Source organism: Pseudoalteromonas sp. SWN166, from assembly GCF_015864485.1.
In the GTDB taxonomy this organism is placed as follows: domain Bacteria; phylum Pseudomonadota; class Gammaproteobacteria; order Enterobacterales; family Alteromonadaceae; genus Pseudoalteromonas.
In genome coordinates this window covers 1-57,671 of sequence record NZ_JADYXB010000022.1, presented here as the reverse complement: position 1 = coordinate 57,671, position 57,671 = coordinate 1, and the positions used below count along the sequence as shown (strand labels likewise).

51 protein-coding genes, 1 tRNA gene and 1 other RNA gene (1 of these 53 running past the window's edge) are annotated in these 57,671 nt (G+C 39.4%); 34 read left to right on the top strand and 19 right to left on the bottom strand.

Translation table 11 applies throughout. From position 1 onward, the window contains the following. On the top strand, positions 1 to 382 hold the 3' portion of the coding sequence (locus I6F49_RS13690; RefSeq protein ID WP_010554901.1) for an efflux RND transporter periplasmic adaptor subunit. The gene continues 935 nt to the left of window position 1, outside the view; only the last 382 of its 1,317 coding nucleotides appear in the window; its start codon lies off the left edge, out of view; its stop codon occupies positions 380 to 382. Next, positions 379 to 3,462 (top strand): efflux RND transporter permease subunit, encoded by a 3,084-nt coding sequence (locus I6F49_RS13685; RefSeq protein ID WP_024589701.1) that lies wholly within the window; start codon positions 379 to 381, stop codon positions 3,460 to 3,462. The genes I6F49_RS13690 and I6F49_RS13685 overlap by 4 nt, the downstream gene beginning before the upstream one ends. Before the next feature lie 188 nt (positions 3,463 to 3,650). Here the strand turns inward: I6F49_RS13685 and ssrS are convergent. Continuing rightward, positions 3,651 to 3,833: non-coding RNA, 6S RNA (ssrS, locus tag I6F49_RS13680), on the bottom strand. Positions 3,834 to 4,026: 193 nt separating this feature from the next. Between ssrS and I6F49_RS13675 the strand changes: the two genes are divergently transcribed. Genes I6F49_RS13675 through I6F49_RS13660 form a run of 4 tightly spaced genes read left to right on the top strand, consistent with a single transcriptional unit; the run spans position 4,027 to position 8,309 of the window. After that, positions 4,027 to 4,590 carry a UPF0149 family protein gene (locus I6F49_RS13675; RefSeq protein ID WP_007587323.1) on the top strand — a complete coding sequence of 188 codons (564 nt, stop codon included), beginning with the start codon at positions 4,027 to 4,029 and terminating at the stop codon, positions 4,588 to 4,590. 30 nt (positions 4,591 to 4,620) lie between these two features. Continuing rightward, the gene (gene pepP, locus I6F49_RS13670) at positions 4,621 to 5,943 is read left to right on the top strand and encodes a Xaa-Pro aminopeptidase (RefSeq protein WP_166419303.1); all 1,323 of its coding nucleotides are present in this window, start codon (positions 4,621 to 4,623) and stop codon (positions 5,941 to 5,943) included. Positions 5,944 to 5,958: 15 nt separating this feature from the next. After that, on the top strand, positions 5,959 to 7,146 hold the full coding sequence (gene ubiH / locus I6F49_RS13665; RefSeq protein WP_166419302.1) for a 2-octaprenyl-6-methoxyphenyl hydroxylase: 1,188 nt from the start codon (positions 5,959 to 5,961) through the stop codon (positions 7,144 to 7,146). Further along, complete coding sequence (locus tag I6F49_RS13660) at positions 7,143 to 8,309, top strand: FAD-dependent monooxygenase (protein WP_197181003.1); 1,167 nt, start codon at positions 7,143 to 7,145, stop codon at positions 8,307 to 8,309. Before ubiH ends, I6F49_RS13660 begins: the two co-directional genes overlap by 4 nt. Before the next feature lie 282 nt (positions 8,310 to 8,591). On the opposite strand, the gene I6F49_RS13655 is transcribed toward I6F49_RS13660, so the two are convergent. Then, complete coding sequence (locus I6F49_RS13655) at positions 8,592 to 9,791, bottom strand: alpha/beta hydrolase-fold protein (protein WP_197181001.1); 1,200 nt, start codon at positions 9,789 to 9,791, stop codon at positions 8,592 to 8,594. 376 nt (positions 9,792 to 10,167) lie between these two features. On the opposite strand from I6F49_RS13655, the gene rpsF reads away from it, so the two are divergent. From rpsF to alr, 9 genes are all read left to right on the top strand, one after another. Further along, a complete protein-coding gene (gene rpsF, locus I6F49_RS13650) occupies positions 10,168 to 10,509 on the top strand; it encodes a 30S ribosomal protein S6 (protein ID WP_166419300.1) in 342 nt (113 codons plus the stop codon). Between the two features lie 44 nt (positions 10,510 to 10,553). Further along, complete coding sequence (gene priB, locus I6F49_RS13645; protein WP_033015549.1) at positions 10,554 to 10,871, top strand: primosomal replication protein N; 318 nt, start codon at positions 10,554 to 10,556, stop codon at positions 10,869 to 10,871. Positions 10,872 to 10,883: 12 nt separating this feature from the next. Continuing rightward, positions 10,884 to 11,111 carry a 30S ribosomal protein S18 gene (gene rpsR, locus I6F49_RS13640; RefSeq protein ID WP_007378475.1) on the top strand — a complete coding sequence of 76 codons (228 nt, stop codon included), beginning with the start codon at positions 10,884 to 10,886 and terminating at the stop codon, positions 11,109 to 11,111. A gap of 35 nt (positions 11,112 to 11,146) precedes the next feature. Next, the gene (rplI, locus tag I6F49_RS13635) at positions 11,147 to 11,599 is read left to right on the top strand and encodes a 50S ribosomal protein L9 (RefSeq protein ID WP_002962755.1); all 453 of its coding nucleotides are present in this window, start codon (positions 11,147 to 11,149) and stop codon (positions 11,597 to 11,599) included. Between the two features lie 219 nt (positions 11,600 to 11,818). Next, positions 11,819 to 12,367, top strand: a complete 549-nt coding sequence (locus I6F49_RS13630) for an RNA polymerase sigma factor (protein ID WP_197180999.1) — start codon at positions 11,819 to 11,821, stop codon at positions 12,365 to 12,367. Beyond that, on the top strand, positions 12,354 to 12,836 hold the full coding sequence (locus I6F49_RS13625; RefSeq protein WP_197180997.1) for a hypothetical protein: 483 nt from the start codon (positions 12,354 to 12,356) through the stop codon (positions 12,834 to 12,836). The genes I6F49_RS13630 and I6F49_RS13625 overlap by 14 nt, the downstream gene beginning before the upstream one ends. 9 nt (positions 12,837 to 12,845) lie before the next feature. After that, positions 12,846 to 13,784 carry a DUF4097 family beta strand repeat-containing protein gene (locus tag I6F49_RS13620; RefSeq protein WP_197180995.1) on the top strand — a complete coding sequence of 313 codons (939 nt, stop codon included), beginning with the start codon at positions 12,846 to 12,848 and terminating at the stop codon, positions 13,782 to 13,784. Between the two features lie 113 nt (positions 13,785 to 13,897). Further along, entirely contained in the window at positions 13,898 to 15,277 is a 1,380-nt protein-coding gene (gene dnaB / locus I6F49_RS13615) for a replicative DNA helicase (protein WP_007587308.1), read from the top strand. Continuing rightward, positions 15,277 to 16,356: an alanine racemase gene (alr, locus tag I6F49_RS13610; protein ID WP_197180992.1), complete on the top strand. Its 1,080-nt coding sequence runs from the start codon at positions 15,277 to 15,279 to the stop codon at positions 16,354 to 16,356. The genes dnaB and alr overlap by 1 nt, the downstream gene beginning before the upstream one ends. A gap of 24 nt (positions 16,357 to 16,380) precedes the next feature. On the opposite strand, the gene I6F49_RS13605 is transcribed toward alr, so the two are convergent. Beyond that, positions 16,381 to 16,620 (bottom strand): DUF2960 domain-containing protein, encoded by a 240-nt coding sequence (locus I6F49_RS13605; RefSeq protein WP_077537056.1) that lies wholly within the window; start codon positions 16,618 to 16,620, stop codon positions 16,381 to 16,383. Between the two features lie 107 nt (positions 16,621 to 16,727). Between I6F49_RS13605 and I6F49_RS13600 the strand changes: the two genes are divergently transcribed. The 3 genes from I6F49_RS13600 to I6F49_RS13590 all read left to right on the top strand — a co-directional run bounded on the left by I6F49_RS13600 (position 16,728) and on the right by I6F49_RS13590 (position 18,607). Then, entirely contained in the window at positions 16,728 to 16,979 is a 252-nt protein-coding gene (locus tag I6F49_RS13600; RefSeq protein WP_197180991.1) for a hypothetical protein, read from the top strand. A 200-nt stretch (positions 16,980 to 17,179) separates the two neighbouring features. After that, positions 17,180 to 17,797, top strand: coding sequence for a nicotinamide riboside transporter PnuC (gene pnuC / locus I6F49_RS13595; RefSeq protein ID WP_197180989.1), 618 nt, complete (start codon positions 17,180 to 17,182; stop codon positions 17,795 to 17,797). A gap of 3 nt (positions 17,798 to 17,800) precedes the next feature. Beyond that, a complete protein-coding gene (locus I6F49_RS13590) occupies positions 17,801 to 18,607 on the top strand; it encodes a phosphotransferase (protein WP_197180987.1) in 807 nt (268 codons plus the stop codon). 3 nt (positions 18,608 to 18,610) lie between these two features. Here I6F49_RS13590 and I6F49_RS13585 read toward each other — a convergent pair whose 3' ends face one another. Continuing rightward, complete coding sequence (locus I6F49_RS13585; RefSeq protein ID WP_166419326.1) at positions 18,611 to 18,793, bottom strand: helix-turn-helix domain-containing protein; 183 nt, start codon at positions 18,791 to 18,793, stop codon at positions 18,611 to 18,613. Between the two features lie 246 nt (positions 18,794 to 19,039). On the opposite strand from I6F49_RS13585, the gene I6F49_RS13580 reads away from it, so the two are divergent. The 3 genes from I6F49_RS13580 (at position 19,040) to I6F49_RS13570 (ending at position 20,567) form a co-directional block, all read left to right on the top strand. Beyond that, positions 19,040 to 19,114 (top strand) — tRNA-Arg (locus tag I6F49_RS13580). A 213-nt stretch (positions 19,115 to 19,327) separates the two neighbouring features. Continuing rightward, complete coding sequence (locus tag I6F49_RS13575) at positions 19,328 to 19,861, top strand: DinB family protein (RefSeq protein ID WP_197180985.1); 534 nt, start codon at positions 19,328 to 19,330, stop codon at positions 19,859 to 19,861. Position 19,862: 1 nt separating this feature from the next. After that, entirely contained in the window at positions 19,863 to 20,567 is a 705-nt protein-coding gene (locus tag I6F49_RS13570; RefSeq protein ID WP_197180983.1) for an NRDE family protein, read from the top strand. A 433-nt stretch (positions 20,568 to 21,000) separates the two neighbouring features. On the opposite strand, the gene I6F49_RS13565 is transcribed toward I6F49_RS13570, so the two are convergent. Further along, the gene (locus I6F49_RS13565) at positions 21,001 to 22,764 is read right to left on the bottom strand and encodes a lysophospholipid acyltransferase family protein (protein ID WP_197180981.1); all 1,764 of its coding nucleotides are present in this window, start codon (positions 22,762 to 22,764) and stop codon (positions 21,001 to 21,003) included. Between the two features lie 345 nt (positions 22,765 to 23,109). On the opposite strand from I6F49_RS13565, the gene I6F49_RS13560 reads away from it, so the two are divergent. After that, positions 23,110 to 24,324, top strand: a complete 1,215-nt coding sequence (locus I6F49_RS13560; RefSeq protein WP_197180979.1) for an HD-GYP domain-containing protein — start codon at positions 23,110 to 23,112, stop codon at positions 24,322 to 24,324. Here the strand turns inward: I6F49_RS13560 and I6F49_RS20375 are convergent. Next, positions 24,284 to 24,607 (bottom strand): hypothetical protein, encoded by a 324-nt coding sequence (locus I6F49_RS20375; RefSeq protein WP_331461452.1) that lies wholly within the window; start codon positions 24,605 to 24,607, stop codon positions 24,284 to 24,286. The two genes, I6F49_RS13560 and I6F49_RS20375, sit on opposite strands and share 41 nt — an antisense overlap. A gap of 283 nt (positions 24,608 to 24,890) precedes the next feature. Between I6F49_RS20375 and I6F49_RS13555 the strand changes: the two genes are divergently transcribed. Beyond that, positions 24,891 to 26,117: an outer membrane protein transport protein gene (locus I6F49_RS13555; protein ID WP_197180977.1), complete on the top strand. Its 1,227-nt coding sequence runs from the start codon at positions 24,891 to 24,893 to the stop codon at positions 26,115 to 26,117. Between the two features lie 121 nt (positions 26,118 to 26,238). Here the strand turns inward: I6F49_RS13555 and I6F49_RS13550 are convergent, their stop codons facing one another. From I6F49_RS13550 to pepA, 3 genes are all read right to left on the bottom strand, one after another. Next, positions 26,239 to 29,118, bottom strand: coding sequence for a valine--tRNA ligase (locus tag I6F49_RS13550; protein ID WP_197180975.1), 2,880 nt, complete (start codon positions 29,116 to 29,118; stop codon positions 26,239 to 26,241). Between the two features lie 53 nt (positions 29,119 to 29,171). Beyond that, complete coding sequence (locus tag I6F49_RS13545; protein WP_002962020.1) at positions 29,172 to 29,618, bottom strand: DNA polymerase III subunit chi; 447 nt, start codon at positions 29,616 to 29,618, stop codon at positions 29,172 to 29,174. A gap of 158 nt (positions 29,619 to 29,776) precedes the next feature. Next, positions 29,777 to 31,288 (bottom strand): leucyl aminopeptidase, encoded by a 1,512-nt coding sequence (pepA, locus tag I6F49_RS13540; RefSeq protein ID WP_197180973.1) that lies wholly within the window; start codon positions 31,286 to 31,288, stop codon positions 29,777 to 29,779. 658 nt (positions 31,289 to 31,946) lie between these two features. Between pepA and lptF the strand changes: the two genes are divergently transcribed. Continuing rightward, positions 31,947 to 33,059 (top strand): LPS export ABC transporter permease LptF, encoded by a 1,113-nt coding sequence (gene lptF / locus I6F49_RS13535; protein WP_002962016.1) that lies wholly within the window; start codon positions 31,947 to 31,949, stop codon positions 33,057 to 33,059. Then, complete coding sequence (lptG, locus tag I6F49_RS13530) at positions 33,056 to 34,123, top strand: LPS export ABC transporter permease LptG (protein WP_024592251.1); 1,068 nt, start codon at positions 33,056 to 33,058, stop codon at positions 34,121 to 34,123. The genes lptF and lptG overlap by 4 nt, the downstream gene beginning before the upstream one ends. A gap of 103 nt (positions 34,124 to 34,226) precedes the next feature. Here lptG and I6F49_RS13525 read toward each other — a convergent pair whose 3' ends face one another. The 4 genes from I6F49_RS13525 to I6F49_RS13510 form a co-directional block, all read right to left on the bottom strand. Next, entirely contained in the window at positions 34,227 to 34,727 is a 501-nt protein-coding gene (locus tag I6F49_RS13525) for an RDD family protein (protein ID WP_024592252.1), read from the bottom strand. Between the two features lie 171 nt (positions 34,728 to 34,898). Continuing rightward, positions 34,899 to 35,663, bottom strand: a complete 765-nt coding sequence (locus I6F49_RS13520) for a DUF6515 family protein (protein ID WP_197180971.1) — start codon at positions 35,661 to 35,663, stop codon at positions 34,899 to 34,901. Positions 35,664 to 36,042: 379 nt separating this feature from the next. After that, positions 36,043 to 36,300, bottom strand: a complete 258-nt coding sequence (locus I6F49_RS13515) for a hypothetical protein (RefSeq protein WP_024592254.1) — start codon at positions 36,298 to 36,300, stop codon at positions 36,043 to 36,045. A 386-nt stretch (positions 36,301 to 36,686) separates the two neighbouring features. Then, positions 36,687 to 37,826, bottom strand: coding sequence for an alkene reductase (locus tag I6F49_RS13510; protein WP_121955081.1), 1,140 nt, complete (start codon positions 37,824 to 37,826; stop codon positions 36,687 to 36,689). An 80-nt stretch (positions 37,827 to 37,906) separates the two neighbouring features. On the opposite strand from I6F49_RS13510, the gene I6F49_RS13505 reads away from it, so the two are divergent. The 8 genes from I6F49_RS13505 (at position 37,907) to I6F49_RS13470 (ending at position 49,562) form a co-directional block, all read left to right on the top strand. Beyond that, positions 37,907 to 38,824, top strand: coding sequence for a LysR family transcriptional regulator (locus I6F49_RS13505; protein WP_197180969.1), 918 nt, complete (start codon positions 37,907 to 37,909; stop codon positions 38,822 to 38,824). 144 nt (positions 38,825 to 38,968) lie between these two features. Beyond that, complete coding sequence (locus I6F49_RS13500) at positions 38,969 to 40,801, top strand: tetratricopeptide repeat-containing diguanylate cyclase (RefSeq protein WP_197180967.1); 1,833 nt, start codon at positions 38,969 to 38,971, stop codon at positions 40,799 to 40,801. 226 nt (positions 40,802 to 41,027) lie between these two features. Then, on the top strand, positions 41,028 to 42,389 hold the full coding sequence (locus I6F49_RS13495; protein ID WP_197180965.1) for a TolC family protein: 1,362 nt from the start codon (positions 41,028 to 41,030) through the stop codon (positions 42,387 to 42,389). After that, positions 42,386 to 43,531, top strand: a complete 1,146-nt coding sequence (locus I6F49_RS13490) for an efflux RND transporter periplasmic adaptor subunit (RefSeq protein ID WP_197180963.1) — start codon at positions 42,386 to 42,388, stop codon at positions 43,529 to 43,531. The genes I6F49_RS13495 and I6F49_RS13490 overlap by 4 nt, the downstream gene beginning before the upstream one ends. Continuing rightward, positions 43,531 to 46,719: an efflux RND transporter permease subunit gene (locus tag I6F49_RS13485; protein ID WP_197180961.1), complete on the top strand. Its 3,189-nt coding sequence runs from the start codon at positions 43,531 to 43,533 to the stop codon at positions 46,717 to 46,719. Before I6F49_RS13490 ends, I6F49_RS13485 begins: the two co-directional genes overlap by 1 nt. Beyond that, positions 46,719 to 47,402 carry a response regulator transcription factor gene (locus I6F49_RS13480; protein ID WP_166419278.1) on the top strand — a complete coding sequence of 228 codons (684 nt, stop codon included), beginning with the start codon at positions 46,719 to 46,721 and terminating at the stop codon, positions 47,400 to 47,402. The genes I6F49_RS13485 and I6F49_RS13480 overlap by 1 nt, the downstream gene beginning before the upstream one ends. Then, complete coding sequence (locus I6F49_RS13475; protein WP_197180959.1) at positions 47,399 to 48,691, top strand: sensor histidine kinase; 1,293 nt, start codon at positions 47,399 to 47,401, stop codon at positions 48,689 to 48,691. The genes I6F49_RS13480 and I6F49_RS13475 overlap by 4 nt, the downstream gene beginning before the upstream one ends. A 190-nt stretch (positions 48,692 to 48,881) precedes the next feature. After that, positions 48,882 to 49,562: a hypothetical protein gene (locus I6F49_RS13470; RefSeq protein ID WP_197180957.1), complete on the top strand. Its 681-nt coding sequence runs from the start codon at positions 48,882 to 48,884 to the stop codon at positions 49,560 to 49,562. A 512-nt stretch (positions 49,563 to 50,074) separates the two neighbouring features. Here the strand turns inward: I6F49_RS13470 and I6F49_RS13465 are convergent. From I6F49_RS13465 to I6F49_RS13455, 3 genes are all read right to left on the bottom strand, one after another. Further along, positions 50,075 to 50,308 carry a hypothetical protein gene (locus I6F49_RS13465; RefSeq protein WP_197180955.1) on the bottom strand — a complete coding sequence of 78 codons (234 nt, stop codon included), beginning with the start codon at positions 50,306 to 50,308 and terminating at the stop codon, positions 50,075 to 50,077. A gap of 211 nt (positions 50,309 to 50,519) precedes the next feature. Continuing rightward, positions 50,520 to 51,377, bottom strand: coding sequence for an MBL fold metallo-hydrolase (locus I6F49_RS13460; RefSeq protein ID WP_197180953.1), 858 nt, complete (start codon positions 51,375 to 51,377; stop codon positions 50,520 to 50,522). Positions 51,378 to 51,585: 208 nt separating this feature from the next. Next, the gene (locus tag I6F49_RS13455) at positions 51,586 to 53,469 is read right to left on the bottom strand and encodes a propionyl-CoA synthetase (protein ID WP_197180951.1); all 1,884 of its coding nucleotides are present in this window, start codon (positions 53,467 to 53,469) and stop codon (positions 51,586 to 51,588) included. Positions 53,470 to 53,690: 221 nt separating this feature from the next. On the opposite strand from I6F49_RS13455, the gene I6F49_RS13450 reads away from it, so the two are divergent. Beyond that, a complete protein-coding gene (locus tag I6F49_RS13450) occupies positions 53,691 to 54,086 on the top strand; it encodes a nucleotide triphosphate diphosphatase NUDT15 (protein ID WP_197180949.1) in 396 nt (131 codons plus the stop codon). A gap of 5 nt (positions 54,087 to 54,091) precedes the next feature. Here the strand turns inward: I6F49_RS13450 and I6F49_RS13445 are convergent, their stop codons facing one another. The 3 genes from I6F49_RS13445 to I6F49_RS13435 form a co-directional block, all read right to left on the bottom strand. Beyond that, positions 54,092 to 55,189 carry a polysaccharide lyase family 7 protein gene (locus I6F49_RS13445; RefSeq protein ID WP_197180947.1) on the bottom strand — a complete coding sequence of 366 codons (1,098 nt, stop codon included), beginning with the start codon at positions 55,187 to 55,189 and terminating at the stop codon, positions 54,092 to 54,094. 358 nt (positions 55,190 to 55,547) lie between these two features. Then, positions 55,548 to 56,321: a substrate-binding periplasmic protein gene (locus I6F49_RS13440; RefSeq protein WP_197180945.1), complete on the bottom strand. Its 774-nt coding sequence runs from the start codon at positions 56,319 to 56,321 to the stop codon at positions 55,548 to 55,550. A 92-nt stretch (positions 56,322 to 56,413) separates the two neighbouring features. Then, positions 56,414 to 57,427 carry an AraC family transcriptional regulator gene (locus I6F49_RS13435; protein WP_197180943.1) on the bottom strand — a complete coding sequence of 338 codons (1,014 nt, stop codon included), beginning with the start codon at positions 57,425 to 57,427 and terminating at the stop codon, positions 56,414 to 56,416. Positions 57,428 to 57,671: the final 244 nt, after the last annotated feature.

The following is a 57,671-nucleotide window of genomic DNA, read 5'->3' as shown; positions in this document are numbered from 1 at the left end:
CGGTAAAACAGTTCCTAACGCACTTATAATCCCTAACAGTACAATATATCAAGGGACGTATGTTTATGTTGTTGAAGAGGGTGTACTTAAGCGTAAAGACATTACACTTGCTTGGCAAAATGCGACACAAGCGATGATAAAAACGGGATTAAATCCAAATGATAAACTGGTTATTACTCCACTAGGGCAAGTGAGTTCTGGTACTCAGGTAAGTATTTTAGGCGAACAAAGCACAGAGCAACCTAAAAGCCGAGGAGCTAATGGGCAAGGCAAAGGAAAGCGCCCGACGCCAGAGCAGCTTGAGCAAAAAGCAAAAGAGCAGGGTATTAGTGTTGAAGAGCTAAAAAAACGCCGCGCAGCAAAGCAAGGAGATAAGCCATGATCGCTTGGTTTGCCAAAAACCATGTTGCTGCTAACTTATTGCTAGTAACGCTGTTACTGTCGGGACTTTTTAGCTTATCAAGCAAAATACCGCTTGAGGTATTTCCTTCATTCGAAACTGACATGATAAGCGTAAATGTAAGTTTGCGTGGTTCAACACCAGAGGATGTAGAGCAAGGTGTAACTATACGAATAGAAGAAGCAGTGCAAGATTTAGAGGGCATAAAGCAAATATTTAGTCGCTCTTCTGAAGGTTCAGGCTCTGTGACAATAGAAGTGGAAAGCGGTTACGACCCTCGTGAGCTTTTAGCTGATATAAAAAGTCGTGTAGACGCAATTAACACTTTTCCAGCCGATGCTGAAAAGCCGATAGTAGCGCTTGCTGAGCGAATTCGTGAAGTTATCGCGGTTACCGTATCGAGTGACTATGGCGAAAAAGAAACCCGCGAATACGCAGAAACAGTACGCGATCAAATCCTACGTTTACCTAATGTAACGCAGGTAGAGCTAAGTGGCGTTCGTGATTACGAAATAGCCATTGAAGTAAGCCAAGATATTCTTCGTCAGTACGATTTAAGCTTGGCACAAATATCGAGTGCTATTTCAAACTCAAGCTCAGATATTTCTGCTGGTAACTTAAAAACAGAAGGCGGGGACGTACTTATAAGCTCTAAAGGGCAAGCATATCGTAAAGATGAATTTGCCAGCATTGTTGTTAAAAACCAAGCCGATGGCACTATTATTCGCTTAGGCGATATAGCGACTATAAAAGATGATTTTGAAGAAACACCAGTACGTACTCGCTTTAATGGTAAGCAAGCTGCATTTATCGACGTATATCGAATTGGTCCACAAAGTGCGATTACAGTTGCTGACGATGTTAAAAACTACATAAAAGAGCAACAAAGCTCTCTCCCGCAAGGGTTTGAACTAAGTTACTGGGATGATGATTCGGAGCTGGTTAAAAGTCGTATTTCGACCCTTACTACCAATGCTTTACAAGGCGGTATTTTAGTACTGGCTTTACTTACTTTGTTTTTACGCCCTGCAATTGCATTTTGGGTATTTATTGGTATTCCGGTTTCGTTTATGGGCGCGTTTATAGCGATGCCTATTTTTGGCGTAACCCTTAATATTATGAGCTTATTTGGCTTTATATTGGTACTGGGGATTGTTGTTGATGACGCCATAGTTACCGGTGAAAACGTTTACACCCATCTAAAAACGGCTAAGTCGGGCGAGCAAGCCGCAATTTTAGGTACTCAAGAAGTAGCAACACCAGTAACATTTGGTGTGTTGACTACCGTTGCTGCCTTTTTACCTTTGGCCTTTATTGAAGGGGCGCGTGGTGCCTTGTTTGCACAAATACCGGTAGTGGTTATTCCGGTATTATTGTTTTCATTGATTGAATCTAAATTTGTACTACCAGCACATTTAAAATATATAAAACTACGCCACGAAAAAGGCGAACCTTCAAAGTTTGATGTTATTCAACAGCGTTTTGCAGATGGATTTGAAAACGCGATTTTAAAATACTATCAACCCACTTTAAATTTAGCACTGCGCCATAAATTGGCTTCGGTAAGCTTGTTTATTGGTGTATTTGTTATAATTTTAACCATGATCACCAGCGGTTGGACTAAGTTTGTATTTTTCCCGCGCATACCAAGCGAAACAGTCCGCGTTAACTTAACACTACCAACAGGTACACCGTTTGAAGTAACTAATAAATACGTAATTGACATGTCGCAAAAGGCGCAGCAATTACAAGAAAAATACCGCGACCCAGATACTGGCGAAAGCGTTATTTTAAATATATTAGCCACAACAGGCGGGCGTGGTGGTGTATCTAATTCAGGCTCTGTACGCTTTGAAATAACACCGGCTGAAAAGCGTGAATCAGACATAGGATCACGAGAACTTGCCAGCGAATGGCGCGATTTAATTGGTGTCATACCAGGCGCCGAAAGTTTAACGTTTAGAGCCGAAATTGGCCGAAGTTCAGACCCCATTGATGTTCAGCTTAGCGGCACTTCGTTGACTATTTTACAAGACGTGGCTGATCACATTAAAACCCGTTTATCGACCTATCCAACGGTATTTGATATTGCCGATAGTATGTCCGACGGTAAAGAAGAGTTACAAATAGAGCTTACGCAACAAGGTTTAGCGCTGGGCTTAAATAGAGTCAATGTAGCAGGACAAGTACGTAACTCGTTTTTTGGCTCGCAAGCACAACGTATTCAGCGAGGCAGGGATGACGTACGTGTAATGGTACGCTTACCTATAGATGAGCGCCGCTCTGTAGCTGACCTACAAAACATACTTATAAATACGCCTGATGGAGGCTCAGTGCCTTTATCGCACGTGGCAACACTTACTGCTGGGCAAAGTCCATCAACTATTAATCGAATAGACCGTTACCGCACATTAAACGTAACAGCCGATATCGAAAAAAATAATACCAACATGACCATACTGCAGGCTGACCTAACGGAGTATTTAGATGGGTTAATGCAGCAATATCCTGGAGTAGATTACAAACTAGAAGGTGAGGCTAAAGAGCAAAGAGAGTCGTTTGGTTCGTTGGCTTGGGCACTTGTGTTTGTATTTTTTATTATTTATGCGCTATTAGCAATACCGCTTAAATCTTACTTACAACCAATCATAGTAATGAGTGTTATTCCATTTGGCATGATAGGTGCTGTAGTAGGGCATTGGATCATGGGAATGGACTTAACTATTATGAGTTTACTCGGTATGCTTGCGCTAACCGGGGTGGTGGTAAATGACTCCCTCGTACTCGTTGATTTTATTAATAAAAAGCGCAGTGAAGGTGGTAAAGTTCTCGATGCTATAAAAATTGCAGGTGCATCACGTTTTCGCCCTGTAATGCTAACTAGTTTAACGACCTTTATTGGCTTAATGCCATTACTGTTTGAAAAAGCGACTCAGGCACAGTTTTTAATACCAATGGCAGTGAGCTTAGGGTTTGGGATTATTTTTGCTACCTTTATTACTTTATTGTTAGTACCAATAAACTACATGCTAATGGAGCGTTTTCAAGGTTGGTTTAAATAACTTCACTCTTAAATACGTGATTATTAAAGCTGTAGGTAAGCAATTACCTGCGGCTTTTTTATAAGCTAAAAAGTAATATTAGACAATAGAAGATAAGTGAATAAAAAATTTAGATAAATATAAGAGTAAACAGGAAGGTTAATTTCTTTTTTGATAAAGCCTTTTAAAGGCGAGGGTTTGCTAAAAAGGTGTTCCCCAAGATACGGTACTCGGTTTCAGTCCTGAAACCAGAAGGTTTCAGGGCGGGAATCTGCGGTTTACCGTAGGCTTCTCGGTACATGCCGAGCCTGCACAATAGTAGACGAACAAAAACCCTGGTATAAAATTTATCGGCTCAGGGACTTAACTAAGCTCCGGTACCCCAGGGAACAATTTAAGTATATAAGACATAATCCAATCCTTAAACCCCAAACGTAAAAAATTAAACCGTTCGCTTAGTTTTTCCGCACCTTTAACTCATCATTTACTTTATCGCATGGTTTTTGAGCTTGATCATACAATTAATTGGAGTTGCTTTTTATCGAGTGGTAGCATTGCCTTAACTTGCAAAGCGAAGATTTTATTATGAACGATTTACCCGATTACGAAAAAGCTCAACTGCTTTTAGAAAAAAACGAAATATTTGTATCACCTGCTGAAGCGCATGGTGTAATTAGTGGTTTACTTGCGTGTGGTTTAACCATTGACGACAAAGAATACTTAGGCCTTTTGAGTGATGTGTTTAACGATGGTGAATCGTTTAGTAACGATTTAAAGCAGTTTTTTGGCACTATTTATAAGCAAGTAGTAGCGAGCTTTAATGATGATGAATTTCAGTTTGATTTATTTTTACCAAGCGACGACGAAACACTCATCGATCAGGCTAATGGCCTCGTATCATGGGTAGCGGGTTTTATGCTTGGTTTTGGTTTAAAGCAAAAAGACTACGGTAAACTATCGAGTGATGTTAAAGAGGTTATTACTGACTTTAGCGAAATCACTCGCCTAGATACTACTTTTGAAGAAACCGAAGAAGACAGCCAAGCGCTGCACGAAGTGATTGAATATGTGCGTGTATCAGCACTACTTTGTTTTGCAGAGCTTGGTAAAGAGCAAAGCACGCAAAGTACTAAAAAAACACTTCATTAACTTTTAAAAAGTAAAACGGGTTGGTTAATAATGGTTGAAGTACAAAAGTCAGAATTTAAAGCACGTCGCGAGCGCTTACTTGCTCAAATGGATGAAAATAGCGTTGCTATTATTCCCGCTGCGAGCGAAGTGACGCGCAGCCGCGATACCGAATATGCATTTAGGCAAGATAGCGACTTTTTTTACTTAACTGGCTTTAACGAACCCGACGCCGTACTTGTACTCTGCAATAACAGCGATGCACCCAGTACTTTATTTTGCCTAGATAAAGACAAACTAGCTGAAATTTGGCATGGGCGCCGTATTGGTTTTGATAAAGCCAAAAGTGACTACCTGTTTGATGAAGCTTACCCACTCAGTGAATTAAACGATAAGCTACTAACTATACTAAATGCAAAAGATGCTATTTATTTTGCACAAGGCGCCTACTCTTCATTTGATACCAAAGTGTTTTCGTTATTAGGTATGCTTCGAAGTGGCTCTCGAAAAGGACTCAAAGCACCGAGTACTTTAAAAGAAATACGTGGCCTTATTCATGAAATGCGTTTGTTTAAATCGCCAAGCGAGATAGATGTTATGCGAGAAGGCTGCGAAATTAGCGCGCGAGGGCACATGCGCGCTATGCGTTTTTCACATGCTGGAGCTACTGAATTTCAGCTAGAAGCTGAGCTACATCATCATTATGCAATGAACGGCGCGCCGCACCCGGCGTATGGCACTATTGTTGGCAGTGGCGACAACGCCAATATTTTACATTACACACAAAATAGCGATGTATTAAAAAGTGGTGACCTGGTACTTATAGACTCTGGGTGTGAGTTACAAGGTTACGCTGCTGATATAACACGTACATTTCCGGTAAATGGTCAATTTAGCGAAGAGCAAGCCGCGCTTTATAATATTGTACTTAAAGCGCAAGAAGTTGCTTTTGATGAGGTAAAACCCGGCGGGTTTATGTCGCACGCCAATAAACTAGCAATGGAAGTAATGACCCAAGGTTTACTTGATTTAGGTATTCTAACCGGCGACTTTGACGAGCTAATGGCAAAAGGTGCGTGTAAAGAATATTACATGCACGGGCTTGGACATTGGCTTGGTTTAGATGTACATGATGTTGGCGACTACAAAGTAAATAACGCTGAGCGTGCATTTGAGCCGGGTATGGTACTGACCATAGAGCCAGGGCTTTATATAAGCGAAGACTCAAGCGCACCGCAAAAATACAAAGGCATTGGTATTCGTATCGAAGATAACTTGCTAGTTACCGAAACCGGCCATGAAAACTTGACCCTAAGCGTACCTAAAAAAATTAGCGATATAGAAGCACTTATGCAAAGTGCTAAAAACGTATAAAGCTCGGAGAGTAAAGTGGCTAAGCAGTTTGATGTAGTTATTATTGGCGGTGGTTTAGCGGGAGCAAGCTGCGCATTAAGTGTGGCTAAAACTAATCCCGCGTTAAATATTGCCGTTGTAGAAGCTAATCAAGTAACCGGCGACTACCACCCAAGCTTTGACGACAGAAGCATTGCACTTGCTCAGCAATCGGTAGAGTATTTACAAAGCCTCAATTTATTTGAGCAAAATGCCCCTTACACCGCAGCAATCAAAAAAGTGAGCGTGTCTGATAGAGGCCACTTTGGCAAAGCGCACATTAATTGCGACGAATTTGCTAAGCCCTCACTTGGTTACGTAGTAGAAGTGAATCCATTTGGCCGAGCGCTCCACCTGCGTTTAACGCAGTCAAATATTACGCTTTTGTGCCCCGATAGCGTAACTGCCATCGAGAAAACTCTGCATAGCAATACACTCACCCTACAAAGCGGCGAGCAATTAAATGCAGCACTATTGGTTATTGCTGATGGCGCACAATCACCCACACGCAATTTACTCGGGCTTGGTTTTAATACCCTGCCTTATGAACAAGGCGCTATTATTGCTAATGTAGAAGTGGCTGGTGGGCATAATAATCATGCCTTTGAGCGCTTTACACAAAACGGGCCTATGGCGTTATTACCCATGAGCAATAACCGTTATTCGTTAGTGTGGTGTATGCGCCAAGAGCAGGTTAAACAGCACATGGCACTCAGTGAACAAGATTTTTTAAGTGCCCTGCAAAGCGCGTTTGGTTATCGCGGTGGTCAATTTACTAAAGTAGGCATGCGCACGAGTTACCCGCTTGTTTACGGGCAAGTTGAGTCTTTAACTGCGCACCGTACAGTGGTTATTGGTAATGCTGCACATGCGATTCACCCTATTGCAGGGCAGGGTTTTAATTTAGGCCTTCGCGATGTGCAAGTACTTAGTAATTTAATAGCAAATAGCCAACACGATTTAGGCAGCTATGCGTTTACACGTGAATATTCAAAAAAGCGCAGTAGCGATATAAAAACCGTAATGAGCTTAACCGATGCACTTGTTAGACTTTTTTCGAACTCATCGCGAGTGCTTGCATTTGGGCGTAGTATTGGGTTGTTTTCGATGGATTTATTTCCCGCATTAAAAGCGCCATTAGCTAAACAGTTAATGGGGCAAGTTAAACAAGGTAGGCGTTTATGAAGCAAGCACAGGTTTGTATTGTAGGTGGCGGCTGTGTAGGGCTAACACTAGCACTTGGTTTGGCAAAAGCCGATATAAGCGTCGTTGTACTCGACGGCGCACCAACACAAGCGTTACCAACTGACGAATATGGTTTGCGCGTAAGTGCGCTAAGCATTGCAAGCCAAACCTTGCTTGAAAAATTAAATGTATGGCCCGAAATTATCGCACAGCGAGCGTGTGCTTATACGCATATGGACGTACGTGATGCCGACAGCTTTGGCAAAATAGCGTTTAATAACGAGCAACTTGAGCTTGATAATTTAGGCCATATTGTTGAAAACGACATTATTCGCTATGCGCTTATAAAGGAGCTAGAGCAACAACCAAGCGCCACACTAATGTTTGATACGCAGTATCAGCAAATACATCAAAGTGAATCTGACGTATTTATAACGCTTAAAAGCGGCGAGCCAATTATTGCAAAGCTGCTGGTGGCCGCTGATGGAGCAAACTCAGCTATTCGTAAGCAATTTAATATGGCGCTTAGCTTTAAAGATTACGATCACCATGCGCTAGTTGCTACAGTTAAAACTAAAGAGCAACATGCAAATACCGCACGCCAAGTATTTTTACCAACAGGGCCACTCGCGTTTTTACCATTGAGCGATGAGCATACTCATTCAATTGTGTGGTCTACCAGCCCCAATCATTGTGATGAATTATTAGCAATGGACGACACCGCCTTTAATAAAGCCGTAATGGCAGCCATAGATAGCCAATGTGGCTTGTGTGAAGTGCAAAGTAAGCGCGCTGCTTTCCCACTTAAAATGCGCTACGCCCAGCAATGGGTTTCAGGCAAAGTTGTACTTATTGGCGATGCTGCACATACTATTCACCCACTTGCAGGGCTTGGTATGAACTTAGGCCTAAAAGATGCGGCTTATTTAATTGAGCTACTCACAAGTGATAGCAAGGAGTTTGCAAGCACTCGCACACTTCGCGATTACGAGCGTACCCGTAAGCTCGATGCGCAAAAGCACATTGCGATGATGCAAGGGCTTAAAGAGTTATTTGAAGGTGCAAACCCGGTTAAAAAACTTATTCGCGGAGTAGGGCTATCATTAGTTGATAACCTAGGCCCAATAAAGCATCTGTTCGCCAAAGAAGCGATAGGCAAGTAACGTAGGTTGGGAAGAGCGAAGCGAAACCCAACGAGAAAAGCAGTAGTTTTAGCTGCCAGCTTTCAGTCAAAGAAAAACCGATGTTTAATTTAAACATCGGTTTTTTGTTTTAAAATGGTTTTGAATATATTAAAAGCTGCGCTTTTCACGCGAGCAAGCTCTGCGTTTACATGCAAAGTTTAACACTGAGTTTAATTTTACCGTAGGCGTTTAGCTTGCTGACGCGACGAGCGTAGCTCGTAATTACTATCGTTAGTTAAAAAGCGCTTTGCGTTAAATCAGTTATAAATTATGTTGTGCTTCATTCACCATATCTTTGAGCGCATCAACTAACATTGGATCTCGCGAGTTTTGTTTAGCAAGCTCTAGTGCATGTTTCATACTGGTAACGGCTTCTTTAAACTGTTTGTCAGCAGTGTACCCTTGCGATAATCGCATGTGAGAGTAAGCAGCATTAGGATAATCGCTAGTAAAGTGTTTAAGCGTAGTTATCGCTTTTTTAGTGTTATCAAACTTTTGCTGGCTATGGGCAAATTCTACGTACACATCTTGTGGAGTTTTAAGCTCAAAACCGTACTTATCACTGAGTGCTTGGTAGTAACCGGTAATGAGGGATACATCAGCAAATCTTCCGTGCTCATCAGTAACCTTAAATATTAGGTCACTAAATAAGTTGATTAGGCTATCGCTAAGGGCTGGTAGTATGGTGCCCATATGACTAAAAGCAGGGTAATGTTTATATTCCCATTTTAGCTGCGTAGGCATTTGCTGTTCTAAATTTACTAAAGTATTTAATACACCTGTATAAAAGCGTGACCCTTCACTTGCTACACTAATAAATAACGATTGATCGCCTTTAGGATTTTTAGTGTATTTAATAATATTATTTTTTAACTCTTCATCACTCCACCAACTATTTGGGCTTATAGCTATGTAGTTGTTAAATAATTCAGGCTGATTAACTAAAGTATAAAGCGCTAAAGTACCCGCATTAGAGTGACCAATTAAGGTGTTGTAGCCGTTTGTTGGGTAGTTGCTATTTATATAAGGCATGAGTTCATCAGACACAAACTTTAAAAACTTGTCGGTTTGCCCAGCGTCAGGCCATTTGTTTTTAACAAAAGTTTGAAACTCTGTTTTAGGCTCGCCTTCTACTTTTGGTAAATAATCACGAACACGGTTAGTTGTATCTATACCAACGAGCATTGCGTTAGGTATCTGCTCGTAATCAACAAGGGATTTAATAACACCAGACGCCGTATGAAAGTGCTCAACACCATCAAGTAAATAAATAACATAAAGCGGCTGATCGTCTTTTACAGTGTCAGGTATGAAAATTTTAATGGGTCTATCTTCGTTAAGTATTTTTGACTGCAGAATGACTTTTTTACCAACGGTTATGTCAGTTATAGTGGTTTTTGCGTGGCTTAAAAGCGATGTGCCCAAAGTAAGTATTAATACGAGCGATAATAAATGCTTCATAAATATCCTTATTTAATAATGTGTTGTTCAATAATTGCACGGCTTTAAGCTTGAGTAAATATTTATATTTTAGGTGAAAGCGTAAAGTTTAACTAATTAAAAGCTGCGCTTTTCACGCGAGCAAGATCGGCATCTACAATATATATTATGCTCCGCGCCTAACTTTTACAGTATGCGTGCAACTTACTGACGTGATGAGCGAGGCTCGTAATAATTACCTTTAAACACTTATCTATAAAAGCTTAAAAAACCTGCTTGCTTAATTATCCGTCTAAGCGTAAAATGCGCGCTCATTTCGGCTTTTAAACTATTAATTCCTTGCCTTAAACCGACCGGCCGAAACGGTAGAAGGCTCTATTAACCGTAAGGAATATCCATGCGTCATTACGAAATCGTATTCATGGTTCACCCTGATCAGAGTGAGCAAGTAACTGGTATGATCGAACGTTATACTGGTTCTATCACTGAAGCTGGTGGTGTTATACACCGTCTTGAAGATTGGGGCCGTCGTCAATTGGCTTACCCAATTAACAAGCTTCATAAAGCTCATTATGTTCTTATGAACGTTGAAGCACCAACTGAAGTAATCAGCGAGCTAGAAACTACTTTCCGCTACAACGATGCAGTGCTTCGTAACTTAGTTATCCGCACTAAAACTGCTGAAACTGAAGCGTCTCCTCTTGCAAGAGAAGAGAAGAAAGAAGCACCTGCTGCTTAATTGTTTTGAGTCCTAGCATGGCGTTTAACTGGCGGTAAGTATAAATGGTTAGCCCTTTTATGAATCAGCTGGTTATATCTGGGGTAGTTTGTAAAACTCCCAAGTTTAGCCAAAGCCCTGCAGGCATCCCGCATTGTATTTTTGTTGTAGAACATAAATCGATGCAAACCGAGGCAGACCTTAACCGTAATAGTTACGTGAGGCTTCAGGTGGTTGCTAGCGGAAAGCAAATGCAACAACAGACTCAACATTTGCACGTTGGGCAGGCATTGCAAGTGAGTGGTTTTTTAAATCGCCACGAAGGTCGTAACGGCCTTAGCCAATTGGTTTTGCATGCTCAGCATATAGAAAGAATTATTTGAGGAATTAATCTCATGGCACGTTATTTCAGACGTCGTAAGTTCTGCCGCTTTAAAGCGGAAGGCGTAAAACAAATCGATTACAAAGATCTAGCTACTCTTAGAAACTATGTTACAGAAAGTGGCAAAATCGTACCTAGCCGTATCACAGGTACTAGCGCTAAATTTCAGCGCCAGCTAGCAACTGCTATTAAGCGTGCTCGCTACTTAGCCCTTCTTCCATACACTGACTTACATAAGTAAGCAGCGGATTAACAGTTTTTAAAAGGTGTAGAAACATGCAAGTTATTCTACTAGATAAGATCGCTAACCTAGGTAGCCTAGGTGAACAGGTTGTAGTTAAATCTGGTTTCGCACGTAACTTCCTTTTCCCTCAAGGTAAGGCAGTTCCTGCGACTAAAGCTAACATTGAAACTTTTGACGCTCGTCGTGCAGAACTTGAAGCGAAAATCGCTGAACAGTTAGTTGCTGCACAAGCACGCGCTGAAAAACTAGAAGCATTAGCAGAAGTTACATTAGTATCTAAAGCTGGTGACGAAGGTAAGTTATTCGGTTCAATCGGTACTCGTGACATCGCTGACGCTATCTCAGCTGTTGGTGTTGAAGTTGCTAAGTCAGAAGTTCGTTTGCCTCTAGGTACTATCCGTGAGACAGGTGAATTTGACGTATCAATTTCAGTTCACTCAGACGTAACGGCTACTATTAAAGTAATCGTAATCGCTGAAGCTTAATTTTTAATTAAGCGACAAAAGCCGTGCTATTAGCGCGGCTTTTTTGTGTCTGTAATTTGGCTAACTTCATTAGTTAAGGGCACAGTTCAATAAAGCCTCGTACAACCCCTTTTTTTATTCAATTATTTTTTCATTTCGTTTAAACCTTTTCGAACTGTCATTACGTCTAACTTATCAATACACTAACTCAATAATAATAATTAGAAGGCGACATCGCGGATGTTACACGTTAAACCCGAACAAACGCCTTTATGCGAAACTACACTTATTGAGCGTGTTCAATCGGGTGACCAAGTGGCATACGCTACTCTTTATGAGCTGCATATAAAGCGAGTCTACGGTTTATGTTTACGCTTATTAGCCGACCAAGCACACGCCGAAGATGCAGCTCAAGAAGTGTTTGTGCAGGTATGGCATAAAATAGCGCAATTTGACGGTCGCTCACAGTTTTCTACCTGGCTTTACAGCGTTGCCAGTAATGTAGCGATTAACTATTTACGCAAGCAAAAAAATTGGCTGCAAAAAGTGGTGAGCATTGAACACAGCGGTATGGATGAACAATCAGCTAACGATTGTGATGGTTTAAATGGCCTTGATAAATTAATAGTAAGGCTTCCTGAGCGAGCACGTATGGTGTTTGTATTATTTGCAATTGAAGGTTATAGGCATGAGGAAATAGCCGAGCAGTTAGGTATGGCTGTGGGGTCGAGTAAATCGCAATATCATCGTGCTAGGCAGTTATTACAAGAGTGGTATGAAAATGAATAAACCAAATTTTGACGACTACTTAAACGAGTCATTAAATACACTAAATAAAGAGATACCACCAAAAAAAGGCTTGTGGACAGGGGTTGAGCGAGCGATTGCTAATAACAAACCGACATCAAAAAATGCTGTGATTTGGCCAAAAATAACGGCAATAGCAGCATGCACAGTGGCTGGTTTAATCGCTATAAACACATTTGTTATAACGCCTGAACCACAACCTGCATTGGCAATAAGTGACTATTTTTCGGCGCAAAAAAACAGTTTATTAGTTGAGTATAAAAATGAAGAAGCACTGACTACTAACTGGCAAACACAGCTTCAAGAACTAGAAGAAGCTGAGCAAGCAATAAAGCAAGTTCTTGAAAGTGAGCCACAAAACCAGGCGCTACTAACAATGCTAGCGCAAATATATCAACAACAACTTGATTTAATTAACAAGGTGCATGCGCCACGTTGGCAGCACATTTAGGAGTACGACATGAAAGCGATTTTATTAGGACTGAGCTTATTTCCATTAGCGGTATTTGCGGGTGAAAAAATAGATAAGCAAATAGACGTACCAAATGGCGGCACTATTTTTATTGAAAACCAACGCGGTGATATACATATTACAGGCTGGGATAAAAACGAATTTAAAGTATCTGGCGAGCTTGATGACAAAGCCGAGGGTTATGAGCTTAAAACAAATGGCGATAAAACTCAGTTTATTGTAAAAATGCCACGTAAATCAAATTGGGGTAATAATGGCGATGGCTCAAGCCTAACTATATTTATGCCTAAAAGCAGTAGTTTAGAGTTTGCTGGTGTTAATGTATCGGTGACTGCGAAAGAGCTAAAAAATGGCGCTGAAGTTGACGTGGTTAATGGCGAAATTACGGTAGATGATATTACTGGCAACATTAAGCTCACCACCGTAAATGGTGATGTGAACGCTGAAAACTTAAACGGTAATATTCAATTTGAAACCGTAAATGGCGAAATTAACGATAGGCAATCAAGTGGTGAACTACGTTTTAGCGCTGTTAATGGCGATATTAAATCAACCTCAAGCGCCAATGATGTGCGCCTTGAAAATGTAAATGGCGATATAGATTTTACGCTATCGTCAATTAAAAACTTACGTATTAACACGGTGAATGGCGAAGCCGAAGTACATATTAAAGAGCTTTTAAAAGGCGGTGATGTACGTTTTGAATCGGTAAGTGGCGATGGTGATTTTTACTTTCCTGACAGCGTATCTGCAAATTTTGAAATTAAAGCGCACGCTAATGGCAAAATCATTAATAAAGTTACTAGTGATAAAGTCAGTAAAGCTAAATACGGCCCAGCCAGTGATTTAAAATTTAGCATTAATGGCGGTAATGCTAATGTTGAAATGGATACAATTAGCGGGCGCATAGAGCTTCGTATTAAATAACGCTCATTCACCTTCACGATTACAAAAAGCAGGAAAAGATTTCCTGCTTTTCTATTTGCACAGCCCCTTCAAGTCGATAGAATAGAGCCATTCAATTTTACTACTGTGAAGTTATGGCCAAACCAGATAAGCAAGTCGATACACTTAAAGTTCCTCCCCATTCAATAGAAGCTGAACAATCTGTTTTAGGTGGCTTAATGCTTGATAACCAAGCTTTTGACCGCGTAGCTGAACTTGTTGTATCACAGGATTTTTATACCCGCACGCACAAGTTAATTTTTGAGGCGATGACGGCACTTGCTGAGATTGGCGATCCGATAGATTTAATCACTATTTCTGAAAGTTTAGAAAAAAATAATAAACTGGCAGGAATTGGTGGCTTTGCTTATTTAGCAGAAATAGCTAAAAACACGCCAAGTGCTGCTAACATTGACGCTTACGCAAGTATTGTACGCGAACGTGCTGTTGTACGTGAAATGATTGGCGTAGCGAACGAAATTGCAGAAGCGGGTTTTAATACCGAAGGACGTACCAGTCACGACTTACTCGATTTTGCCGAAAGCAAAGTGTTTAAAATAGCTGAGCAACGAACAAAAAATAATGAAGGCCCGCAAAGCATTCATAGCATCCTTGAAAAAACCGTTGATAAAATAGAAGAGCTTTATCAATCACCACAAGATGGTGTTACGGGTGTAAGTACAGGTTATGCCGATCTTGATAAAATGACGACGGGCTTACAGCCTTCTGACTTAATAATTGTTGCAGCACGTCCTTCAATGGGTAAAACGACCTTTGCGATGAACCTTGCAGAACATGCTGCAATGACTCAAGACAAACCAGTATTAATTTACTCTCTAGAGATGCCCTCAGAACAAATTATGATGAGGATGCTAGCGTCTCTTGGCCGTATTAACCAAACTAAGGTACGTACTGGTCAGTTAGATGATGACGATTGGGCACGACTTTCATCAACAATGGGCTTGTTGATGGAAAAAGGCAAAATGTACGTTGATGATGCATCGGGCTTAACACCTACCGATGTGCGTTCACGTGCAAGGCGTATAGCCCGCGACCACGGCGGCATTAGTATGATCATGGTCGATTACTTGCAGTTAATGCGTGTACCAAGTTTAGCTGATAACCGAACGCTCGAAATTGCTGAAATTTCGCGTTCACTTAAAGCATTGGCAAAAGAGCTAAAATGTCCGGTAGTTGCGCTTTCGCAGCTTAACCGTACACTAGAGCAACGTGCTGATAAACGCCCAATTAACTCAGATTTACGTGAGTCAGGGTCGATAGAGCAAGATGCCGATTTAATCATGTTTATTTACCGTGATGAAGTTTATAACGAAGACAGTACCGACAAAGGTATTGCCGAAATTATTATAGGTAAACAACGTAACGGTCCAATTGGTAAAGTGCGTTTAACATTCCAAGGTCAATTTTCTCGCTTTGATAATTACGCGGGACCAGCGGTAGATGACGATTACTAATGCGCTTAGCTACTGCTGAAATTAATTTAGCTGCACTTGCGCATAATTTAGCGCAAGTTAAGTGCTTTGCGCCTAACAGCAAAGTAATGGCGGTGCTAAAAGCAAATGCTTACGGGCATGGCTTAGTAACGATTGCGCAGCATTTGAATGATGCTGACGCATTTGCTGTGGCGCGTATAGATGAAGGGCTTGCCCTTCGAGCTGGGGGCTTAACAAAGCCAATAGTTTTACTCGAAGGCTTTTTTAATAAAGCCGATATACCTATTTTACTTGCTAATAACTTTCAAACTGTTATTCACGATGAATACCAATTAGCCGCGCTTGAAAAAGCAAAGCTCGATGCGCCAATAACCTGCTGGTTAAAAGTAAATACAGGTATGCATCGATTAGGTATTGCGCCAGAGCAGTTTGAAGCGTTTTATAACCGCTTACAAAAAACACCTAATGCTAAAAATACCGTTAATTTAATGACTCACTTCTCCTGTGCTGATGATGTTGGAAATGCTAAAACGGTTCAACAAATTACGTTATTTGATAACTTAGTGAATGGCATAGACCAAGCGCATTGCTTATCAAATTCAGCGGGTATTATCGCGTGGCCAAATGGCCATGGTGATTGGGTACGGCCAGGGCTTATGCTGTATGGCGTATCGCCTATGGCAAATAGCATTGGGCAGCAACACAAATTAAAGCCAGTTATGCGCTTAACTACACGTGTAATTGCAGTGCGTAATGTGCCAGCCAATGAAGCGGTCGGGTATGGCGGTCGTTGGAAAAGTGATAAACCAACCAAGTTAGCCGTTGTTGCTATGGGCTATGGTGATGGCTACCCTCGGCACGCTAAAGAGGGGACGCCCGTTATAATAGGCGAGCAGCGTTATGGTATTGTCGGTAGTGTAGCTATGGATATGATTAGCGTTGATATAGGCGCTAACGAGCACAATATTAAAGTAGGCGACAGAGTCACTATGTGGGGCCCTGAACTACCCGTTGAAGAAATAGCACTATGCGCTGATACCATTCCTTACGAGCTGTTGTGTAATATTACACCACGTGTAAGTTATGAATATCAGCGTTAATATAAATTAACTATAAAGCAGCGCTTACTCTTTTATAAAGTAAATGTCGCTAAAGCCCATACGGGCAAATTCTTGATCGCGAAAGTTACGAACAGAAGCAGACCCTTTTGAGGTCATTTCTATTTGCTGTACCATGCTTAAGTAACTCGTTAGATCAATACCTTCGGCAGCAGCAATTGCTTCATACATGTCATGGTATTTATCTTTGGCGAAATTAATCTCGCGTGGTTCGTTTTTAAATTTGTAGGTTATTCTACGTGCCATATTAAGCTCATTTCAATTGAGTGTTGCAGTGATTTTACACTGTATTTAATAACGGCTCTAGCATTGAATGACTTGTTGTAATTGGTAATTAAAATAAAGAGTCAAAAATGAAATTATCTGTAGAGATCAGTAAATATCCACTTCACCAAGATTACATCCCGTTTATTCAGGGCTTTATTGACAGATTAAACGAATACAATGATTTAAAAGTGATTACTAATACGTTATCAACGCAAATATTTGGTGACTACGATTTAGTAATGCAGGTGCTAAGTACCGAAATTAAACGTTCATATGAAGAATTTGGTAAAGCTATTTTTGTATGTAAGTTTCTCTCTGGCGACTTATCGCCTGAATAACCTATAATACCAACCTGCATAAATCTTTGATCAATTTAACGAATTAAATTGCATATAACGTCGTTAAAAATTTTTTATTTAGAACAACTAGATACAAAAGTTTTTGCCTAGTTCTAGCGTAATTTTCTTAACGTTAAATAGACCCCGTATATAAGCAGATTGGTATAACACTCGGTACAACTAAACGGTAACTGCATAATATGGACTTTTTAACACAAACCCTAAGTGGTTTTACAGCAATGTCGCATTGGGAGTATATTGCGGTAGGGTTGTCGATGGCATATTTATTATTAGCAATTAAAGAAAGCTTATGGTGTTGGCCTGCAGCATTTTTTAGCACCCTTATTTATACAATAATGTATTGGAATGGTGCATTACTTATGGAGTCATTACTTAATTTTTATTATATGTATATGGCTGTATTTGGGTGGGTAGTATGGCGAAAAGGCAAAGCTGCAAATTTAAATATTACGTCGTGGTCGATGAATCGCCATGCTGTTTTAATTTGTTTAACAACCGTAGCTGCAATTGTTATTGGTTATGTTATGCAAAACTACACTCATGCCGACTTTGCTTACCTTGATAGTTTTACAACGTGTTTTGCTGTAGTAACGACTTACTTAGTTGCTAAAAAAGTTCTTGAAAACTGGCTGTACTGGATTGTAATAGATGCAGCTTCTATGTACTTATATTACGAAAAAGGCTATTACCCAACGCTAGCGCTCTTTATATTTTATACCATTATGGCAGCGTGGGGCTTTAAAACCTGGTACGAAGAGTACGAGCAAAGCCAAGCTAAGCCTCTAGCACAGCTTTAATTAATGATTGAGCATCATCAGTTAGTAAAAATATGTAGTGCGTTTATAGAGCCTACAAGCATTGTTTCAAGCGAGCGATTACTTAATGGCTTTAGTAACGATAATTTTTTGATACGTACCGAGCAACAAGGGTATTTATTAAAGTGTTATAAAAGCCATTGGCCAAATGCCGGCCTTGAAGCGCAGCACTTTTTAAGTGACTTTAATATATGCCCAGCGCCTATTTGGCTTGATAAAGAAAACGGTCGTGCAGTATTTAATTATATTGAAGGCAAGAGCGCGCAATCGGATATAACGCTCAGCTTTATTAATAAACTTGCTCAAGTGCATAAGTACGCGGTGCCTACCGCGAGAATGGATATACCTAAAGAGCTACAATTTTATCAACGTACAGATGTATATATCCAATATAAACATCAAATAGAGCAGGCTCTCAAAGCAGTTGCAACAATGCAATTTAATGCAGGCTTTTGTCATAACGATTTAGTAAAAGACAATATTATTGTGAATGCTTCAGGCATGTATTTAATTGATTTTGAATACGCACAAACTAACGATGTATATTTTGATTTAGCGGCGCTTGCAGTGAGCTTTAATCTTAATGAGCACAGTAAAACAGCGTTGTTAAATAGCTATAAAAATAGCGTTGATAAAACAAAAACGTTTAACCTTTCAATGGATAAGCTGAATTACTATAAGCTGTTTTTTTTAGTGTTATGTATTGGTTGGTATGAGGAGCGCAGCATAACCAATGAATCTGTAATGTTACGCGCGCAGCTAACTAAACTCGTTAATAGTACTTTTGTATAAAAGCTAAAGGCCACCAAAGCGCTCGGCGAGCTCTTTGTATTTTGTTACTTCGGCTGCATCAAATTGTGGCTCACCATTTTCATCTTCTGATTTAGCAATTAATAAACTTTCTCTAGCTAGGCGTTTTACACGCTCTGCTTTTACACCTAAAAACTCAGCAACTTGCTCAGTAGACATTAAACTCATCATTACTTCCTCGTATTAAATCCATTTTCACAGCGACAATCATAGTTTCAATGTTGCCAAACCGTTACTGTTTCTTATTCAATAAGAATAAATAGCCTGTTTTTAAGACATTGTGAAGTGTTTTATTTAAAAGAGTTTAATTAATAAGCATATAAGCTGATGTTACTGGTATTTATTAAAATATATCTTTATCATTGCCGGTGCTAAAGCACTGATATCGCGAGTTGGTGTGGCGGCAACAAATGTGCTCTCGTGGTGAAATGGATATCACGTGGCCCTCCGGAGGCTGAGTTGTAGGTTCGATCCCTACCGAGAGCGCCATTTGCTTTTACATTTATTAATTATCCCCTTCTACATTATCTAGCTTCTCATTAATTACTTTTGTATTTAAAAATGCACTTACCGCATAAACTTTGAAAGTTAATTTTAAAAACCGCTTTCTAGTTATTTATACACTGCAAAACGAGCGAATTAAAAATTCACTTTGTACTTTTTGCATACGTGATTTAGTAATAAATGAGGAAAACCGATTCAATGTTAAATAGTCAATTAGAGATACTAGCTCAAGGACATGCTTATCTTGAAGGTGTAACTAAAGAGGACTATTCACAAGTCGTTACTCCTAACTTTATTAGCTCTGCAGGAGTCCATATGCGCCATATTATCGATCATTATCAATCGTTAATGCTCGGTCTTAGCTCGCAAAAAGTAGATTATGATTGCCGCTTAAGAGGAGGCGATATTGAAAGCTCTCCAAAAGCTGCAATAAACAAAATTGCTGAAATAGCATCCTGGATTGAACAACTCAGTAGTGATGACTTTAATACCCCGTTATTACTTTCAAGCGAAGTATCGATTAAAAGTAAAAATGTACAAACAGTAACAACCTCACTTGCGCGAGAGCTTATTTTTGTAGGCAGCCATGCTGTACATCATTATGCGATGATTTCGCAAATTAGCTTTGCGCAAAAGTCGCAGCTCGATCAAAACTTTGGTTTAGCACCAAGTACAGCTACTTTTTTAAGAGAAAATAGCCAACAAGTACTACCAAAGTCGATGCAAAATTAGAATGTGTACGCTAAGTTACTTTTTAACTGATGATGGCTACGAGTTATTTTTTAATCGTGATGAGCAAAAAACACGACAAACGGCAATCGCTCCAAGTAAACACAAAGGTAAAGCAATTTATCCCATTGATCCGCAAGGAGGAGGTACTTGGCTTGGTGTCTCGCATTGGGGGCAAACATTAGCTTTATTAAACGATTACCAAAGTGTATTTGACACAACTGCGGTAAAGCACAGTAGAGGCCTTTTAATACCGCATTTACTGAGTAATAAAACCCCTGTGTTGGCTCAGTTACAAAATATGGATTTATCGGGTTATGCGCCTTTTAAATTGTGTATTTTTCCGGATGAGTTATCGCTAAATAACAATAATGTGTTTTTTGTTCGGTGGGACACTAAACAATTAATCGATTGCCAAGTTGAATCGCTTGCAACGTCATCTGGTGTTGAGCTTGAAACGGTGACACAAAAGCGTAAACAGCAATTTAAGCAACTGATTGATTTAAGACATCCTGCAAGTGAGCAGTTTTTAGCATTTCATTACAGCAAGGCTGATCAGGGCCAATATGGTGTAAATATGCTAAGAGAAGATGCAATGACAGTCAGTATTAGCCATATTAAGGTAGGCAATACTATTCGCTTTAATTATTTTGATAAGCAGTCTCAGCTCATTAGCAGTATTAGTTGTTTAAAAGTGGCTGCAGCTTAATTAGGGTCTGTTGAACTTTGCGGATTAAAATTTGTTCAAACTAGAAGCTATTTAATTGCGGCGCGAGATTTGTAACCTAGTGGGCTAAGTAAAAACCGAGCAAAGCTTCCGCGTCCTGCTCACGCCCCTTACCTACATCCATGCAGGCAACAAAGAGTAAATAGCCCCTAGGAAGAACCCTTTGGGCAGCGCCTGTTTGGCATTAATGCTACGTTATCGCCCATTTATGGGGAATAACCACACTGTATAGGCTCTGCCTTGCCTAAATACCAAACAGACTGCTGCAAATTCAACCTTGAAAGATCAACAGACCCTAAATATTTTTATAGCCATAACTATTACATAATTAAAAACAAAAAAGTCGATGTAATTAATTACATCGACTTTTTTGTTAACTGTATTTTACCTGCTGTATTAATATAGCAGGTAAAAATTACGAGTGGTTTATATAATCATCTTTTTTATCGCCAAGGTAGAGCTTAAGTAGCTTTCCAGGTGCGCTTGGTAAATGCACACTTAAAAGTAATCCTGGCGTGTGATTAAAGTTGCTATCAATCCCCATACAATGAAATTGGGCGCCTAGCTTGTGATATTGTTTTAATAAAATCGGTATGTCTTTTTTATCTTCTTCGATTCCCATAACCAATGTTGATACATGATCTATGTTTAACGTGTGATCAATAATGAAGTCTTCAAACTCTGGATGAATTTTATTATTAAAAGGTGTATTGGCGCTAACACCTTGCTTATTATTAACCATGGTATGGTCAATAATTGCGACAGAACGAGGGTCATAAAGTTTACTTAATGAAACCGTGCCATACAAGGTTCTATAACGTGGGTTTTGCGCCATAAATGCACCAATCCCTTTAAATAGCAGTAGTAAACCATGGTAACTGCCTTGATGTTTTTGAACTATAAACGATCGACCCATTTCTAGGCAGGGTTGTTGCTGATTAATAAACGAGGGTTCAAAGTTAAACATCTGCGACAAATAAAGGGCGTTTACGTCGCTATTTTTTTGTAATAAGTCAGTTTGCCCAATGCGATAAGCCCCAATGATCTCTTCATTTTTATGATCAAAAATAAATAAATGCATATAAGTTGCGTCAAACTTATCGGTATCGCATGGCTCGCCGCTTCCTTCGTTTAGTGTACGAAAGGTTATTTCTCTAAGGCGTGTTATTTCAGCAACGCAATCAGGTATTTGTTCTTGATAACCGTAATAAACGGAGTAACTTTTAAAGTTTAGTAAGTGCTGCTCGCTTGGTAAGCTGGCAAGCTCATTTATCATTTTTGTTTTATCAACGCCCTGCATAATAGCTTTGAGCTGCGTTGATTGGTTATCCTCTTGCCAAGGCACTATAAAGCGCTCATCGTTTAAATAACACTGCAGGCGTGCAAGTGCGTTTATATCGTCAGTTTTTTCAAACTTATTTAATAGTTTGGGTGTAAGTAAATTACCAGCACTTAAGTTAATAGATCTTTTTTGAACTTTTAGTAATTCGCGTATTAGCATTAATAATCTAAATCGGTAGTAAATACGCCCCAAACGGTAAAACATAGAGCTATTTTGACCACTAATAAATACAGGTAATAAAGGTGCTTTTGTTTTTAAAGCTAGTTGAGCAGCTAAGCGATTCCACTCTCCGTCGGTTACACGTTGCTTTTCTGATTGAAAAAATGACACTCTGCCCGCAGGAAAAACCACAAGTAGGCCATCATTTTTAACATGACTAAAACACTGTTTAATTGCGCTGGTATTAATGGCTGCTTTTGGTTTTAGTGGATTAGCAAAAATAAAATAATCTTTAATTTCTTTAAATATTTTTAAGCCAACGTTAGCCATTACTTTTGTATCACTGCGATAGTGAGTGAGTAATTTTGCAATTATTACACCCTCAACCATGCCATAAGGGTGGTTACATACCACTATACAAGGGCCTTGCTTTGGTATTTTGTTAATAACACCTTGTGCACCAAGTACGTTAATACCTAATACATTTAAAAGCTTTTCACTAAATTCTTGTTTATCCAAACCCGATAAATTATTAGATAGATAAATATCACGCAGTTTATTTATGCCCAATAGACTATCGAGCAGTGGAGCAGCTACTTTTAATATATGACTCAAAGGCGAAACGGTGCTTATTGCCGCCACACTTAGGTTTGATACGGGTTGGTTTTGTTTTGTCATATATTAGTACTCTTAAGTATTTAAAGCAGTTGTTATTAAGTGCTGTATATATTGAGACCGAGACAAAACAATATTGTGTTCAATGAAGGTTAACAAAGTTCGCTTTTTTATAATGATTAGATAATCCTGTTAACTAAACCGTCTGCTCTTAGCGATAAATACTCAAGCGTAGCTGAGGTGAAGGTGTTTAATTATTAATAAGCCAAATAACTTAAAGTAACAATTGGCATGGCTGTAAATAATACTTTTAGTTATATATAACTACTTACAACTCAAAAACTAGACTTTTAAGCTTAATTAATGCTATTTAAGGTACATATTCCTTAATAGAAAAATCCCGCCTTTATGCTAATTACTTTGCCTGTGTCTGAGCTTACTCCTGGTATGTACGTTGATAGCGTTACTAAACAACATGAAGGGATCAATAGCATAAAAATTAAGACCAGTGGCTTGGTACGAGATAACTCTATTATTAAGCGCTTAGTCTCTGAAGGTGTATTAGAGCTACTTATAGATTTTACTAAAGGCGATGCAGCTATTCCTGCTAAATATAAGCCGCAAAGCACACCTAAAACATCTAATAGCCAACAAAAAGTAAAAAAAACACCTATAGCAATTTCAATTGAACAAGAATTTGCTAAAGCGACTGTAAATTACGATCAGCACGGCCGAAAGCTACAATCGTTATATGGCGATTTAACATCTGGCCTGAGTGTTAATATAAAAGTGCTTGATGAAATAGCCTGCGAGATAGTTAGCTCTGTTTTTCGCAACGCTAACGCCATGACTATTCTTACTCGTATAAAAGATAAACACAGCTATAACTGGCGTCATATGATCAACTGTGCCATTTTTGCCGCTGTATTTGCTAAATATTTGGGGTATGAGCAGGCTGTTGTACAAGAGCTTGCTATGGGGGCATTACTTCATGATTTAGGCCAAGCAAAGTTACCTCAAGGTATATTTTCAAAGCCAACCAAGGTTACTAATAATGAGCTGGCTGCGATTAAAAAGCATGTAGCGCAGGGATTAGGTTTAGTTAAAGGTGAAAAGGGCATAACACCGCTCATGCTCGATATGATAGTAAATCATCATGAACGCTTAGATGGCTCGGGTTATCCGCGAGGTCTGCAGGCTGAAAAGTTAAGTCGCCCGGCGCGTATAATGGCAATTGTAGATGTGTACGATGCAATGACTGCCGATAGAATGCATCAAGATGGTGATGAACCTATAAATGCATTGCGTTATTTATTAGCCAATAAACACTTGTTTGATGGTGAGTTAGTGCAGCGGTTTATAAAATGCTTAGGGGTTCATCCGGTAGGAACTATTGTAAAACTAACGAATGAGCGTTTAGCGCTAGTGCTTGAGGGGAATGTACTTAATCCTATTAAACCTAAAATTAAGCTATTTTATAACGCTAAGCATAACCATCATGTTACACCTAAAGACATAGACTTAAGCGATCATACTCAAGAGCTTAAAATACTAGCAAGTGTTAAGCCCTTAGATTATCAGATTAATTTGTCTCGCCTGCTAAAAGAGCATTTGTTGAATTAGTTTTACTACATTGTCTTTTTTTAGTTTGCTTTGCAGAAATAAACGCCCCTAGAAAGCAATTTCCCATCAGTGTTAGCCATAACAAAGTACCTAGCTCTACGTGCAATGCAAAACAACACAGCGCTAAAGAGATCAACGCATTTAACATTGCCCCTAACCAATAATGGTTTACGGGGTTATCGCATTGTCCTGCTTGAGTACATGCACAGTAATTTGCTTTGTAAAAGCAAATTACACTCGCCCCACAAAATATTAACCCTGTAATAATAAATAAAATGATCACAGTTTTACTTCCTTTGCGATTTTATAATGAGTGTAAGTGGCTACTAATTCCAAGTCAATCTAAATGATAATTAATTACATTTAGAGTGTTTACTCTAATACCACACTTCTCATCCGATGAGTTTTAAATAGTTGTTAAAATGTCGTTAAAAAACATGTTTTTTACCGTTTTTTGACGCATTCATAGGGTTTTTTACAAAAAATTAAGGTAGTGTAACCACGCTTTAAATCCTAATAACAACACACATAGTACCCAAACAGTCAGTTTGGTTAAGGACTCAACAATGAAATTTTCTAAAACTCTTATTGCAGCTTCGCTTGCATTTGTTTCGGCTGATAGTTTTGCAGCCGCGTTTCAATTATCAGAGCAAAATGCATCGGGTTTAGGCCGCGCATACGCTGGTGAAGCTTCTATCGCAGACGACGCGTCTGTAGTTGCACGTAACCCAGCACTAATGACTTTATTTAAAGATAAGCAGTTAAGTGTTGCTGCTATTGGCGTAATTCCAGACGTAAGCTTAGAAGGTGAAAGTGCCCCAGCAGGTATTGATGAGTCATCATTAGATGACGATAGCATTGCACCAAGTGCAGTGGTACCAGCAGCTTACTTTACTATGCCTTACAGCGATAAAATCTCACTTGGTTTTGGTGCATTTTCTAACTTTGGTTTATCAACAGACTTTGATGATGACTATGCAGCAGGACAGATTGCAGGTAAAACAGAAATATTTACTGTTAACCTAAATGCAAGCGTTGCTTATAAAGTTACTGAAAAGTTTAGCTATGGTATTGGCTTGAATGTGGTTTATGCAGAGGCCGAAATTGTTCGACATTTAGGTGAGACTCCATTACCTTACCCGGCCCAAACTGAAGTTGTAAATCTTGAAGGTGATGACACTGGATACGCTTTAAATGTTGGCCTAATGTATCAATTAGACGAAAACAGTCGTTTTGGTTTTAATTATCGTACAGAAACAGATATAACGTTTGAAGGTACTTACTCAAGTACTGCACGTGGTATTGCTGAGCGCTCAGGCTCTGTTGATATAACTTTACCTGCTATGGCTGAGTTTTCTGGCTCACACCAGTTAGATGAAAAGTTAGGTTTACATTACAGCGTAGCATGGACAGGTTGGAGCAGCTTTGACAAATTAGAAGCTGAAGTTGGTTTGACTCCAGAGCAAGGTTTTGAAAAAACAGAAGATTTCTCAGATTCTTTCCGCTATTCAGTAGGCACTGATTACCAATATAACGAAGACTTATTACTTCGTGCTGGTGTAGCATTTGATCAGTCTCCAGTATCACAAAATCACCTATCGATCTCTATCCCAGATACAGATCGTTTTTGGTTCTCATTCGGTGGTAACTACACAATTGATCAAAGCTCTAACGTTGATCTTGGTGTAAGTATTATCCGTGGTAAAACTCAGAACTTTGAAGAAGATGGATTTGAGTTTGAGTCAGAAGGTAATGCAGTACTTATTGGCGCTCAGTACAACTACAAGTTTTAATGTAGAAGTGTCTTGTGGTTAATCACAGGGCACAAAAAAGCCGCTCACTTTAATTAAAGTGAGCGGCTTTTTTAATGCCTATTAACCTATTAAATAGTGTTAATAGGCATAATAACTAAAATTATAAGCTTTCTATTTTAGTTTTTTGCTCAAGTAACTTAGTTTTAGCATCGCTAAACTCAGCTAGTTTTGCATTTTCTTTAGCAAGTACGGCTTCAGGCGCATTATTAACAAACTTTTCGTTAGCGAGTTTGTTTTGCACTTGTGCTAAGCCTTTTTCAGCTTTTTCAAGTTGCTTATTAATACGTGAAAGCTCGGCTTCTACATCAATTAAGCCTGCCATTGGGATCATGATCTCAAGGTTTCCAACATAAGACGTTGCACATGCTGGTGCGTCATCTTTGTTTTCAAGCATTGTAAACACTTCAATTTTTGCAAGTGATGCTAAAAATGATTTATTTTCTTCAATGCGGCGCACATCGTCGCTCGATGCATTAGCAAGTAACACGCTAAGCGGTTTACTTGGACTAATATCCATTTCGCCACGAATATTACGAATAGCTAAAATGAATTGTTTAACCCACTCTAAATCTTCCATTGCTTTAGCATCAACGCTTGCCTCGTTGTATACAGGGAACGGCTGAACCATAATACTGGTGTTCTCTGTTTCAAGGCCGGCAAGTGGTGCAACACGTTGCCAAATAGTTTCTGTGATGTATGGCATCATTGGGTGCATTAAACGCAGTAAACTTTCAAGTACCGTTATTAGCGTATGGCGTGTACCACGTTGCTGCGCTTCATTACCTTTAAACAGTACTGGTTTAGTTAGCTCTAAGTACCAATCACAAAATTGGTTCCATGTGAATTCGTAAAGCGTGTTAGCAGCTAAGTCAAAGCGGTAGTTATCTAGGTGTTCTGTGTAGGTTTTAACGGTAGCTTCATATTGACCTAAAATCCAACGGTCAGCTAATGAGAACTCTTTATCTGTTAATACAGTATCTACATTATTTCCTAGCCCAGTAAAACCACAATCTAGCTCTTCTGTGTTCATTAGTACGTAACGGCTCGCGTTCCATAATTTATTACAGAAGTTACGGTAACCTTCAAGGCGGTTCATATCCCAGTTTATATCACGACCGGTTGATGCCATTGCAGCAAGGGTAAAGCGAAGGGCGTCTGTGCCGTGTGCTTCAATACCGCCGGCAAATACTTTACGCGTATCTTTTTCGATTTTAGCGGCAAGTTTTGGTTGCATCATATTACCAGTACGCTTTTGTACTAGGTTTTCAAGTTCAATGCCGTCAATCATATCTAGTGGGTCAAGTACGTTACCTTTTGACTTAGACATTTTATCGCCATTATCGTCACGTATTAAGCCAGTTACATACACAGTTTTAAACGGAACTTGTGGTTTGCCATTTTCGTCTTTTACAAAGTGCAGCGTCATCATAATCATACGCGCAACCCAGAAGAAAATAATATCAAAACCCGTTACCAACACGTCAGACGGGTGGAAGGTTTTTAAATCATCGGTATTTTCTGGCCAACCTTGTGTAGAGAACGTCCAAAGCGCTGATGAGAACCACGTATCAAGTACGTCTTCGTCTTGGTTTAACGTTACGCTGTCTGCAATGTTGTTTTCACGGCGTACTTCAGCTTCGTCGCGACCAACAAATACGTTTCCTTCATTGTCGTACCAAGCTGGAATGCGGTGACCCCACCAAAGCTGGCGTGAAATACACCAATCTTGTACGTCGTTCATCCACGAAAAGTACATGTTTTCGTATTGCTTAGGTACAAATTGAATGTCGCCATTTTTAACTGCGTCTTTTGCAGGTTCAGCAAGTGGTGCAACACGTACATACCATTGGTCGGTAAGTAGTGGCTCAATTACCACACCAGAGCGGTCACCGTAAGGAACGGTTAAACCATGGTCTTCAATTTTTTCTAGTAAGCCTAGTTCTTCAAATTCGGCTACGATTGCTTTACGTGCAGCAAAACGATCAAGTCCGTGTAGGCGCTCAGGAATTGGCGCGTCAAACTCAAGCTCTTTACCGTCAAAGGTGTATGTTTCACCTTGGGTAAGAATAGCGGCGTCTTTATCGAAAATGTTGATCATCGGCATTTGATGACGCTTGCCCACTTCGTTATCGTTAAAGTCGTGTGCTGGCGTTATTTTTACACAACCCGTGCCTTTATCTTTATCGGCATGCTCATCAGCAACGATTTTAATACGACGATTAACGATAGGTAATAAAATCTCTTTACCGATTAAATCTATGTAGCGTTCGTCATCAGGGTTTACTGCAACACCTGAGTCGCCAAGCATGGTTTCTGGGCGGGTTGTAGCTACTACAATGTAGTCTTTTCCGTCTTGTGTTGTAACGCCATCAGCCAGTGGGTAACGTAAGTTCCACATATGGCCTTTTTTGTCTTTGTTTTCAACTTCAAGATCAGAAATAGCAGTGTGTAATTTAGGATCCCAGTTTACTAGGCGCTTGCCACGGTAAATTAGGTTTTCTTTATGAAGGCGTACAAACACTTCTTTAACGGCTTCAGATAAGCCATCGTCCATTGTGAAACGTTCACGATCCCAATCAACCGATGCGCCTAGGCGACGAAGCTGCTTGGTGATTGTGCCGCCCGATTCTTTTTTCCATTCCCAGATTTTATTAATAAAATCTTCGCGGCCTAAATCGTGGCGCGTTTTACCTTCTTCGGCATGCAGTTTACGCTCAACCAACATTTGCGTTGCAATACCTGCGTGGTCAGTACCTACTTGCCATAATGTGTTGTTACCTTGCATACGTTTAAAACGCGTTAGGGTATCCATTATTGTATCTTGGAAGGCGTGGCCCATGTGTAAGCTACCAGTGACATTTGGCGGCGGGATCATAATTGAATACGGTACGCCTTGGCCAGATGGCTTAAAGTAGCCTTTTTGTTCCCAGTCTTGATATAGAGACTGTTCAATATCTTGCGGATTGTAGGTTTTATCCATTACACAGAACCTTAAATAAGTACTTAAATTAGTTGGTTAGTTTGCCTGATTGGCTAGCTATTAATATCTTGCGTGGTGAGATTGGCACCGAGTTGACGGAGCTTTTTAAAGCGCTCGCGGGCTGCTTGTTTAGCAGCAGGTTCTACGGGTACAAAATCAAAAACTTGGTTAAACCGACGAATGTAATCCGGTAACTGAGTAGCCAAGTTAATTAAAACTTTACGATTGCCAACAGGTGGCGTAATACCAATTTCTACCGGTGCGCCGCCTTTAGGGCCTTCACCTTGTAAATTATGTGGCACAAAACTATCGGGGTCGAATGCCCAAATTATTTCATCAATGGCACAGGCTGCTTCGTTATCGTTAACACAAATAAACACACGCTGCCCATTTCGATACTGATCGGCCGCAATTTGAGCAGCCAAAGCAAAATGATCGTCAGCTTTAGCTTTAGACTCATCTTGTTGCTTTAGAACGAAAAATTTAGCGTTCATGTTCATTGTATCGGGGTTTCCCATGACATTGAATGCATACCAAATTGATATACATAAATTAAGAGGCAGATTTTGCCATATAACGGGGTTTGCTTCAATTAATACACAAATAAATAAGGCGCCAAACGGCGCCTTATAAACAGATATTAATTTAAACTAAACGTTTAATCTTGAGCGGCTTCACTTACACCAGCTCTATTTAGTAAATACTGAGTAAGCATAGGAACAGGACGACCCGTTGCGCCTTTTTTAGCGCCACTGCGCCAAGCTGTACCGGCAACATCTAAATGTGCCCAATTATACTTTTTAGTAAATTTAGATAAGAAACATGCTGCAGTAATAGTACCCGCAGAGCGCCCGCCTAAGTTTGTAAAGTCAGCAAATGGACTGTCTAGTTGATCTTGATAGTCATCCCATAATGGTAACTGCCATGCGCGGTCACCACTTTGCTCAGACGCTTTTAATAAATCGTGTGCAAGTGGGTTATGGTTTGATAGTAAACCAGTCGCATGCGCGCCAAGGGCTACAATACACGCGCCAGTCAGTGTTGCCACGTCAATAACCGTATCAGGGTTAAAGCGCTCAACGTACGTTAGTGCGTCGCACAATACTAAACGACCTTCAGCGTCGGTGTTTAACACTTCAACTGTTTGCCCCGACATTGTTGTTAAAATATCACCCGGGCGATACGCATTTGAGCCAGGCATGTTTTCACAACCAGCTAAAACACCAATAACGTTAATTGGCAATTGCATTTGTGCAAGTGCACGCATTGCACCAATTACGCCTGCAGCGCCGCCCATGTCGTATTTCATTTCATCCATGCCTTCGCCTGGTTTTAATGAAATACCGCCTGAGTCAAACGTTAAACCTTTACCAACAAGTACAATAGGGGCTTGGTCGTCAGCGGCGCCTTTGTAGTTAATAATCGACATAATTGATTCGTTATCACTACCTCGGCCAACAGCTAGGTAAGAATTCATACCTAGTTCTGCCATTTGCTTTTCGCCAATAAGATCAACAGTGATGTTGTCAAAATTAGTCGCCAACTCTTGTGCTTGCTCGCCTAAATACACTGGGTTACAAATATTTGGTGGCATATTAGCCACGTCTTTACACAGCTTACTACCTGCAGCAATGGCTAAACCATGCTCAATGGCACTTTCGCCAATCGTTAGTTCGCGTCGTGTTGGTACGTTAAACACCATTTTACGAAGTGGACGACGAGGGTCTACTTTCTTACTTTTTAACTGGTTAAACGTATATAAGCAATCTTGCGTTGTTTCTACTGCTTGGCGTACTTTCCAGTAGGTGTCGCGACCTTTAACGTGTTGTTCTGTTAAAAAGCAAACTGCTTCCATAGAGCCCGTTTCGTTTAAGGTATTAATAGTTTTAGAAATAATTTGCTTATATTGCTTATCATCAAGCTCGCGCTCTTTACCGCAACCTACAAGTAATATGCGCTCGCTTAATACGTTTGGTACATGATGCAATAATAAAACTTGGCCTGGCTTACCTTCTAAATCGCCACGGCGAAGTAAATTAGAGATATAACCATCGCTAATTTTATCGAGTTGTTCACCAATGGGGGATAACCTACGTGGCTCGTAAACGCCAACCACAATACATGCGCTGCGCTGTTTTTCTGGGCTACCACTTTTTACGTTAAATTCCATTGTCACTCCTGATTTTGAGTCATTTAAGTTATAAATTGGGGCTAAAAAATTATTTTCTAGTCTAAATTACGTAACTTATGTGCAGATAATTTTAATTTTAGCTGAATTTGTAGGGCCTGTTGACCTTTCAGGATTAAAATTTGTTCAACCTAGGGGCTATTTAATCGCGGCGCGAGGTGTGTAACCTAGTNGGGCTATTTAATCGCGGCGCGAGGTGTGTAACCTAGTGGGCTAAGTAAAAACCGAGCAAAGCTTCCGCGTCCTGCTCACGCCCCTTACCTACATCCATGTAGGCAACAAAGAGTAAATTGCCCCTAGGCAGAACCCTTCGGGCAGCGCATGTTTGGCATTTATGCTGCGTTATCGCCTATTTATGGGGAATAACCACACTATATAGGCTCTGCCTTGCCTAAGTACCAAACAGTCTGCTGCAAATTCAACCTCGAAAGATAAACAGGCCCTAGACTCTTACTGTGTAATTGAACTTTATATGCTTAAGGGCTACTAATGCAACATTATATCGTGCACTTAGGTAGGATAATTAATTTTGATGGCTTATAATAGTAACCTATTTGCCGGTATTAATTGGGTAAAATAGCTATTTAACTATTCAATTCTCACTATCGTAGTGAAATTCCATGTTTAACAGGGGCGAGCATTGCTAATTTTCCGTTATTTGACCGCTGAGGTTTTAAAATCGCAGGTCGCCGTATTTTTAACTTTGATGACAATATTTTTGTCACAAAAGTTAGTTGGTATTTTAGGTGATGCCTCTGAGGGCAGCATTCCTGCTAAATTAGTGCTATCGATGATTGCACTAAAACTTCCACAACTAGCCTCGCTAATACTTCCACTGAGTATATTTTTAGGCATTATTTTAGCCTACAGCCGTATTTACGCTGATAGCGAAATGACCGTACTTAAAGCCTGTGGCGTAAGTGAATGGTATGTTGTGCGCGTAACGCTTATATCAAGCGTTGGACTTGCCATATTAGCTGCGGCACTAACTATGTATATAGCGCCGTGGGCAAGCGAGCAAGAGTATCAATTAAAAGAACAAGCCAAAGCCGATGCAGGTTTATCGGCACTTCGGGCTGGGCGGTTCCAAGAAACCGGTAACGAAAAAGCCGTTGTATTTATTCATAATATTGAAAAGGGCGGCAAAGAGCTCAATAAGGTATTTGTTGCGCAGTTACCCGATAGTGAAAAAGGTAATCTAGCGCGCTTGGTATATGCAGAGCAAGGTGTTGTGGTTGAAGCCGTAAATGGTGAACAACAATTAGTGCTGACTGACGGAAAACGCTACGAGACTGACGGCACAACGCCTGCACTTAATTTAACTGAATTTGACGGTTATAGCGTACAAATACGAGAACAAGAAATAGAGCATCAACGCCGTAAGTTAGAGGCTGTGCCTACTAATCAATTACTCGCCATTAATACTCCTGAATCTATTGCTCAATGGCAATGGCGACTCGCTATTCCGTTATCAATCCCGCTACTTACCTTACTGGCAGTACCACTAAGTGTGGTTAATCCTCGCCAAGGTAAATTTGCAAAACTAGTGCCTGCTATTAGCTTGTACTTAGGCTACTTTATTTTACTAAATGCCGCTAAATTTGCAGTTGAAGATGGCAAAATCCCGCCTTCAATCGGCTTGTGGTGGATTCATCTAAGTGCCCTGTTTATAGGTGGGTTATTAATTATAAAAGGGCGACCACTGGGCGCTTGGCTTAAAGCCGTTGTAACTAAGCGGGAGTTAGGCTCATGATGAAAACGCTTGATTGGTATTTAGGCCGCAGTATTTTACAAACTACTGGCTTTGCATTGTTGGTACTTGTTGGTATTAGCACCTTAATTAAGTTTATCGACCAGTTAAAGTCGGTAGGGCGCGGCAGTTACGATTTAATGACTGCAATGCTTTATACGCTTTATACAATTCCTGGCGATTTAGTAGTGTTTTTCCCGATGGCTGCGCTAATAGGTGGCTTAACAGGTTTAGGGGCGCTTGCCTCAAACAGCGAGCTGGTAGTAATGCAAGCCGCTGGTATGTCGCGCTTACAAATAATTGGCTCAGTGATGAAAACCGCCGTATTTATGGCTATCTGTATGATGGCATTGGGCGAATGGGGCGCACCTGAAGCACAATTACACGCTAAAGAAATGCGTAACCAAGCAATACATGGCGGCGATGTGTTTAATACACAAAAAGGTGTATGGGCTAAAGACGGCAATAATTTTATTAATATTGAAGATGTTGATGAAAACGGCAGGCTTAACGGGGTGCATATGTACCACTTTGATAAATCGTTAGAGCTTACCCAAATTACTAAAGCAAGGGATGCACTGAGCCGAAAAGATGGTTGGTTACTTCGTGACGTTAACAAAGTTATTATTACTAGCGAAAAAACGACAACAGAGCAACTGCCTGAAGAGTTTTATCCTTCGCAACTCACAGCGGAAAAGTTAGGGGTTGTTTCGGTAAAACCAGAGTCGCTTTCGTTTACTGGGCTTTGGTCATATTTAAGTTACTTAGAGCAAAACGAACAAGACACAAGTACCTACGAATTGGCTCTATGGCGTAAGCTTATGCAGCCTGTATCTGTAGCGGTTATGCTGCTGGTGGCGCTGTCGTTTATATTTGGCCCGTTGCGTACAGTAACAATGGGCGCACGTATTATTATGGGAGTTGTTACAGGGATCGTGTTTCACTTAACTAATGAAATATTTGGCCCTGTAGTTATGGTTTACCAAATACCTGCCATTATAGGTGCGGTATTGCCCAGTATTATATTTATAGGCTTTGCGACCTATTTGATGAATAAGCGGGTATAAATTTACTTATTCAAAATATGAAAAAAGGGTGACCACTGGTCACCCTTTTTGCTTTTTAACTACTGCTTAACTACCGCTTAACTCACGATTTTAAAAGTTAGTATTAATCAAGCTCACTATAAATACGTCTGTTTTCTTCTTTAGTAAGCGCAATAACTTCTGTTTTAGAGATGTAATCTTGCAGTGCTTTTTTGTTTTTAAAATCGACTAACACCATCAAATTACCTAAACCGAGTAAAGCGCTAACGCTGCGGATAATTGATTGCGGCCAGCTAATTAAATTCCCCTCAAGAGTTTGTACTTTTAAACGCCATGCACGCATGCCAATGGTTTGCCCGCTTTTAGTCCAAAAGTAGCCAAAAAATACTAAGGTAACAATAATTAAAAGGGCGGTACGAATACCCGAAAGAAGATTTGAATTTTGAATAAAGGCAGATACATCCTCTGCGCCATTTAAACTAATTACATCGAGAGAAATAAGCCCTTGTACTGCAAATAAATACAGCACTACAGTTAACATCGCAAACGCAATAATGGCTAACGTATCGTAAACTAACGACGCAAAACGGCGCCAAAAACCAGCACGTGGAAACTCACCCGACATAAATACACTCTCACTATTAATATGCGAGCTAGTTTAGCAAAAAAGCTTACAAATACTAAGACATGTTAATGTTTAGAGAGGGAATTGATTTTATTGCTTTAAGTTATTACCTACAGGGGAAATGAAAAAGACCCTGCTATTGGTAGCAAGGCCTTTTAATTTATAGCGGATTTAACCTAGCTTGATAGCAAGGTATTTTATGTCGTCACCACTTATTTGCGGTAAAAAATAAATATCGCCGTATTTAAAATACTGCTGCGAGTTAATTATTACGGCCTGTGCTGCCTGAGGCAATGAATCGTAAGTTTGGCCCAAGCTATAATCATTCACATTCCCCACTTTTATTGCCTGATTAAGACGGGTTGGTGGCTCATCAACCACTGTATAACCGTAATTATTTGCGACGTAATACACGTTTTGATATGTGTAGTAGGTGGTATTGTGATGCTTAAAATGCCTGTAATTTCTTGGTAGCATATTTATACGCAGGCCTCTAGGTGGCGTAACTACATGGTAGCCTCTTTTAGCTTTACGGTAGTAAAGGCCGTCGTTAAACGTAAACGAAATACCATTAAATCTAATCGATGCGCTATTGCGTGGTAAATGGTTTATAAATCGATTTTGTCTGTAAGCGACTGAATTATTATGGCTTGTTAAGTAGTTATATTTGCGCTGGTTGTAGCGGTATTGTTCACGCTTTTCCTGCTTGTACTTAGCAAGTTTACGTTTTTCTTGCTTACGGTCTTCTCGTTTTTCTTTTTTATGCTCAATACGCTGCTTTTTTTCATGGCGGCGTTCATCGCGTTTATATTCAACACGTTTGTCGTGGTCACGTTTAAAGCTTTTATCATTCTCTCGCTCGTTTTGTGCTCCAAGCGCAGAGCCTGATACTGCGCCAATGGCGAGCAGTGCAGGTAGTAAAAAAGTAAGTTTCATAGTATTGCCTCGTTTATGTTTTTACATAACTGGGTTCAATACTAGCGGTTCAAACTGAATGTTAACTGACATACAACAGCAAACGGAGCTATGCTTACAGCTTTTTACATTTTACTGACAGTTATTGACATACTTAGTTATTTTTGACGATTTTTGAGGGTAATCCTGTTCTTTGTAAGTATATTTATTACGAGAGATATTTTAATAATATTGCTATTAAATTATGTATTTGGACTTTTTTGTTGTGCTTAGAAAACGTTATTTCCTTGCATTTTAAGATGGGGTAATACCAATAACAGAGTTTAAATGGTGTAAAAAGCTAAGTTTGCGGCGCGTTATTTATTGCCGCAAACATGACTTTATATTTTAAAGTGCGCATTTATCTTTTAATAAATTTAAGGCTAGGGTGATACGTTATGACATTAACTTTAACAAATGCTGTGTTATTAACGTTTCTTTTAGCAACTTTAACTGGAACATACTTGATTACCTTAGTTTGGTTAATTTTTTTCAGTTCTCGTTTTAGCTGAACCTTTTTATATTCTTGCTTTGTATATCTATCATGTGGTGCTGCAAATGCAGAACTAGATAAAGTGCCAATAACTAATAGTGCAGGTAGTATAAATGTAAGTTTCATAATATTGCCTCGTTTGTGGTTAATATGGCTAGTATTGACGTTTGAAACTGAATGCCAACTGCATGCAGGGCAACTTTAGGGAGGCTTTACACCCTTTTACTTATCTTTACTATTCTTGACGCTAATACCATTGCGCAGTAATACTTAATCAATTTGAGAGGTTAAATCTAGCGTTAACTTTATTAAAAAATGACTGCTATACGACTGCATAAATGCAGAAGGTAGAGCAATGATAGAGCAATTGTCGAGAACAACTAATAACAAAATTTTAGCTGTGTTATCAACACCGTTTTCTTACCTCAAAACAGGTAGCTTGATTAAGCTACCAGGTATAAAACCGTATCGGTTCTATACCAATTCCATATATCGTTTAGAGTCTAGGTTGGCTACTTTTGATAAAAAGGATAATCGCTATAACCGACTTCAGTACCGCCATACATAGTGGCTGCATCGGCCTCGTTAAACGTCCAATTATTCGCTATACGCTCTGGTAAATCAGGGTTAGCTATAAATGGGCGACCAAATGCAAATAAGTCACCGTAACCTTCACCTAAAATACGTACCGCTTTTTCTACTGTGTATTTACCAGCATAAATGATGCGACCTGAAAATTCAGCTCGTACTGCTTTATAAAATTCTTGTGGTAAATCAGGAGCATTTTCCCAATCAGCTTCCGCTATTGATAAGTAAGCAATACCCGCTTGCTCAAGCACTTTAACGGCTTGTACATAAGTATGATGAGGGTTTGATTCAACAAGTCCTAAATACACTCGTGTTTCATCTGTGCTTTCAAATAAAGGAGCAAAGCGAACACCTAAACGATCAGAGCCTACAACGTCACTTACCGCTTCAACTATCTCTTTTAAAAAGCGCAGGCGATTACTAAGCGTTCCACCGTATTGATCGTCACGGTTATTAGTATGTTCAGAAATAAACTGATTAACTAAATACCCGTTAGCACAATGAAGCTCTACGCCATCAAAGCCTGCTTCTAGAGCATTACGTGCAGCTTGCGCATACATGTTTACCAGTTCGCCAACTTCAGTTGTTGTTAGTGCACGAGGCTCACTTGGGTCAGCCAATGCGCCTTCACCAGGTGCGGTTTCAATAAATACTTTTACATTGTCAGCAATAATATCTGAAGGGCCAACCGGTTTACCTGAATTTGGTTGTAGTGTGGCGTGCGATACGCGCCCTACATGCCAAAGCTGAGCAAAAATAACACCGCCTTTAGCATGTACTGCATGTGTTACTTTTTTCCAGCCTTCAATTTGTGCTTGTGAGTGAATACCTGGGGTCCAAGCGTAGCCTTGTCCACGAGGTTCTATTTGTGTGCCTTCGGTAACCATAAAGCCAGCCGATGCGCGCTGCGCATAATACTCAGCCATTAATTCATTAGGAATATTGCCCGGTTGTGTACTACGAGAGCGAGTAAGAGGAGGCATCACAATACGGTTTTTAAGAGTAAAAGGGCCAAGCTCAATTGATGAGAATAAAGGGGCGGTATTAACTAATTCTGATTTCATTTTAAATTCTCTTATAAAGCAAACAAAGGCTTAAATAGTGGTTAAGCAACATTGGCAGCATAGAGATTTAAAGATACAATTTGAAACAACACTTTTTTGTGCAGCATACAATTATGAATGGTATTAGTCGGCTCGATATAAAACAGTTAAGAGTACTCAGTAGCTTATTAGAACTGCAAAATCTTTCGCAAGTAGCCAAAAAAATGGGGTTAACGCAACAAGCTATTAGTGAGCAACTACGAAAGCTACGAGACTTATTTGACGATCGCTTGTTTATTCGCCAAGGTAATAACATGGTTGCTACTCCTAAAGCGCAAGGACTCAAGGCGCCTGTTAACCATATTTTAAAGCAATTAGAATCGTTACTAGAGCCCGAACTGTTTAGTCCGCAAACTTATAAAGGTGTGTTTACCATAAGCGCAACCGACTACGCCACGCAGGCTTTACTACCGCAATTATTTAATATTACCCGTCGCGAAGCCCCCGGTTTAAAGCTGATAGTGCGCGACTTTGCATCCGATAACGTTAATCAACTTATAACGGCAGGCGAGCTTGATTTATTGATTAGCTTTCCAGAATTTATACCCGACAATCTTTCTTATATTACTTTGTTTGAAGAGCAGCATTTGTGTATTACCGGTATAGGTAACACTACTTACACTGAGCCTTTGAGTTTGGCGCAATTTGCAAAGCATCCTCAGCTAGTGGTATCGCCATCGCGCGCTAATTTGCGCGGATCGCACGATCAGTGGTTTGAAAGCCAAGGGCTAAAACGTAATATTGTTATGTCGGTACCGAGCTTTTCAGCCGTGCCTGACATTTTACATACAACCGATATGTTAGCGTTTTACCCATCAAGATTATTACCAAATAGCAAAGTTAAACAACTAAAAATAGAAGCTCTGCCTCCTACATTTAAAGTAATAGCTGCATGGCATCCACGTACTAACAACAGCCCAATTCATAAGTGGTTGATAGAGCAGCTGCAAAATTTATAACAGCAAACTTTAATACAAGTATTAATGTAAGTATTAAAGCAAATACTGTTACCATAATTAACAATAGTTATTAAAGATTGTCGTCAGCTAATAACAGTGTCCTACAATTGTGTTTTAAGTGCGGTAAAGGAATTATAAAGCTAAATGTTTAAGTTGTTTTTTTGTGTTTTTTGTTTTCTACTTTGTTTTAGTACTTTTGCTAACACAGTAAAAGAAGATGTTGAAAAAATACTAAGTGGATATTTAACGAGTAGTCAAAGTCGTGGGCTTATGGATAAGTTAGAGCGCAATTTACCTTATTCTTCATCGCTCGATACTGCTCGCGTTAAAACTGTAAAGTGTTGGTTTTATGACCCCCAAAATGACAAAAATTACATAGCATTAAATGATTTACTGACAGATGCTAATCAAGCAATCAAAAAAGCTGGCTCGCCTAAATTAAAACTCGATTTACAAACATGCCAAGCATTTCATTTATACCAACAAGGTAAAGTAAGTACAGCCACTTCAATGGCTAAAAATGTTATTAGTGCCACCTCTAAAAATCGAGAGCTTTATTATCAACATGCGACAGCTAACTTAATATTAGGGATAATTTTTCGTTCACAAGGTTCGTACCAGCAAGCTTTTTTGGCATTTCAACAAGCTTATAATACCTTTGAACAAGGCGATTTTTCTTACGATAAAGCGCTTATACTTAAGGAAATAGGGCTTATCCATGCCGATCTTCACAATTTTTCGCTCGCTGAAGAACAATTGCAAAGAGCAATTAATGAGCTGACAAATTATAATGAGCAAGAATGGTACATAGCCACAGATAGCCTAGCCCAAGCTTACGAAGCTCAAGGTAATTATCAAAAAGCGATAGTGTTGTACAGCAGTATACTCCCTGCTGTAACTAAGTATGAAGACGATGAAGGGAATGCTTACTTACTCTTTAAAATTGCACAAATAAATATTCAATTAAATAAGCTGCAAGAGGCTAAACAATACTTAAATCAAGCCAGGGATTTAACGCTAAATAGTGAGTGGATTAAATTTATTCAATCAATAACAACAGCTGAGTGGTTAATTAAAAAGGGTCGTCTAGATGAAGCGGAACTTCTTTATTTAGATTTTGAACAAAATAGTTCTCAAGTATGGTCAGTTGACTCTTTAACTCGTTTTTTAGAATTTAAGCGTGAATTAGCAGTGCAAAAAAATAACTATCAGCAAGAAGCCTTAGCTCAAAGAGAGTTATTAAAAATCGCAGATAGAAAAGTGCAAGAAATTGCAGATAATACATTACTATCTCAACGTTTAGCGTTTGACTGGGATCAGCAAAAACGAGAAATAACAAGGCTGCAAGAGTCATCAGAGGTAAAAGAGCAGTTATTAAATTTAGCTGATGAAAAAGCATTTTGGCAAATCGCATCTTTGCTGTTTTCTATTGGGCTGATATTGATTTTAGCTTACATAACTTATAAACAAACTCAGCATAAACAGCGATTTAAAACACTTGCATTAAAAGACGAATTAACAGGTATCGCTAATCGTAGAGCAATATTTGCATTTAAATACAACGCGATTAAAAAAAGCGAGTTTTTAGGGAATGCGTGTTCACTCATTGTTATTGATATAGACCACTTTAAACAAGTAAACGATACATACGGACATGATATTGGTGATGAAGTTATTATTTCTACTGTTAAATTTATAGAAAAAAACATTCGTCAAACAGATTGTGCAGGTAGGGTTGGTGGAGAAGAATTTTTAGTTGTTTTACCTAATACTGCACTTAGTTTTGCGCATGAAGTTGCCCAGCGTATACGCGAAAGTATTGAGAATGTTACTCATACCTCACTCCATATAAAATCAACAGTAAGTATTGGTGTCGTAGAAGTTAAAGCGGGCGAAGCCCCAAAAGATGCATCCCGACGAGCTGATGAAAAATTATACGCAGCTAAAAATGCAGGCCGTAATAAAGTAATGGTTTAATAACTCAATAATTATTGAGTTATTAAACGGCTAGTAATTTATTATTGAAAAATATAGCAAGCTAATTCACCTAATACTCATATGTATTGAGAGTGTATATCCTTCTACCTACCTTAAGTTTGTAAGGTTATTTGAAGTAAATTTATTTTAACTTAATACCATTTAACCCCTCCTTAACCCTCGACCTAATAAGCTATGTGTAATGGTATGAATTAGGCATAGTTAAATGGTTTATTTTAAAAAGCACTCAACCGGTTTTTTACTTGCACTTAGTTGCACGCTTGCTGCATGTAGTAGTCAGCCAAGTTATCAAGGTCAAAGTACTGATCAATCGCTAGAGCAGTATACTAATTGGGAGTATGCGCAAAGTAATGCACAGCACGTAAATTATATTACCGACTTGGTGGATGTAGATGGACTTGATTCGCTTATTGAGCAAGCGATTGCTAATAATCCATCATTTAATCAAGTGCATGTCGCATTAAAACTAGCCTATGCACAGCGTGATGTAACCGCAGCAAGCCAGTGGTTTAGTATAGATGCAGGGTTTGATGCCCAGCGCAGTGAAAGCGATGGTACACAATATAGCTCATCAGTAGGTATAAGCTGGGAAGCTGATATATGGCAAAAAATTGCTGACAACGTAGCCGCGCAAGATATGACTATTGCCAGTAACCAAGCTACTTATCAAGGTGCTAAAGACACATTAGTAGCGAGTGTTATTCGTACTTATTTAAATATTATTTTGCAGCAAAATTTACTCGATATAGAGCAGCAACGTTTAGTTGTTTTACAAAATAATGAGCAAAGTATTGTAGAGCGCTACCAATATGGGTTAGGTGATTTAGAAGCGCTTGATACCGCACGAGCTAGCACGTCATCAACGCGTGCAACCATTGCTAACTATCAAGAACAAATAGCAAAAGCAAAACGTGCTTTAATGCTAATTGTAGGCACTGATAAACTTCAAAACCTGCCAAGTACATTAACACTGCCGAACGTTATTGAGCCACTAAGCACCTTACCAGCGCAAGACCTAGCAAGGCGACCTGACTTACAAAGTGCCTATTACAACATTCAGGCAAAGCATTACTTGGTTGATGTATCGTACAAAGAGCTACTACCGAGTATTTCGCTTTCGGCATCACTGAGTGATTTAGCAAGCACGCCAAGCCAAGCATTATTAACTAGCCCAGTGTGGAGTTTATTGGGGAGCTTAAGTGCACCTTTATTTGAAGGCGGTGCATTACGGGCGCAAGTTGATATAGCAAAACTTAATGCTGAACAAGCATTTTGGCAGTACCAAGACACTCTATTAAATGCGGTAAACGAGGTAGAAAATGCCCTCGGACAGGAGCAGTCATTAACCGAGCAACGACTACAAATAAGCAATGCGCTTGCCAGCGCTCAACGCAGCTTTAGTAACTATCAAAGTAAGTATCAACAAGGTTTGGTTGATATTTTAGATTTGCTAACAGTGCAACAAAAAGTATACGACCTGCAAGCTCAACTTAGTCAAATAAACTACACCCTTTTAACTAACCGCATAGATTTAGGCCTTGCTTTGGGCCTTGGAGTATCGTCATGAGAATTTCGCCAACACCTGTTATTGTAACCCTTGTTGCAATTATTAGTATAGGGCTTGCTGTTGCGTATAACGCTAAAAAAATGGATGAACAAGCTAATAGCTCAAAATCTGTCACGGTTAGAGCTATTGCACCAAATGTATCGGTAATTAATGCTGTTGCGGGTACTTACCAAGCTTATGTGAACGGACATGGTCAAGCAAAGGCGCATTGGACACTGACCTTAAAAGCACAAGTTAAAGGCGAAGTGACTAGTATGAGTGAGCAATTTGCAACCGGAAACTTTGTATCTAAAGGGCAGGTGTTTGCACAAATAGATAATACTGAATACTTACAAGCCCTCGCAAATGCCAAAGCCACACTCGCTGATGCGAAACTCGCACTGCAAGAAGAGCAAGATTTAGGGGAGCAAGCAAAACGTGAATGGGAACGCTCAGGCGTTACGCAGGCGCCAAGCTCACCGCTGGTATTTAGAACCTTGCAGCTAGAAGCCGCGCAAGCCACGCTTGATGACGCTCAATATGCACTTAAAACAACACAGCGTGATGTAAATAATACCCAGTTAAGTGCTCCGTTTGATGGTGTTATTTTATCGCGAGATATCGATTTAGGTACTTATGTTGGTATTGGCGATACGCTTGCCACATTAAACAGCACTGACAAAGTAGAAATAAACGTGCCGCTTTCATTGAATCAGTGGCAAAATCTGGCAAATAATAAGTCAAATGAGGTTATTTTAAGTGATGTAGCTACTAATACCAAATGGACTGGTTACATTGATCGTTTTGAACAACACCTAGACGAAAGCTCTCGCCAGCGCAGCGTTATAGTTGCTCTTGATAAACCGTTTGAGCAAGCGACGCCATTATTGCCAGGTACATTTTTAGCGGTTGAAATTGCCGGTAAACAATTAAGTAACGTAATTGAACTGCCTGCTTCAGCGGTATCACAAGATGGCTTAATTTGGTACGTGAATGATAAAAACAACTTAGTAAGCACACAAGCCAATAAAGTATTTGAGCGTGGAGATTACGTATACATTTCACCAATAGAGGGTGTTAGTAAATTAAAAGTAGTTGTGCGTCCACTTGTTAGTTATTTAAACGACATGAGGGTAAATCCAATTGTTGAAGGGGTACAATAATGAGCCCTCATCAACCACCTCAAGTACCTAGCAGTAATAACCCGTTGCACGGTATTATTAATTGGTTTGCAAATAACTCTGTTGCAGCTAATTTATTGTTAATAAGCGTGATTGTAATAGGGATTATGTCGCTTTCTACGTTGCGTAAAGAAGCTTTTCCGAGTTTGGAGCCTGATACTGTTTCGGTGTCAGTTGTTTATGACAGTGGTGATGCATTACAAGCTGAAGAGGGGATTGCGCTCAAAATAGAAGAAGCTCTTGAAACAGTACAAGGTATAAAGCGCATTACCTCTACATCTGATGCAAGCGGCAGCCATGTTAGCATTGAAAAAGAAACAGATTATTCACTCGATGAGCTACTCTTTGATGTAAAAAATCAAGTTGATGCAATTAATAACTTCCCTGTTGATGCTGAGCAACCTGTTATTGATAAAGCGCGCAGGCAAGATCATGCATTAACACTACAGCTTTTTGGAGATGCAGATCGCCATACATTACAAAACCTGGGTGAAAAACTTAAAGCCGATTTATTAGCGCAATCAGGTATTACTGATGTAACTCAGTCGGGTGTTCTCGATCCGATGATGTCAGTAGAAATCGATGAAGGTAAATTACAAGCCTATGGATTAACCATTAGTGACATAAGTGAGGTGATTAATAACGAGTCATCAAGCCCACTATCAACTAGTTTACGTGATAGCAGTAAAATTATACGTCTGAAAGCGGCTGACCAAGCTTACTGGCAGCGCGACTTTGCCAATATCGTTTTACTCACTACCGCATCTGGCGCACAAATCAAATTAGGTGATGTTGCTATTGTTAGCGACAGCTTTTCTGAAGATAACAACTCACTAAGTCGTTATAACCAACAAAATGCAGTCGGCGTTGAAATTCTAATGGGTGATACCAGCGACATAATCACCATTGTTGAGCAGGCTAATAATGTAATAAAAACGTGGCACGAAAGTGGTCTATTACCTCAAAATGTAGAGCTAGAAAGCTGGAATGACAAAAGCACCATGATCACCGAACGTTTATCGCTACTGACTAAAAACGCGGTGACCGGTATTATTATGGTGTTTGTAATACTAGCCATATTTTTAAATGTACGTGTGGCTTTATGGGTTGCTGGTGGCTTGCCATTTGTATTTTTTGGCACGCTGTATTTTATGACCGATGGCTACACCGCACTGACCATAAACGAAATGACTACCTTCGGCTTTATTATGGCGCTGGGCATAGTGGTAGACGATGCCGTTGTTGTCGGCGAGAGTATTTACACTACACGTAAAAAACATGGCGATACAATAAATAACACGGTTTTGGGTACAATGAAAGTAGCTGTACCGACAATATTTGGGGTATTGACCACTGTTGCTGCATTTATGGCACTGTCGAATGTATCTGGTAATCTAGGTAAAATTTACTCTCAATTTGCCACTGTAGTGACCATCTGTTTACTGCTTTCGCTCGTTGAATCAAAGCTTATATTACCCTCGCATTTAGCCCATGTAAGTACCAAGCGCCAAATTAAAAAAGGGTTAAGTGGGGTATGGTCTAAAATACAACATGGCGCCGATAGCGGTCTAAATTGGTTTAGCAAAAACATTTATTGTAAGGTTATTGAACTCTCATTGCGCTTTAGATATGCAGTCGTTGCTGGGTTTATTGCTTTTTTTATACTCGTCATAGGTATGCCAATGACAGGTGCAGTAAAAGTAGGTTTTTTCCCAAGCATTCTGGGCGATACCGTATCCGCCAACTTGGTTATGCAAACTGATGCTGCTTATGGTCAAACAAACAAAAACTTACTAATGCTTGAGCAAAGTGCAATACAAGCTGAGCAAAACTTAATGACTAAGTTTAATTCAGATAAAAGCGAAATAACCAGTTTACAAGTAATTAGTAGCAACGATACAAGTGGTACGGTAAGCGTTGAGCTATTAGATGATGGCGCTTTCACTGCAAGTGAATTTGCTCAAGAATGGCAGCGTTTAGCCGCAAGTCCTGAGGGCAGTAAAAAGCTACAAATATTAGCTACGCGTAAAATGGTTGATAATTTTAAAGTTGAGCTTAAAGCATGGGACGACGAAACCGTAATGGCAGCGGGCGCACTATTTAAAGAGCACTTACAAAATACGGCAGGGGTTAACGGAATAGACGACAATTTAAATCCCGGTCAACCGCAGTTAAAATTTACACTAAGCGCGCAAGGTCGCGCCCTAGGTATGGATACCGCGAGCTTATCAAAGCAAATACTGCAAGCCTTTGGCGGCGCAATTGTACAGCGTTATCAACGTAATAAAGACGAAATAAAAGTACGTGTACGTTATCCAGAGAACGCCCGTCAAACACCTGCCGATATTATGCAATCGCGTATCCGATTGCCTGATGGCACCGTTGTACCGCTTGTAAACGTAGCGACAATTAACAGTGAATACCAACACGATGAAATAACGCGTATTGATGGACTTCGTGCAATTTATTTAAGTGCGCAAGTAGATAAAGATGTGATTGCTCCAAACGAATTAGTGGCTGATTTACAACGCGACTTAATACCAGAATTAACTCAGCAATTTCCTACTTTGAATATTCATTTTGCGGGTGAAGCTGAAGAGCAAGACGAAACAACAGGGTCAATGTACGGCATGTTTGTCGCTGCTTTATTAGTTATATATGTACTGTTGGCTATTCCGCTTAAATCGTATGTTCAACCTATGTTGATCATGGTAGCAATTCCGTTTGGTGTAGTTGGTGCAATACTTGGGCATTGGTGGAACGACTTAACCATTAGCATATTGTCATTAAACGGTATATTGGCGCTCAGTGGTGTGGTGGTAAACGACAGCCTATTACTTGTTTCGCGTTTTAACGAACTAACAAAAGAAGAGGATATGAATACGCATGACGCCATAGTTGAGTCGTGTACGAGTCGTCTGCGTGCTGTTTTACTAACCTCAATTACAACTTACGCAGGCTTGGTACCGCTTCTTAGTGAAACCTCAATTCAGGCACAATTTTTAATCCCTGCGGCTGCATCACTTGGTTACGGTATTTTGTTTGCCACAGTTATTACCTTAATACTTATACCTGCATTATTGATGATTCAAACCGACGCTAAACGCGGTATTGATGCTGTGCTAAAATCGCTAGGTGCTAAAAATAAAACGCAGGAAACAGCCTCTTAATGATAAACGTACTACTGGTTGAAGACGACATCGACTTGGCAACCACCATTGTTGATTATCTCGAAATTGAGTCAATAGAGTGTGACCATGCAAGTAATGGCGTAATGGGCTTAAATTTAATAGAACGTAATCAATATCAAATGATTATATTAGATGTAAACATGCCAAAAATGGATGGTTTAACCATGTGCAAAACATTACGTGAGCGAGGCATTGATACACCAGTATTAATGCTGACAGCGCGTGATAGCCTCGACAATAAGCTTGAGGGATTTGCAGCCGGTAGTGACGATTATCTCGTAAAACCATTTGCTATGAAAGAGTTAGTAGCGCGCGTTAAAGTATTAGCAAAACGCAAAAGTGGTGAGGTAAAGCGCCTTACACTTGCTAATTTAACGCTTAATTTAACCGCGCATACGGCAACTGTTGCGGCGCACAATTTAAAGTTATCACCCATTACTTTTAAGTTATTAGAATTACTTATTAGGGAGCAACAAAAGCCAGTTACCCGACACGCAATTATGCAAGCCATTTGGGGAGACGAGCAGCCCGACAGTAACAGCCTAAAAGTACATATTTACCATTTACGAAAACAGTTAGAGCAAGCTAATTGCCAAGCGGTACTTGAGACAATTCCCAGTGTAGGGTTTGTATTAAAACTAAAAAATGAGACACATGCATGAAAATAAGACCTAGTTTAAGGTTGTACTTTTTTGTCAGCATGGTGCTTTTAAGTTCGTTAATGGCTATTGGTTTTTCGTTTTTAAGTGTTAGCTATTTTACCGATGGTTTAGACAAAGGCTTGAATGGCGTAATGCATGCACTTTCGCAATCGGCTGAGGTTAAAAACGGGCAACCGAAAGAAATGATTGGCTTTAATATAGCAAGTCGTTGGGAGGATGTGCCAAATGAGATTAAGAAACGTTTTATAAAGCCTACAGAGCGAGGTATATTGCAAAAAAGCCAAGAAAAAACATCATTTTTTTCTATGCCAAAAGACTTATATTTTGTTGTGTATTTTGAAAACCCTGCTGGTGAAGCTCGTTATGTATCACGTATTATGCTTGAGGAAAACCGCCTTCCAAAAAAAGGAAAACCCGAAAAACCAATACAAAGGTTATTATGGATAGCGTTAACGGGAATAACGGCAATAGCGCTGTTTACCTTCTTTTTGTTTATGGTAATGAAAAAGATAGCAAAACCGGTAGAGTCCCTGCGGGGTTGGGCTAAATCGTTAAATCAAACAAATTTACAACAGGCGCCACCTGACTTTACTTACAATGAGTTAAATACGTTGGCAACCTTAGTGCGCAGCAGTTTACTTTCGGCTCATGATAGCCTTGAGCGAGAGCAGCGCTTTTTAAGTTATGCAAGCCACGAGTTACGTACGCCAATTTCGGTTATTCGCAGCAACGTTGAGTTACTGAACCGCTTAAGCGAAAAAGCGCCTTTAAGCGATAAGCAACAACTTACACTGCAGCGAATTGAGCGCGCCGGTTTAACCATGAGCGATTTAACTGAGACGTTATTGTGGCTTAGCAGAAATGACGACCAGCAAAGTTCACCAGAGCCTGTAAACCTAGCCGTTAAAATAACGACCTTGGGTAACGAACTCGATTATTTACTCAATTCAAAACAAGTTGATGTACTTATAAATACCGATAACCACAGTACGACTATTAGTACCGAAGCCACCGCATGCCACATAGTACTTACAAATTTAATACGTAATGCGTATCAGCATACGCAACAAGGGCAAGTGCGTATTACTCAACAAGGTAGCCGCGTGATTATAGTAAATAGCAGCGCACAAACTGATACGTCACACGTTACTAATAGCGCAAATAAGCCTACCAATATTGGCTACGGTTTAGGATTAGAGTTAAGCGAAAAAATAATAAAACGACACGGTTGGGTATACGAAGTAAACGACATGCCAGGGCGTTATGAAGTGGTGGTCGATTTTAGTTAATAGACTTTCTTAATACTTAGGTTTTTTACATTCAAAAATATTTAATTTAACGCTGAGAATATAAAAAACTTAGTGATAGTAATGTGTTAAGTAATTTGCTAAAACTATAAATAGAAAGGATGCGAGTGTAGCGCGAATGGAAATACACGTGAATTATGTGCTACTAAATTATTAGGGTTAATGGAGTAACATGCAATATATCGACTATTATAATTCAATTAAAGATAAGGTTCTAAAAGAGCTTACTTTTAATGAACTAGCATTTGTTCATCTAAATGCTCGAGACTATAACGACATAAAGCATGGACAAATACAATCTGTTCTTCCTTTAGTTATAGGAGAGATCAGGCACGCTAAATTTTATAGGTATTCTCAGAATTTTCTACCCCTTGCTTCAGCATTCACTGTTTTAGATCAGCTTGGTTTTTGTTATTCAAGAAGTGATATCCCTACTTATAGTGACATTAATGCAAGCTCAATAAAAAAGTCTCTATATTATTTTTGTGGTTTTTCTGAGAATGATAGAGATACAAAAACATTATATGCATTAAGAAATTCATTTTTGCATACGGCATCATGTTTATCGAAAGCTGAACGACCTAACCAACCAAATCATAGTTTCGTATTTGATAAAAATTCAGATGATTTGATAAAGTATCCAGACATACCATGGGATGGTGATTTTAATAACCTAAATAACAGCATGTCTACGATTGTCAATCCTGTGATGTTGGTAGACTTAATTGAAGCTTCGGTTGAAAATGCACTTAAATACTTATATGACGGAAGTTTGGTAGTATCTTGTGATAGTGGGAGAGCCGAGTTTTACTATCGTTTCCTTAAGTTCTATTCTGAAAAAAATCTAGCATAAACAATCAATATGAACGGTTTTAAAGCACTTAAAGTAAACCTGCTCTTGCTGCTATTAATTAGCTCACGGAAGTCTTATGGAGGATATCGAGTTTAAAGTTTTAAAGTCTTTTCTCGTTGAGTCTAAGAGCCATCGCTGGATTCAGGAAATGTATTAAAAATAGTTGCTCCTGAAAGAGGTGGTGGCTACGAAACAATGAAAATACTCCATGCTTATGTTAAAGGCGAACTTAAAGGAGCTTTAACTGGATATGACATAACTAAAAATAATGTAGTTTGCCCAATAAAAGATTTGATCCCGTTATGCTCTAATTACTACTCAGTCGCGCATAGGAAGAGCCTTCCGTACACAATAGAGGAAATTAAAAGTATGAACGCTAATTAACCATGCTTTCGAGTTTTGCTAGTCAGGTTTTTTCAGTATTTTAGAAAAGTATGGAAGTAGCTGAAAATAAGATCGCAAGCGGATATTAGTAACGTTTAGATTGCTAATTTTACTCAATCAAAGAGTTTTTATCGAGCCTTACAATGCCAATGATCATCGTGTTTAGTGCAGGCTTGATTTGTGGGCTTGGCTTTTACGATAATAATGTTTGGAGAGTTGTGCTCAGTTACTAAAACAGGTGTAACTACTTTAACTACTTTTTTATGTGGTTTATACGCACTGGGACCATGTTGATATACAGTGCAGCCGCTCATAATAAGCGCGGTCGCTATTACTAAAACTATTTTTAAAGATAAGTTCATGTTTATTAGTCCTATATAGCTTAATGCTAAGCCTAGGATAAACTTTTTTTTGTATAGTGCTGTCAGCAAATGTAAGGACATTGTAAAGGTGACTTATATGACTTTTGATGCCTTATTTAACTAATTAATAAGTACATTGGTACTGCGTTAAATATACCAATGCTTATAATATTGAGTTTAGAGCTCAGAGCTTAGTCCGCTGAGTTCAAACTTATAAATCGCTGCGCCAACCCATACCAGACTCTTCCATTAAACGCTCGTACACGCCCTCTATGTTAAGTGGTAACCATACATCAAACTGTTTAAAGTCACTAAATTGGTCTAATTTTACATTTTGTTTAATTTCGTCAAGCGTATTACCAGCTAAAACGCCTGCTGTTACTTGGCTATATAAAAGCTCTATATAAGTTAAATAGCGCGCTACATCAGCCTTGCTGCCAATATCGGCATGTCCGCCTACAAAAGTATTAAAGTCATATTTGAGTACCGCTTGGGTTGAGTTAATCATGCCTTGAATATCGTAACTCCACAGCTTTTGCCACGGCATTCTGCCAATAACGATCCAATCAACTATAAATAGTGTTTTTTGCTTTTCGAATAATATACTAACCGAACCACGACCATCGTTTGGACCATGGTAGTTAAGCTTTACTGTTGAATTACCAAGGGTAAGTAGTAGCTCGTTATCAAAAGTAAGGCTGGGCATTACCGTTTTCATTTGTGTGTTTTTAATATCTTGCGCGGCGAGTTTATGCGCTACAAAAGTGGTGTGCGGGCTTTTAAATACCTCGGCGCCGTAAATATGATCGCTGTGATTATGGCTGTAAATTACATATTTTATCGGTACGTTATAGCGAGTTTTAATTTGCTCGTTTAACCAGGTGGCGGCTTTTTTATTAAGCGGGTCGGTAACAATTGCGCCCTCAGGAGTGATTAAAAATACTGAGCGGTGTCTGTCGTCTATAAAGCGGTGTAAGCCATCGCCTAAGTCTTCAATCTCAAAGGCTTGTGTGGCAAAGCCTATAAATAATAGGGCTGTAGTTAATAGTTTTTGTAGCAAGCGGGGCATACACCATTCCTTTTAAAATTGATTAAATTAATAACGCTATTAAAAGAAGAAAGCGCAAAGTCGCAAAAAATTTCAGTGATTGGTTTAATTAAAGCTTAAAACTTAAAACTTAAAACTTAAAACTAAACCTAAACTTAAGTAAAAGGATCAAATATAAGGATGAAATAAAAAGCCATTATAAAAATGGCTTTAGATAGGTTGGTTGGGTTTATCTTTGTGTTAGTTGTTGGTTTATTTCTTCAAAGATACTGGCATCATCTATGGTTGAAGGTATTTGTAGCTCTTCGCCATCAACTAGTTGACGTAAATTTTTACGCAGTATTTTACCCGAGCGTGTTTTGGGCAACCTATCTACGCTAACTATATTTTTAAGGCACGCAATAGCGCCAATCTGATTACGAACACTTAAAACAAGCGCTTGTTCTACGTCGGTACTTGAGCCCATAAAATCATTTTTAAGCACGATCATTCCCATAGGAAGCTGCCCTTTTAGAGGATCGTTCACACCAAAAACAGCGCATTCGGCAACAGCAGGGTGCGCGGCTACTATCTCTTCCATTTCGCCGGTAGAAAGCCTATGTCCTGCTACATTTATAACGTCGTCGGTTCTGCCCATAATAAATAGGTAGCCGTCTTCATCAATATAACCGCCATCTCCAGATAAATAATACCCCTCGTATTCATTTAGGTAGCTTGCTTTAAAACGCGGGGTATCTTGCCAAATTGTTGGTAGGCAACCCGGTGGAAGTGGCAGTTTAATTACCACGGCGCCTTGCTCGTTAGCTGCGCATTCATTGCCATCCATATCCAATATTCGTACATCAAAACCTGGAGTCGGGACGGTAGAACTGCCAGGTTTTGTTGCTAAGTACTCAAGCCCTACAGGGTTACACGCAATAGCCCAACCGGTTTCTGTTTGCCACCAATGATCGAGCACCGGTAGTTTAGTTTTTTCTTTAAGCCATTCGTAAGTAGGGGGATCTAATCGCTCACCTGCTAAAAACAAGCGTTTTAAGCTAGAGGTATTGTATTGGTTAAAACCATCAGCATTTGGATCTTCTTTTTTAATCGCTCTAAATGCGGTGGGAGCACTAAATAATGCATTTACTTTATATTCTTCGACCACGCGCCAAAATGCACTAGCATCGGGCGTTTTAACGGGTTTACCTTCATATAATACGGTAGCGCAGCGATACATTAACGGCGCATAAACTATATAAGAATGCCCAACTACCCATCCAATGTCAGACGCAGCCCAAAATACGTCGCCGGGCTTCATACCATAAACGGTTTCCATGCTGTATTGCATTGCTACTGCATGACCGCCATTTTCGCGCACTACGCCTTTGGGTGTGCCTGTCGTGCCTGAGGTATATAAAATATAAAGTGGATCATCTCCATTTACAGGCACCGGATCTGCGCTTGCAGCCGTTTGCATTGCCTGAGTCCAATCTATGTCTCGTTTAGGCTTAAGTGTGGCGATGGCTTGCGGGCGCTGAAAAATAACGCAGTGTTCTACTTTGTGCACAGCTAAGTCTATTGCGTTATCAATGAGTGGCTTGTATTCAATAACGCTGTTTACTTCAACACCACATGAGGCGCTAAGTATAAGTTTGGGCTTGGCATCATCAATGCGTACAGCCAGCTCGTGCGCAGCAAACCCACCAAATACTACAGAATGAATAGCACCAAGGCGAGCGCACGCCAACATACCAATAACAGCTTGTGGGATCATTGGCATATAAATTACAACACGGTCGCCTTTTGTAACACCTAAAGATTGCATTACGCCTGCAAATTTAGCCACTTCTTGTTGTAGTTGTGAGTAGCTATAGGTTTGTTTTGTATTGGTAACAGGGGAGTCATAAATTAGTGCCGTTTGCTCGCCAAATCCGGCAATAACGTGTTGGTCTAGCGCTAAAAAACTAGTATTTAATTGCCCGTCGCTAAACCAATGGTAAAGCCCGTCGTCGTCTTGTGTGTATGCTTGCTTTGGTGTTTTATACCATGGAATATTTTTACTTTGTTCAAGCCAAAACTGTGTGAGGTTTTGCTTAAATGTATTATATTGCTGTTGATACTCGCCTGACATGTAAGGCTCCTAAAACTAAATTTGTGTGTGAGAGACCTTACAAAATGTAGGCTCTTTTTAACGGGCAGGCTATTCGACCTTGGTCGGTTAAAATACATTCAATTTAGCGTTGCGTTTACAATGTAGGTTATCTTTCTAACGCTATGCATAACTATATTTGACAAATATTTAGTAAAATATCAGCATGCTAATAAATATAATTAAAACAGCTTAGGGCTTAAATGAATAATGCAGTTAGAGTGGGTGTGGCGGTTATCATAAAGCATCAAAACACAATTTTACTAGGTGAGCGTATTGGCGCGCACGGTGCTAATACATGGGCAACACCTGGTGGGCATTTAGAGTTTGGTGAAAGTGTTGAGCAATGTGCAATACGAGAAGTGTTAGAAGAAACAGGTTTAAAAGTAAGTAAAATTACTAAGCTTGATTTTACCAATGATATTTTCACAGCAGAGAAAAAACACTATATTACGTTGTATGTAAAAGCTGATTTTGAAGGCGGAGAGCCTGAGCTAAACGAGCCTAATAAATGTTTAAAGTGGCGCTGGTGCGATATTAATAATCTACCAACGCCACTGTTTACATCACTAAAAAATTACTTATCTGAGGCTGTTTAGCCTAGTTATTTTGTTGGCGGTGTCGCTGGGCTCAACTCTAGTTTACTAAAGCTTACTTGAGCGTAATCGCCATTTAGCTTATCCGTAGACCAATCGCCAGTTCCTAAACAACCTGGGTACCAAATACCTTTGGCGCTTTTAGTACTACATTGGTTATAAGCGCCTGCTTTAAAGTAATGCCAATCTGCTGCGTAACCATGTGGATGATCTTTTTCGTCCACTTTGCCATAAGCATCTACGTTATTACCTAAGTTAATAGAGTAGTTAACGTCTTCTTTGCCTTGTGCGCTAAATGTAAGGTGCATAACATTTTTATACACGTTTACCGTGTAGCTAAATTCTTCACCTAGTGCAATACCGGCATTGCCTGGCTCGTTAGGGTTTTCCCATGTATTACCCCAAACTGGGTAAGTAATATCTGTACGGTCAGGATTCGTTTTAGGTAAGTTACGTTCGTAGTTCCAAAAAACTGAGCCCGTTTTATGTCCTGGCCATTTTTTATAATAAATTTTAAGCGGCTCATTGCCCCAGCCATAACCAAGCTTGGTATCAATAAGTGCCTGGTCTTTACCTGCGTGAATTTGCCCTACAACCACTGAGAATGCAGCTTTCTTGCTAGGGTCAGTAGCACGTAGCGCAACGTGATCTACTTTTAATGTTGCTTCCATTTTACCGCCTACCGAGCCAAAACGCTCCGATAGCGGGTGCACAGCAAGTGCAAAATTGTTTTTTGAATGTTTAGTTTTAATTTTAGTATTTGATCCACGGATCATTTGTCTAAGTTCGCTACGCGTATTAGTAGAGTTAGCACTTGTAAGCGCTTTATTTGGGGAGGTAAATACCATGTAGCCTTTGTCATCAAGATAGAAAAAATCAGGGTGTGCGTAAGTCTGAATTTCTTCTACATCTATTTCATCAATTTTACCGTCGTTGTTTAAGTCGACTGGTACATTTATTTTCCAGTGAGATAAATCAAACTTTGTTGCAGGTACCGGCGCATCGCTTTGCTGATTAGTGCTTTGGGTACTTGAACAAGCGGTAAAAAGTAAAGGGGTGATAACGGCTAAAGCCGTAAGTTTAAATGTAGATGTATTTTTTATCATTATTGTCTCTGTGTGATGAAGTAAAAATTGTGCGGTACAGGCATCGCTTAATCTCAATCTAGCATACCAATTTAACAATTAAAACTTACCAATTAGTAAGATTGAATATTTTTTAAATGATTTTTTGTTATACCAATTTGGTTTAGGTGTTTTTTAACGGCTTTTATGGAAGTGTTTGCGGTATGTATTTTTTATGTGCTTGGCTATTCATTTAGTGATGTTTAACGTAGATTTTGGCGCTAAGGTGTAGTCTATTTTTTGGGGGGGAGGAGATTTTTAATTTTGTAGTTTGCTTTGCCGCGTTTAGCAAATAACTAAGTAACCACTGCAAATAACTAATGTCGGGCTTTAACTATGGTTAGTGCTGCAAGTTAGTCGTGTTTGGTAATAAAAGTTGCCACTTGTTTAAAATGGCATGGTATTCACCATTTTCTTTAATACTACTTAATGCGTCAGAGAGTGCTTTAGCTGTTTTAGGATTAAGTTGATTACTTGCTGCAAAATTAAGTGAAGAGGGAAGATCGCTTAAATGAATTCGTTTTGTTATTAGGCTAGGATCGAGTCCTAAACTTTTTAGCTCGTTATCAATAGTTAGTGTATTAGTCACTACAAAGTCGATTCGGTTTTTATAAAGCATTTGCCAAAGTTGATTATAGTAACTGACCAGTATTAAATTTTTTTTTTCGGTAAAGCCTTTTTGTTTTAAGTAGGCTTCGCTTAGGTAGCCACGAATGGTTGCTACTTTATATTCTTTTGCAAAATTTAAGTGAACGACTTCATCTATATGGCTTTTTAAACTAACTAAATAGGCGTCTGCAACGTACACCTCACCTAACCACGTATATTTATCAATCCGCTTTGGGGTTTTTAACAAAGACAACATTATGGCGTTGGTATTTGTTTGATGCTCCTTAAAAACGCGAGCCATGGGCATTATTTCAAAGTTAGCGGTTAATTTTGTTTGCTTTACAACGGCTTTGGCAATGTCGACTAAAGCGCCAGTTACTTCACCTTGCTGATTTTTAAAGTGATAAGGAGGAAGGTCTTCAGCTATAAAAGTAACCGAATCGGCGTTACACAGGGGGCTATATAAAATAAATACAAAAGCACTTAATAAAACACGCAAAAACATAAAAAATCTTTTAAAGCAATAATACACCTAGTGTAGAGAGTATTAACTAAAACATATATATATTATGTTTATATAACGTAAATAATTTGCACTTACTTGGCTGTTCTTGCTGTTTTGTATTTTATAAATTGTAATGGCGAGCATTTATGCCAGCGTAAAAAAGCTCGATTAAAAGAGCTTTGATCTTTAAATCCTAAAATATTAGATAAATCAGCAAGTGGCATGCTGGCTATTAATGTATCTGCACGTTTTTTACGTTCTTTTTCAAGTAGCTGAGCAAAGGTTAAGTCTTGTTGTTTTAAGCGTCGTTGTAGCGTTCGGGGTGTTAAATTAAGCGCATCAGCTATGCCTATTAGGTTGCAGTTTTGCAAGGTAGTTTTAGCTGTAAGTAACTGATTAACTTTATCGTCAATACACTGCTGGCTTTTAAAGTTAGAGAGTTGCTGCTCTGACAATTGCTTAAAAGTAGAATTAATAATGGCGTTATCGGTTTTAAAGGGCAGCGTTAAATAATGACTCGGAAAGCTAACTTGATTATATTCAGCACTGCTTTTTACAGGGCATTTAAACCATGATTCAAGGGCGCGCCTTTGCGATGGCAACCAATTATAAGTGAAACTAATACTACTTGGCGAAAGCGTTAAATTTATTAACTGGCGAATTACACTTACCCACGCGGTCATGTTTCGTAAAACAACATGCTCATTACAACTTTGGTGAGCAATCCAACGAATAGTTGCTGTATCAGTATTTAGTTCAAACTTGGCTTTACCAATATCAGCCACCAAGCTGTCGTAGCTTAACAATGCTTTAATGGCACTGCTTAAGTTATCGCTTGATTCAATTAAGTAACCTAAAACGCCGTAGTCAGCAGTGCGAATTTGCTGACCTAGGGTAAAACCAAAAAGAGGATCGTTAAGTGTTTTCTTGCCATAAACTAATAAAGCATTGTAACTATTTAAACTAATACGCGGCGCTAATTGATGGGTACGTTGATTACTAAATTCGTCAAAGCTAATAGCGTGCAAAGCCGTTTTAGTACTAATGCCTTGCGCTTGTAAGTAATCAAGAATACTTGAAAAGTAATGATCAGCCAATGTGTGCATTTGTCATCTAAAGCTAAAAAATAGTCGTGTATTAGCAAGTTTGCCACGTTAAATTTTTATATGCTAGTTGAATGCCTAATAACCTCTTGCTGTAAAAATGATACTTATAACAATAAAACAAACCTTGAATTCAAGTATTAAGTGCAATCATTATGCAGCCACCAGAACTTCTGATTGCCCCGTAAATAATTCATGAGGGGTTTTATACCCTCTTGTTTTTCTTGGCCGATGGTTGAGCTTATCA

What these genes read in the sequence shown, in the direction of transcription:
- dnaB (WP_007587308.1), top strand. Translation starts at nt 13,898, where the DNA reads ATGGCCAAACCAGATAAGCAAGTCGATACACTTAAAGTTCCTCCCCAT.
- alr (WP_197180992.1), top strand. Translation starts at nt 15,277, where the DNA reads ATGCGCTTAGCTACTGCTGAAATTAATTTAGCTGCACTTGCGCATAAT.
- I6F49_RS13475 (WP_197180959.1), top strand. Translation starts at nt 47,399, where the DNA reads ATGAAAATAAGACCTAGTTTAAGGTTGTACTTTTTTGTCAGCATGGTG.
- I6F49_RS13565 (WP_197180981.1), bottom strand. Translation starts at nt 22,764, where the DNA reads ATGACAAAACAAAACCAACCCGTATCAAACCTAAGTGTGGCGGCAATA.
- I6F49_RS13620 (WP_197180995.1), top strand. Translation starts at nt 12,846, where the DNA reads ATGAAAGCGATTTTATTAGGACTGAGCTTATTTCCATTAGCGGTATTT.
- I6F49_RS13675 (WP_007587323.1), top strand. Translation starts at nt 4,027, where the DNA reads ATGAACGATTTACCCGATTACGAAAAAGCTCAACTGCTTTTAGAAAAA.
- I6F49_RS13630 (WP_197180999.1), top strand. Translation starts at nt 11,819, where the DNA reads ATGTTACACGTTAAACCCGAACAAACGCCTTTATGCGAAACTACACTT.
- pepA (WP_197180973.1), bottom strand. Translation starts at nt 31,288, where the DNA reads ATGGAATTTAACGTAAAAAGTGGTAGCCCAGAAAAACAGCGCAGCGCA.
- I6F49_RS13560 (WP_197180979.1), top strand. Translation starts at nt 23,110, where the DNA reads ATGCTAATTACTTTGCCTGTGTCTGAGCTTACTCCTGGTATGTACGTT.
- I6F49_RS13515 (WP_024592254.1), bottom strand. Translation starts at nt 36,300, where the DNA reads ATGAAACTTACATTTATACTACCTGCACTATTAGTTATTGGCACTTTA.
- I6F49_RS13440 (WP_197180945.1), bottom strand. Translation starts at nt 56,321, where the DNA reads ATGTTTTTGCGTGTTTTATTAAGTGCTTTTGTATTTATTTTATATAGC.
- I6F49_RS13550 (WP_197180975.1), bottom strand. Translation starts at nt 29,118, where the DNA reads ATGGATAAAACCTACAATCCGCAAGATATTGAACAGTCTCTATATCAA.
- I6F49_RS13465 (WP_197180955.1), bottom strand. Translation starts at nt 50,308, where the DNA reads ATGAACTTATCTTTAAAAATAGTTTTAGTAATAGCGACCGCGCTTATT.
- I6F49_RS13520 (WP_197180971.1), bottom strand. Translation starts at nt 35,663, where the DNA reads ATGAAACTTACTTTTTTACTACCTGCACTGCTCGCCATTGGCGCAGTA.
- I6F49_RS13590 (WP_197180987.1), top strand. Translation starts at nt 17,801, where the DNA reads ATGATTGAGCATCATCAGTTAGTAAAAATATGTAGTGCGTTTATAGAG.
- rpsR (WP_007378475.1), top strand. Translation starts at nt 10,884, where the DNA reads ATGGCACGTTATTTCAGACGTCGTAAGTTCTGCCGCTTTAAAGCGGAA.
- I6F49_RS13575 (WP_197180985.1), top strand. Translation starts at nt 19,328, where the DNA reads ATGTTAAATAGTCAATTAGAGATACTAGCTCAAGGACATGCTTATCTT.
- I6F49_RS13460 (WP_197180953.1), bottom strand. Translation starts at nt 51,377, where the DNA reads ATGCCCCGCTTGCTACAAAAACTATTAACTACAGCCCTATTATTTATA.
- I6F49_RS13445 (WP_197180947.1), bottom strand. Translation starts at nt 55,189, where the DNA reads ATGATAAAAAATACATCTACATTTAAACTTACGGCTTTAGCCGTTATC.
- I6F49_RS13525 (WP_024592252.1), bottom strand. Translation starts at nt 34,727, where the DNA reads ATGTCGGGTGAGTTTCCACGTGCTGGTTTTTGGCGCCGTTTTGCGTCG.
- I6F49_RS13585 (WP_166419326.1), bottom strand. Translation starts at nt 18,793, where the DNA reads ATGAGTTTAATGTCTACTGAGCAAGTTGCTGAGTTTTTAGGTGTAAAA.
- I6F49_RS13470 (WP_197180957.1), top strand. Translation starts at nt 48,882, where the DNA reads ATGCAATATATCGACTATTATAATTCAATTAAAGATAAGGTTCTAAAA.
- I6F49_RS13455 (WP_197180951.1), bottom strand. Translation starts at nt 53,469, where the DNA reads ATGTCAGGCGAGTATCAACAGCAATATAATACATTTAAGCAAAACCTC.
- priB (WP_033015549.1), top strand. Translation starts at nt 10,554, where the DNA reads ATGGTTAGCCCTTTTATGAATCAGCTGGTTATATCTGGGGTAGTTTGT.
- I6F49_RS13660 (WP_197181003.1), top strand. Translation starts at nt 7,143, where the DNA reads ATGAAGCAAGCACAGGTTTGTATTGTAGGTGGCGGCTGTGTAGGGCTA.
- I6F49_RS13600 (WP_197180991.1), top strand. Translation starts at nt 16,728, where the DNA reads ATGAAATTATCTGTAGAGATCAGTAAATATCCACTTCACCAAGATTAC.
- I6F49_RS13480 (WP_166419278.1), top strand. Translation starts at nt 46,719, where the DNA reads ATGATAAACGTACTACTGGTTGAAGACGACATCGACTTGGCAACCACC.
- I6F49_RS13435 (WP_197180943.1), bottom strand. Translation starts at nt 57,427, where the DNA reads ATGCACACATTGGCTGATCATTACTTTTCAAGTATTCTTGATTACTTA.
- I6F49_RS13510 (WP_121955081.1), bottom strand. Translation starts at nt 37,826, where the DNA reads ATGAAATCAGAATTAGTTAATACCGCCCCTTTATTCTCATCAATTGAG.
- I6F49_RS13685 (WP_024589701.1), top strand. Translation starts at nt 379, where the DNA reads ATGATCGCTTGGTTTGCCAAAAACCATGTTGCTGCTAACTTATTGCTA.
- I6F49_RS13490 (WP_197180963.1), top strand. Translation starts at nt 42,386, where the DNA reads ATGAGAATTTCGCCAACACCTGTTATTGTAACCCTTGTTGCAATTATT.
- I6F49_RS13605 (WP_077537056.1), bottom strand. Translation starts at nt 16,620, where the DNA reads ATGGCACGTAGAATAACCTACAAATTTAAAAACGAACCACGCGAGATT.
- I6F49_RS13570 (WP_197180983.1), top strand. Translation starts at nt 19,863, where the DNA reads ATGTGTACGCTAAGTTACTTTTTAACTGATGATGGCTACGAGTTATTT.
- I6F49_RS13485 (WP_197180961.1), top strand. Translation starts at nt 43,531, where the DNA reads ATGAGCCCTCATCAACCACCTCAAGTACCTAGCAGTAATAACCCGTTG.
- pnuC (WP_197180989.1), top strand. Translation starts at nt 17,180, where the DNA reads ATGGACTTTTTAACACAAACCCTAAGTGGTTTTACAGCAATGTCGCAT.
- rplI (WP_002962755.1), top strand. Translation starts at nt 11,147, where the DNA reads ATGCAAGTTATTCTACTAGATAAGATCGCTAACCTAGGTAGCCTAGGT.
- lptG (WP_024592251.1), top strand. Translation starts at nt 33,056, where the DNA reads ATGATGAAAACGCTTGATTGGTATTTAGGCCGCAGTATTTTACAAACT.
- pepP (WP_166419303.1), top strand. Translation starts at nt 4,621, where the DNA reads ATGGTTGAAGTACAAAAGTCAGAATTTAAAGCACGTCGCGAGCGCTTA.
- I6F49_RS13545 (WP_002962020.1), bottom strand. Translation starts at nt 29,618, where the DNA reads ATGAACATGAACGCTAAATTTTTCGTTCTAAAGCAACAAGATGAGTCT.
- I6F49_RS13500 (WP_197180967.1), top strand. Translation starts at nt 38,969, where the DNA reads ATGTTTAAGTTGTTTTTTTGTGTTTTTTGTTTTCTACTTTGTTTTAGT.
- I6F49_RS13450 (WP_197180949.1), top strand. Translation starts at nt 53,691, where the DNA reads ATGAATAATGCAGTTAGAGTGGGTGTGGCGGTTATCATAAAGCATCAA.
- I6F49_RS13625 (WP_197180997.1), top strand. Translation starts at nt 12,354, where the DNA reads ATGAAAATGAATAAACCAAATTTTGACGACTACTTAAACGAGTCATTA.
- rpsF (WP_166419300.1), top strand. Translation starts at nt 10,168, where the DNA reads ATGCGTCATTACGAAATCGTATTCATGGTTCACCCTGATCAGAGTGAG.
- I6F49_RS13495 (WP_197180965.1), top strand. Translation starts at nt 41,028, where the DNA reads ATGGTTTATTTTAAAAAGCACTCAACCGGTTTTTTACTTGCACTTAGT.
- I6F49_RS13655 (WP_197181001.1), bottom strand. Translation starts at nt 9,791, where the DNA reads ATGAAGCATTTATTATCGCTCGTATTAATACTTACTTTGGGCACATCG.
- I6F49_RS13555 (WP_197180977.1), top strand. Translation starts at nt 24,891, where the DNA reads ATGAAATTTTCTAAAACTCTTATTGCAGCTTCGCTTGCATTTGTTTCG.